Origin of the sequence: Candidatus Aquicultor sp. (assembly GCA_036504445.1) — a bacterium.
GTDB lineage: Bacteria > Actinomycetota > Aquicultoria > Aquicultorales > Aquicultoraceae > DASXVE01.
In genome coordinates this window covers 230,686-277,633 of record DASXVE010000034.1, presented here as the reverse complement: position 1 = coordinate 277,633, position 46,948 = coordinate 230,686, and the positions used below count along the sequence as shown (strand labels likewise).

43 protein-coding genes (1 of these 43 cut by a window edge) are annotated in these 46,948 nt (G+C 51.2%); 8 read left to right on the top strand and 35 right to left on the bottom strand.

Translation table 11 applies throughout. From position 1 onward, the window contains the following. From VGK02_12450 to VGK02_12440, 3 genes are all read right to left on the bottom strand, one after another. Positions 1-1,061 (bottom strand): methyl-accepting chemotaxis protein (locus tag VGK02_12450; GenBank protein HEY3375848.1); only part of this gene is annotated, 1,061 nt, incomplete at its 3' end. A 275-nt stretch (positions 1,062-1,336) separates the two neighbouring features. Then, positions 1,337-1,834 (bottom strand): hypothetical protein, encoded by a 498-nt coding sequence (locus VGK02_12445; GenBank protein HEY3375847.1) that lies wholly within the window; start codon positions 1,832-1,834, stop codon positions 1,337-1,339. Between the two features lie 71 nt (positions 1,835-1,905). After that, entirely contained in the window at positions 1,906-2,484 is a 579-nt protein-coding gene (locus tag VGK02_12440) for a Fe-Mn family superoxide dismutase (protein HEY3375846.1), read from the bottom strand. 270 nt (positions 2,485-2,754) lie between these two features. On the opposite strand from VGK02_12440, the gene VGK02_12435 reads away from it, so the two are divergent. The 4 genes from VGK02_12435 to VGK02_12420 all read left to right on the top strand — a co-directional run bounded on the left by VGK02_12435 (position 2,755) and on the right by VGK02_12420 (position 10,823). Beyond that, entirely contained in the window at positions 2,755-5,601 is a 2,847-nt protein-coding gene (locus VGK02_12435; protein ID HEY3375845.1) for a GAF domain-containing protein, read from the top strand. 57 nt (positions 5,602-5,658) lie between these two features. Then, positions 5,659-7,398, top strand: coding sequence for an NAD+ synthase (locus VGK02_12430; protein HEY3375844.1), 1,740 nt, complete (start codon positions 5,659-5,661; stop codon positions 7,396-7,398). A gap of 283 nt (positions 7,399-7,681) precedes the next feature. After that, positions 7,682-10,423, top strand: coding sequence for a SpoIIE family protein phosphatase (locus VGK02_12425; GenBank protein ID HEY3375843.1), 2,742 nt, complete (start codon positions 7,682-7,684; stop codon positions 10,421-10,423). Positions 10,424-10,508: 85 nt separating this feature from the next. Continuing rightward, on the top strand, positions 10,509-10,823 hold the full coding sequence (locus VGK02_12420) for a hypothetical protein (GenBank protein ID HEY3375842.1): 315 nt from the start codon (positions 10,509-10,511) through the stop codon (positions 10,821-10,823). A gap of 103 nt (positions 10,824-10,926) precedes the next feature. On the opposite strand, the gene VGK02_12415 is transcribed toward VGK02_12420, so the two are convergent. From VGK02_12415 to VGK02_12395, 5 genes are all read right to left on the bottom strand, one after another. Next, complete coding sequence (locus tag VGK02_12415) at positions 10,927-11,529, bottom strand: signal peptidase I (protein ID HEY3375841.1); 603 nt, start codon at positions 11,527-11,529, stop codon at positions 10,927-10,929. 28 nt (positions 11,530-11,557) lie between these two features. Further along, complete coding sequence (locus tag VGK02_12410) at positions 11,558-12,079, bottom strand: TasA family protein (GenBank protein HEY3375840.1); 522 nt, start codon at positions 12,077-12,079, stop codon at positions 11,558-11,560. Between the two features lie 338 nt (positions 12,080-12,417). Continuing rightward, on the bottom strand, positions 12,418-13,068 hold the full coding sequence (locus VGK02_12405) for an HAD family phosphatase (protein ID HEY3375839.1): 651 nt from the start codon (positions 13,066-13,068) through the stop codon (positions 12,418-12,420). 117 nt (positions 13,069-13,185) lie between these two features. Continuing rightward, on the bottom strand, positions 13,186-14,127 hold the full coding sequence (locus tag VGK02_12400) for an ADP-ribosylglycohydrolase family protein (GenBank protein HEY3375838.1): 942 nt from the start codon (positions 14,125-14,127) through the stop codon (positions 13,186-13,188). Between the two features lie 148 nt (positions 14,128-14,275). Beyond that, on the bottom strand, positions 14,276-14,728 hold the full coding sequence (locus VGK02_12395) for a hypothetical protein (GenBank protein ID HEY3375837.1): 453 nt from the start codon (positions 14,726-14,728) through the stop codon (positions 14,276-14,278). A gap of 165 nt (positions 14,729-14,893) precedes the next feature. Here VGK02_12395 and VGK02_12390 point away from each other — a divergent pair, with 165 nt between their 5' ends. After that, positions 14,894-15,331, top strand: coding sequence for a CBS domain-containing protein (locus VGK02_12390; protein ID HEY3375836.1), 438 nt, complete (start codon positions 14,894-14,896; stop codon positions 15,329-15,331). A gap of 90 nt (positions 15,332-15,421) precedes the next feature. On the opposite strand, the gene VGK02_12385 is transcribed toward VGK02_12390, so the two are convergent. The 10 genes from VGK02_12385 to VGK02_12340 form a co-directional block, all read right to left on the bottom strand. After that, positions 15,422-15,544: a hypothetical protein gene (locus tag VGK02_12385; GenBank protein HEY3375835.1), complete on the bottom strand. Its 123-nt coding sequence runs from the start codon at positions 15,542-15,544 to the stop codon at positions 15,422-15,424. Positions 15,545-15,553: 9 nt separating this feature from the next. After that, entirely contained in the window at positions 15,554-16,825 is a 1,272-nt protein-coding gene (locus VGK02_12380; GenBank protein HEY3375834.1) for a glutamate-5-semialdehyde dehydrogenase, read from the bottom strand. 8 nt (positions 16,826-16,833) lie between these two features. Then, complete coding sequence (gene proB / locus VGK02_12375; GenBank protein ID HEY3375833.1) at positions 16,834-17,928, bottom strand: glutamate 5-kinase; 1,095 nt, start codon at positions 17,926-17,928, stop codon at positions 16,834-16,836. A gap of 169 nt (positions 17,929-18,097) precedes the next feature. After that, complete coding sequence (gene obgE, locus VGK02_12370) at positions 18,098-19,393, bottom strand: GTPase ObgE (protein ID HEY3375832.1); 1,296 nt, start codon at positions 19,391-19,393, stop codon at positions 18,098-18,100. A 172-nt stretch (positions 19,394-19,565) separates the two neighbouring features. Beyond that, positions 19,566-19,838 (bottom strand): 50S ribosomal protein L27, encoded by a 273-nt coding sequence (gene rpmA, locus VGK02_12365; protein HEY3375831.1) that lies wholly within the window; start codon positions 19,836-19,838, stop codon positions 19,566-19,568. Positions 19,839-20,086: 248 nt separating this feature from the next. Further along, positions 20,087-20,500: a hypothetical protein gene (locus VGK02_12360; GenBank protein ID HEY3375830.1), complete on the bottom strand. Its 414-nt coding sequence runs from the start codon at positions 20,498-20,500 to the stop codon at positions 20,087-20,089. A gap of 124 nt (positions 20,501-20,624) precedes the next feature. Further along, positions 20,625-21,362: an ABC transporter permease gene (locus VGK02_12355; GenBank protein HEY3375829.1), complete on the bottom strand. Its 738-nt coding sequence runs from the start codon at positions 21,360-21,362 to the stop codon at positions 20,625-20,627. Further along, positions 21,355-22,122 (bottom strand): ABC transporter ATP-binding protein, encoded by a 768-nt coding sequence (locus tag VGK02_12350; GenBank protein ID HEY3375828.1) that lies wholly within the window; start codon positions 22,120-22,122, stop codon positions 21,355-21,357. The genes VGK02_12355 and VGK02_12350 overlap by 8 nt, the downstream gene beginning before the upstream one ends. A 2-nt stretch (positions 22,123-22,124) precedes the next feature. Beyond that, positions 22,125-23,120, bottom strand: coding sequence for a MetQ/NlpA family ABC transporter substrate-binding protein (locus VGK02_12345; GenBank protein HEY3375827.1), 996 nt, complete (start codon positions 23,118-23,120; stop codon positions 22,125-22,127). 169 nt (positions 23,121-23,289) lie between these two features. Beyond that, positions 23,290-25,851 carry a cation-translocating P-type ATPase gene (locus tag VGK02_12340; GenBank protein ID HEY3375826.1) on the bottom strand — a complete coding sequence of 854 codons (2,562 nt, stop codon included), beginning with the start codon at positions 25,849-25,851 and terminating at the stop codon, positions 23,290-23,292. Positions 25,852-26,134: 283 nt separating this feature from the next. Between VGK02_12340 and VGK02_12335 the strand changes: the two genes are divergently transcribed. Genes VGK02_12335 through VGK02_12325 form a run of 3 tightly spaced genes read left to right on the top strand, consistent with a single transcriptional unit; the run spans position 26,135 to position 28,490 of the window. Continuing rightward, positions 26,135-26,848 carry a glycosyltransferase family 2 protein gene (locus tag VGK02_12335; protein HEY3375825.1) on the top strand — a complete coding sequence of 238 codons (714 nt, stop codon included), beginning with the start codon at positions 26,135-26,137 and terminating at the stop codon, positions 26,846-26,848. After that, on the top strand, positions 26,849-27,205 hold the full coding sequence (locus VGK02_12330) for a DUF2304 family protein (protein ID HEY3375824.1): 357 nt from the start codon (positions 26,849-26,851) through the stop codon (positions 27,203-27,205). Beyond that, positions 27,195-28,490, top strand: a complete 1,296-nt coding sequence (locus tag VGK02_12325; GenBank protein HEY3375823.1) for a glycosyltransferase family 39 protein — start codon at positions 27,195-27,197, stop codon at positions 28,488-28,490. The genes VGK02_12330 and VGK02_12325 overlap by 11 nt, the downstream gene beginning before the upstream one ends. A 103-nt stretch (positions 28,491-28,593) precedes the next feature. On the opposite strand, the gene VGK02_12320 is transcribed toward VGK02_12325, so the two are convergent. The 17 genes from VGK02_12320 to mreC all read right to left on the bottom strand — a co-directional run. Then, positions 28,594-29,445 carry an FAD/NAD(P)-binding protein gene (locus VGK02_12320; protein ID HEY3375822.1) on the bottom strand — a complete coding sequence of 284 codons (852 nt, stop codon included), beginning with the start codon at positions 29,443-29,445 and terminating at the stop codon, positions 28,594-28,596. After that, positions 29,438-30,571 carry a 4Fe-4S dicluster domain-containing protein gene (locus tag VGK02_12315; GenBank protein ID HEY3375821.1) on the bottom strand — a complete coding sequence of 378 codons (1,134 nt, stop codon included), beginning with the start codon at positions 30,569-30,571 and terminating at the stop codon, positions 29,438-29,440. Before VGK02_12315 ends, VGK02_12320 begins: the two co-directional genes overlap by 8 nt. A 3-nt stretch (positions 30,572-30,574) precedes the next feature. Further along, complete coding sequence (locus tag VGK02_12310; protein ID HEY3375820.1) at positions 30,575-31,519, bottom strand: 4Fe-4S dicluster domain-containing protein; 945 nt, start codon at positions 31,517-31,519, stop codon at positions 30,575-30,577. Next, on the bottom strand, positions 31,520-31,978 hold the full coding sequence (locus tag VGK02_12305) for a hydrogenase iron-sulfur subunit (protein ID HEY3375819.1): 459 nt from the start codon (positions 31,976-31,978) through the stop codon (positions 31,520-31,522). It lies immediately after the preceding gene. Positions 31,979-31,992: 14 nt separating this feature from the next. Continuing rightward, positions 31,993-34,005, bottom strand: a complete 2,013-nt coding sequence (locus VGK02_12300; protein HEY3375818.1) for a CoB--CoM heterodisulfide reductase iron-sulfur subunit A family protein — start codon at positions 34,003-34,005, stop codon at positions 31,993-31,995. Continuing rightward, complete coding sequence (locus tag VGK02_12295; protein HEY3375817.1) at positions 33,998-34,888, bottom strand: CoB--CoM heterodisulfide reductase iron-sulfur subunit B family protein; 891 nt, start codon at positions 34,886-34,888, stop codon at positions 33,998-34,000. The genes VGK02_12300 and VGK02_12295 overlap by 8 nt, the downstream gene beginning before the upstream one ends. Continuing rightward, the gene (locus tag VGK02_12290) at positions 34,888-35,466 is read right to left on the bottom strand and encodes a 4Fe-4S dicluster domain-containing protein (GenBank protein ID HEY3375816.1); all 579 of its coding nucleotides are present in this window, start codon (positions 35,464-35,466) and stop codon (positions 34,888-34,890) included. Before VGK02_12290 ends, VGK02_12295 begins: the two co-directional genes overlap by 1 nt. Before the next feature lie 447 nt (positions 35,467-35,913). Then, entirely contained in the window at positions 35,914-36,279 is a 366-nt protein-coding gene (rplU, locus tag VGK02_12285) for a 50S ribosomal protein L21 (GenBank protein ID HEY3375815.1), read from the bottom strand. A 147-nt stretch (positions 36,280-36,426) separates the two neighbouring features. Further along, positions 36,427-37,557, bottom strand: a complete 1,131-nt coding sequence (locus VGK02_12280) for a hypothetical protein (GenBank protein HEY3375814.1) — start codon at positions 37,555-37,557, stop codon at positions 36,427-36,429. A 109-nt stretch (positions 37,558-37,666) separates the two neighbouring features. Then, entirely contained in the window at positions 37,667-39,166 is a 1,500-nt protein-coding gene (locus VGK02_12275) for an Rne/Rng family ribonuclease (protein HEY3375813.1), read from the bottom strand. Further along, positions 39,147-39,965 carry a TIGR03936 family radical SAM-associated protein gene (locus tag VGK02_12270; protein ID HEY3375812.1) on the bottom strand — a complete coding sequence of 273 codons (819 nt, stop codon included), beginning with the start codon at positions 39,963-39,965 and terminating at the stop codon, positions 39,147-39,149. The genes VGK02_12275 and VGK02_12270 overlap by 20 nt, the downstream gene beginning before the upstream one ends. Then, on the bottom strand, positions 39,898-41,766 hold the full coding sequence (locus tag VGK02_12265; protein HEY3375811.1) for a TIGR03960 family B12-binding radical SAM protein: 1,869 nt from the start codon (positions 41,764-41,766) through the stop codon (positions 39,898-39,900). The genes VGK02_12270 and VGK02_12265 overlap by 68 nt, the downstream gene beginning before the upstream one ends. Next, positions 41,696-42,664 (bottom strand): DUF697 domain-containing protein, encoded by a 969-nt coding sequence (locus VGK02_12260; GenBank protein ID HEY3375810.1) that lies wholly within the window; start codon positions 42,662-42,664, stop codon positions 41,696-41,698. The genes VGK02_12265 and VGK02_12260 overlap by 71 nt, the downstream gene beginning before the upstream one ends. A 116-nt stretch (positions 42,665-42,780) precedes the next feature. Next, positions 42,781-43,890, bottom strand: a complete 1,110-nt coding sequence (gene rodA, locus VGK02_12255) for a rod shape-determining protein RodA (protein ID HEY3375809.1) — start codon at positions 43,888-43,890, stop codon at positions 42,781-42,783. 2 nt (positions 43,891-43,892) lie between these two features. Continuing rightward, the gene (mrdA, locus tag VGK02_12250) at positions 43,893-45,791 is read right to left on the bottom strand and encodes a penicillin-binding protein 2 (protein HEY3375808.1); all 1,899 of its coding nucleotides are present in this window, start codon (positions 45,789-45,791) and stop codon (positions 43,893-43,895) included. Continuing rightward, complete coding sequence (gene mreD / locus VGK02_12245) at positions 45,788-46,318, bottom strand: rod shape-determining protein MreD (protein ID HEY3375807.1); 531 nt, start codon at positions 46,316-46,318, stop codon at positions 45,788-45,790. Before mreD ends, mrdA begins: the two co-directional genes overlap by 4 nt. After that, positions 46,315-46,948: the 3' portion of a rod shape-determining protein MreC gene (gene mreC / locus VGK02_12240; GenBank protein HEY3375806.1), read on the bottom strand. The gene runs 215 nt beyond the window's last position; the window shows 634 of its 849 coding nt (coding positions 216-849); its start codon lies beyond the right edge, outside the window — the gene reads right to left on this strand; the stop codon is at positions 46,315-46,317. The genes mreD and mreC overlap by 4 nt, the downstream gene beginning before the upstream one ends.

Below are 46,948 nucleotides of genomic sequence, written 5' to 3'. Positions count from 1 at the left end.
GAGCTAAGAACGGTCTCTTTGATGCGCTCCATGCCGGAGACGGTGTCATCGACGGCGCCTTTGCCTTTGGTTGCGACAGATGAGGCTGAGTCGACTACGTCTGCTACCTCGTTGGCGCTTGCGGTGACTTCTTCAATTGAGGATACAAGACCGTCGATACCGGTTGCCATTTCGTTGACGCTTTGCACCTGTGATTGTGCGCTCCGGGCGACCTGGCTGATAGCTTGAGCGATCGAATTGACAATGCTGACAGCGTCGGCAGAGCCCTTCGACTGCTCGGCGGCACCTGTTGCAACCTGGCTGATAGCAGAAGTTATCTGCTCGGTGGTCTGATTCATCCCATCGGAGTTTATTGCAAGCTCCTGCGAAGAGCCTGAAAGCTTCTTAGAAGTCTCCATCAGGCGGATGCTCGAGGTACGTAACGGATTTATAAGGAATAGCTTGGCAAGTAAGATTATTGCTCCTGCCATAACCAGCGACAATAGGGTCGCGATTAATATCTCTACGCTTGCGCTTGTTGCACGTGCCTGAGCGGTATCTACTACTTTCACCCCGGCAGCTTGGGCTGAATTACCAAGGCCGCCATCATATAGGTGATCTAAGAACATTCGCTCTACTTTAAGCATTACCGGAAACTGCTTTTTAACATAGCTGCTATCGGTGTAATGATCGACAATATCTTTTGACGCTGCACGATATGCAACCCACTCTTTTTCGATGGCCTCCAAAGCTTTTTGATCGAACTTTTCCTTTTTTAGGTTAGCGATGCAGGTTGATATGTCCGCCGAGCGTTTTACGGATTTCTCCACAAACCCTTTGTCCTTCAGGTACACCAAGCTCAAAATGTTTGAGCGGTACCGCTGAACGTAATAGTTGAGATTAGCGTAGTCCGTGCCTGCTGCGCTGTATTGCTCGAGCGTATCCAAGGCGTTATCAGCCGAAACGATGCCGCTGTACCCGACAAAGCCCAGGATTAAAACAGGAATAACCATAGATGTTATTGCAATCAAAAGGACGTTCCCTATTTTAAAGTTGCGAAGCATATTGCCAAGCGATTTCATTGCCGTTCCTCTCGTTAGTACGAAATATTGCGTATTTACATGGTAAGGATATCGGCACGCTTAACAGCTATCTTTACGAATTCTTCAAGAATCTGTAAACGTTTGCAATTCTTTTTATGCCTGGTTTTGCCTGATAGGGCGAGCACAACGTTGCGTGATAGGTATAGCGCTTGTAACGCTATAGTTACTCTTGTGGTAAAAGAAAAGCGAGGGTTGTTATACCCTCGCTCTGTTCCTAAAGTGTTGTAGAATCGACCGTTCTACTTTTTAGTCTCTCACTTGTTGCACTGTGCTTTTGATTCTATATCGATAAATTTTTGTACAACCGCCGGTTCCCCGGTGCCTGATTGTGCTGTTACCGTTATCGGATATATGCCAAACGGCACAGAACTGTCTATCTGCCATGTCCATGATACCAGGCCATTTTGCTCGGTTTGCTTTGCGACAAACGCTTTTTCTTCGCCTTTCCCGCCCCTGTACCCGACTTGGACCGTGCATGTCGCATCGGGCGTTGCTTTAGCGAACACGGTTATGGCGGAACCGGGATAGACCGGTGACGGCATCGAGACAATATCGACCTGCTGGCTGGTAGCTGTTTGCTCGGGAGCTACAGCTGCCGCGTTCCCGGTGTTCGTTTGCTCCTGCGCAATATTATTCGCTGCTTTCAGCGTGGAACCGCCTGACTGCGTATGCCGGGTATCGTTTCGCGCTATACATGCTGTTACCAAAATCGCCAGGATAACGATGGAGAAGATATATAATCGCAGTTTCATAGCATTATCTATCTTACACTGTTGCAATGCGCCTGTCGACAGACAGGCCGCTAATTCCAGCCGTGAAGGCGCTACCGGAGCCTTGCTTCCACCGCATCCCAATTAATGTTTTTGAAGAACGCTTCAATATAGTCAGGCCGTTTGATCCCATAATCGAGCATGTAGGCATGTTCGAATACGTCCATTATAAGGATGGGGTTGCCTCCGGCTAAGTGCCCGGCGTCATGTTCGTTGATCCAGAAATTTATCAATCCGCCGGTGACAATATCCTGATAGAGAACCGCCCAACCAATACCGCGCATAGCACCTACTGCCCTGAATTCTTTCTCCCAGGCATCATAACCACCGAAGTCCTCAGTCATTTTCTGGGTAAGCTTGCTGCCACTGTCAAGCTCACCCGCACCCCCCAGATTCTCGAAATAGTATTCATGAAGACGCATACCGTCGAATTCCCAGCCGAGCCTGCGCTTAAGCTCTGCAAATTCAGGTGTGGCAGCAGTGCCTTCAACCACCATCTTCGCGGTATCTCCAAGGAGCTTGTTTGTATTGGTCACATAACCTTGATACAGTGTAAAGTGATTGGTTAGGAGCACCTCGCTAAAGCCCTCCATTCCGATAAGACCGCTAAAATCTCTCGCCGAATATGTCATATCTGGCCCCTTTCACATGTTTGTAAGCGCCCGGTGCTGATACGCTTGGTACGTTATTATATTCCATTTTCTCAATTTTTTAATCATTCATGAGTTGTGAGATATATAAAAGGCACATGATTTCATAGCAATGCAATGACGAAGACTTAGACCTCGCCGGCCGATCAATCTACCGGTTGGCGTAAATGCGAGCTTAAATGGGTATAACCATGACGTCAAGAAGTCAAACCCGCTATAAGGGTTCGATATACGCAGCCGGAGGCACATGGCATGAAACAGCCTTTTGAGCCCTTTCAAAACCAACCCGGTATCGAAGAACCGTGGCACCTTAGAAAAGATTTTAAGGCGCTTCTCTCTATTATGACGGATATATCATCTGAGCTCGATCTTGATGTGCTCCTGCGAAAAATTATTCATCATGCGGTGAGTCTTTGCGATGCAGGATCAGGGATCATCTTCCTCGTCGATCATGAAGGCTCGGTCGTTAAGCGGTACTCGTATAATTTGCCCGAGAGCTTAACTACTGTACCGATACCCCCCGGCAAAGGTGTTTTTTACGAGGCGATTACGACCCGAAAAACCGTTATCGTCAACAACTACCAGGCATATGAGAATAAGATCGACGCCTTTGAGCGGTTTGGTATAAAAGCGGTTTTAGCAACACCCGTTTTTAGCAAACAACAGGTCATCGGCTCGATATGGGTATACACAACATCTCCTGAACGCTCATTTACGGCATATCATGCCCGCTTGCTTGAAGCGGTAGCTGCACAAGCTGCTGTCGCCATCGAAAATGCCAGACTCTATGATTTACAACGAAAACACCAACGAGAGACCGAAGAGGCTCTTAACACAGCACGTATTTTGCTCGACGCCTCGAGCATGATCGGCTCATCTCTTAGCGTCAACCAAATTATGCAAAAGCTCTCAGATATGGCGGCCAACGTTACCGGGGGGAAGCGCAACCTGGTATTGCTCTACAACCCCCGGGACACGATGCTTGACGTTGTTGCGGGACACGAGAATAGTGTCTCGACCAGCACGCGCTACCCATGTGAAGCTTTCGGGCCCGAACTTTGCTCGGTATTTAAGCCAATAACCGATGTGACGTCGGAAAGTGAAATCCCCGTCATCACCAAAGCATCACAGCAAACAAAGGAACGGCTGGGCTTTTCCCGCGCACTAATAATTCCCTTGTCCGTCGGCAACCATGCCATTGGAAGCATCATAATAGACGAGCCGGACGACAGTGAGCTTACCGGTCATGAGATAGAGCTTATAAGCGCACTTGCGCGCCAAGCTGCTGTAGCCGCTGATAATGCCCGGCTTATTTCGACATTGAGAAGATCTTCGGCCGAACTTCGCGAGCGCAGCAAAGACCTGCAAACCTTACTCGAGGTTACGCTCGATATTACCGCCGGCCTTAACTTAAACGATCTCATGTACCGCATAGCTGAGAATGCGTCCGAGATTACGGGCGCAGACGTTGCAGCCGTAGGGCTTATCGACGAGCGAACCGGCTCGTTGACCTATCCCTTTGTCTATAATCTCCCGGAAGTACTGACAACAATTCAGATTCAGACCGGATTTGGGATGACCGGCATTGTTATCGCGAGCGGTAAGCCGCTCGTCGTCGATGATTACCAGCAACTTAATCAAAAGTTAGAAGTCTTTGCAGAAGCCGGGTTGCGGGCAACCGCCATGGTACCGCTGTGGTTTCGTCACAGGGTTATGGGTACGCTTTGGGTGTCAAGTAAAGATCCCGACAAGCGGTTTAACGAACGCGATGTCACAATTCTTGGAGGTTTGGGGCGCCACGCTGCGCTAGCGCTCGAGAACGCACGGCTTTATGAGAGCCTACGGGAGTCTGAAGAAGAAGCCCAAAGTCGCGCAAGAGAGCTGTCTATCCTTAACAACCTCTCGAATGCCTTATCGCAAACACTTGAGCTCGATATCTTACTCAATACCGCAATCGATAGCTTAACCGAACTACTAGATGCAGACGGCGCGGCGATTTTCATGCTTGACGAAGCGCGCCAGGAGCTGGTCATGGTGACCGACAAGGGCTTAAGCCAACCGTTTGTTGATAAGAGCCGCCGAATACCTGTCGGAGAGCGCCTGCCCGGCATTGTCGCCAAAGAGCAGAAACCGGTCATAATTGAAAACCTTGCCGAGCATCCCGGGTTTGAGGCCTCTTTCGTATACGACCGGTTCTTTAGCCTGGTAGGGGCCCCGATTAAATCTAAAAACAAAGTTATCGGGGTCTTGGCATTCGGCAGCCGCCGGCCCGGTGAGTTTACGCAAACCGACGCGACGCTGTTAGAAGCGATCGGCAATGAACTCGGCGTCGCAATTGAGAACTCCCGTCTCTATGAAACACAGCGGCATATCTCCGAGTCGCTACAGCGGAGTATGTTGCCGTCTCGCATCCCTAAAATCGATAAGATGGATGTCGGAACGCGTTACCTATCGGCGACAGAAGAAGCGCTCGTCGGCGGAGACTTCTATGATATCTTCAACACTGGTGGTAAATATGCCATGGTAATCGGCGATGTTTCTGGTAAGGGTATCGAGGCCGCGTCGTCTACATCAATGATTAAATATGTTCTACAGTCATACTTGTACGAGAACCCGTCTCCCGCATACGCCTTGACTGAAGCAAACAAAGTCGTAAGAAGGCAAATTGAACCCGGCGTGTTTATAACGGTTTTTTGCGCGGTTTATGATCCCGCAACCGGCTCGGTGACATTTACGAATGCCGGTCATCCCTACCCCTGCCTGCTGAACCATGCGAACAAAACGTGTTCGGCGCTGACCACAAACGACCCTGCTGTGGCGATTATCGACGACTATAGCTACAGCGAAGGCGTGATAACCATGCATCCTGGCGATATATTCACAGCGTTTACCGATGGAGTGCTGGAAACCCGTAGTGAAGCCGGATTTTTTGGCGAAGAACGCCTGCAAAATGTCTTGCTTGAGAGTGTTGACCAGCCTGCTCAAGGTATTGCCGATCACATAATCGATGCATGTTTCCAATTTTCGCACGGTCATTTAACCGATGACATAGCAATCGTTGTAGTCAAGGAGTTGGTTGACAACACTTCTTGTCAGTAGCATCCTAGAGAGATATAAAAGGTCAAAGGCGGGGCACATTACGTCGATAACTCAATTATGGCTGGAACAATCAGAATAGCGCTAGCACAAATTAATACTGTCGTCGGCGATCTCAAGGGCAACGCGGAGAAGATAGCCGGTCGGACCGAGCGGGCACGACAAGCGGGGGCGCAACTTGTAGCCTTTCCTGAGCTTGCCCTCTGCGGTTACCCACCCGAAGATTTACTGTTAAAACCTAAGTTCATCGAGGACATGAAGGCAACTCTCGCGTCGCTGTTGCCGGCTTCCGAGGGTATTATCGCGATCGTCGGACATGCGCAAATGACCGATGACCTCTATAATACCGCGGCCGTTCTCTACAACGGCAAGCTTATCGCCAACTACCACAAAATATTCCTGCCAAACTACGGTGTATTCGACGAGCAGCGCTACTTCCAGCGCGGCACGGAGATTCCGGTATTTCGAGCGGATGGTTTAACCTTCGGCGTTAATATCTGCGAGGATATCTGGTTTGCCGAAGGCCCGACCAACGAGCAGGCGCTCGAGCCTGGCTGTCAGCTGGTAGTTAATATCTCGAGTTCCCCCTACTATTGCCAGAAAGGCCTACTGCGCGAAAAAATGGTCGGCATGCGGGCATACGACAACCAGGTCTATATAGCGTATGTAAATACTGTCGGCGGGCAGGATGAGCTTGTCTTTGACGGGCAGAGCCTCGTTGCGGGGCCGGACGGCACTATCATCGCACGCGGTCGCCAATTTGCCGAAGACCTGGTTTTAGTCGATCTTGATCTCTCACTTGTATCATCAAAGCACCTCTTCGACCCGAAGCGCAGGCAAAGGATGCGCAGAATTGGCGCTGATCCGGTGGCCGAATATGCTATCGATGACTTTGAAGTAGCGCCGGTACAAGAGGTTGCCGGCGCTATGATCGAGCCTAAGCTGGCGCCGGTTGCCGAGATTTACGAAGCGCTCAAGACCGGCCTGCATGATTATGTGCGTAAAAACGGCTTCGAAACGGTCGTGATCGGCATAAGCGGGGGCATTGACTCAGCTCTTACCGCTGCTATCTGCGCAGATGCGCTTGGCCCAGATAACGTGGTAGGTGTTGCCATGCCGTCCCGTTACTCGTCAAAAGAAAGCGTTGAGGACGCAGAGGCGCTCGCTCGAAACCTCGGTTTCAGGCTTCTTAATATCTCAATCGAGCCGGCGTTTGCCGCCATGAAAGCATCTCTTGCTGAAGCATTTGACGGCCTGCCGGAGGATATTACGGAAGAGAATATGCAGCCGAGAACCCGAGGCATGATTCTCATGGCGCTTTCTAATAAGTTTAACTGGCTGGTTATCGCAACCGGCAACAAGAGTGAAATCGCTGTCGGCTACACCACGCTCTACGGTGATATGGTCGGCGGTTTTGCGGTCATTAAGGATGTCCTTAAAACAACAGTGTATGAGCTATCTGAATACAGGAATTCTCTCGAGGCTCGACCGGTAATACCGGGGCGAGTTATAACAAAAGAGCCTTCGGCCGAACTTAAGCCTAACCAGAAAGACGTCGACACACTTCCACCCTACCCGATTCTCGATACGATTCTCAAAGGCTATGTTGAATCGGAGAAAAGTATGGCCGACCTCATCGCTGAAGGATTACCCGCCGACTACGTGCGCTGGGTTATCCTGAAAGTCGATCAAAACGAGTATAAGCGCCGCCAAGGACCGATCGGTATTAAGATCAGCCGGCGCGCATTTGGTAAGGACCGGCGCATGCCGATCACTAACGCCTACCGTGAACGACCGTAACCAGCCTGGATAAGCTGAGCCTCAAGTTTATCGTTAGCTTATAGGATAGCGGTAGTATTACGATCTGCAAACCTCGTATCGGTCGGGCTTCCCTGGTTAAGCATGAGCGTTCCCCCAATGTATCCGATGGATGGTGCGAGTGGCCGAAGTATAGTTTTTTCCTGGAGCGTTAACGCGACATCAGCCATTGTTCGCATCGTACAGTAGTTTTGAAGTGGTCTAGGCGGGTATAAGTTAAGCGTGATGGCCATATATCCGTTATGCTAATCTAAACGGGGCGTATATGAAAATTTTTTCTGTGAAGCCCGGCAAAAATGGCATTAAGGAAGGAAGGGCCTCTCTTGCCCGCCCACTGCTCGGTCTACTTGGTTTATGTATTTTTAGTCTTACGGTCATGCGGCCACATAGAAAGCGAAGGCACTTTTTTTATCGCAACCTGTTTGAAAACGCAAATGAGGCAATGTATCTTGTTGACCCAAACGGATGGACAATTATCGATATTAACCGGCGCGGTGAAAAACTTACCGGCTATAGCAAGGCCGGTATTAGAGGCTTGAAGGTAAGTAAACTCTTGCCATTCGATCCAGTTCAAGCAAAGCAGACATTCGAGGAAGCAATCACCAAGGGCTTTACACAAACGGTATCATGCTTTCAGCTTAGGAAACAGGATGGATCCGTGGCGACCGTTGAACTAGCCGCCTCGACGATTCCTGATAACGGAAGACCGCTCGTGCAGGTAATAATACATGACGTAACTCACCACATAGAAGCCAAACACGAGCAACAACGCGCCCTGCGTGAACTGGAAGCGATAAACGAAACCACGCTGCAACTAACGTCGAGCCTTGAGATGCCGGACGTTCTCCATAACGTCATCGAGCAAGCAACCAAGCTGCTTGAAGGAAACGCCGGTGTTATCGGGGTTTACGACCAGCGTTTGCAGAAGCTTACTAACTTTGAAGTTTATGGGCTTCCTGAAGCAATTAAAGAGCAAAATAAAGAGCTCATACAAGTAAGTTTTGAAGTCGTAGAGCTATCCCAAAAGCCCACGATCATCAATGACTATCAGTCGCGTGGCCGCTTTAGCCCTCTCGTCGAATACGGCGTTCAAGCCCTCATTGCAGCTCCGTTTCTCTTTGATAAAGAAGTACTTGGCGCCGTTGCGGTTATGAGCACATCCCCAACCAGGAAATTCAATGAGCATGATGCCTCGCTCCTATCGACTATTTCGCATCCAACTGCAATCGCCGTGCAAAACGCACGCCTCTTTAGCAAAGTTAGGGCTTCAGAACGCGAGCTTCTTGAGCGAGCCCAGGACCTTGAAAAGCTCAGTGCGGTTACGCTTGAGATTACCTCGCTGCTCAATCTCGATGATTTGTTGGCTAAGATTGCAGAACATGCAGCAGAGTTCTCAGGTGCCGATGCCGGATTTGCCGGTGTTATCGATAGGCAGAGCGGCAGAATTGAAGCACTCAGCTCATACAAACTGCCCGAGGAAACCATTGCAAGTTGCACTAAAGTCGCCAACGATATGGTTAAGAACAGTGTGCGGCTCCGCACAACGATTCAAGAAGCATCGACTAATATAAAAGATGTAGCCTCACAAAGCAGTCCCCGGGGGTTCTTGTTGGTGCCTGTACTCACGAATGGCAAAGTGACAGCTGTCATAGGCGTCTGCTTCCTGTCATCTGATAAGGTTATCGATGAGTACCATCAGAGCCTTATCGAGGCGATTGCCACCAAGGCCTCGGTTGCCATCGAGCATGCTGTTCTGCATAAACAGCTTCAGGAGTCGCTTGGGACATCTCACATACTTCTCAAAGCGTCGGAGACAATCGGCCGCTCGCTCGATATTAAAGAAACACTCAATGAGCTTGTTAACGCCGCGGTCAAGAGCACCGGCCTCGACCATTCTAATATTGGTATGTTCGACCCCGCCCATGAAGAGCTGGTCATGGCGACGAGCTACGGTGCGCTTCTGCCGGTTGGGATGCGGTTTCAGCTATTTAAGGAATGTCCTGAGGCTATGAAGCTTACGAACGGCACTCTGGTAGTTGCGGACAAAAGCGACCCATCGATATCTCCGGAGTTTCACAATTTCCTTGACCGCATTAAAACTGAATCAGCTCTGGTCATGCCCCTGATGCGAGGCAATGTGCTTCTCGGAGTAATGTGTTTTGGCAGCCGGTACACCCACCACTTTACCAACCACGAGATCGAGATCGCTAAGGGAATCGCCGGGCAAGCAACTATAGCGATCCAGAATGCGCAGCTGTACATGCAGACGAAAACTGAGCTTGAGCGTGAACGACATATCGCCGAAGCCCTGCAGCGAAGTCTTTTGCCAATGAAATTGCCGCCTATTAAGAATACCGAGCTTGGCGCTTTTTATGAATCGTCAACCAAAGAAGCGCAAGTCGGCGGTGATTTCTATGATGTTATTGCTCTACCTAACAACAAATATGCGATCTCTATAGGAGACGTCAGTGGCAAGGGCATTGAAGCGGCGGCGGCAACAGCAATGGTTAAGTGCATCATCCGGACTTTTCTTTACCAATACCCATCACCCGGTTTTGCTCTGTCACAAGCGAATTCATCGCTTAGCAGGCAACTTGGTAAAAGCACATTCGTAACGGTATTTTGCGCCGTCTATGATTATGAAACCGGGCAGATCGTATACACAAATGCCGGGCACCCACATCCCTGCCACTTTGACAGCCAAAAGAATGGATGTTTTCAGCTACCGAGCGCAGACCCCGCTCTCTGTTTGCTCACGAATTATAACTACCATGAACAAGTTGCGCACATGTCCCCCGGAAGTATGCTTGTTACCTTTACCGACGGAACTACCGAGGCACGGCGGGGGCATGAATTCTTCGGTGAGGAGCGCCTGATAAGTGTAATTGAAAAATCGGCGGCAAAGTCTGCGCAAGGTGTTGCAGACGCCATAATCCAGGCTTGCCTCGAATTTGCTGAAGGTAAACTCGAAGACGATATTGCGATTCTGGTTCTTAAGCATCGCTAGTAATGACTGTATATTGTACTTAAGCCACCTGGTTAACCTGCCGATAGTGTACCTATAGTGCAAATAAACTATAGGAATGTGTATTATGGTTAATCAAGAATTCTTGAAGCTCTGGGAATCATATAGCAGCTTAAGGCTCATCAGTGAAGAGCGTGATATCTTCCTAAAAGAATGTGAACTTATTCTGTACCTCGACGATGATATCCTTGAGATGGCTCTCAAAGTTGCATCGCAAAAGAGGAATTTCGATTTACAATACATCGAAACTGTCGGCCTTCACCTACGGCAATACCTGCATCGCCTTAATTATGAATCGATCGAGGGCGATGCCAAAGAAGAAGAGCCGCAGAAAATCCACTCAAAAAAACACCTTACGCTTATACCTGGCGGTAGTATCTAACTTACCTCTTCGATAAATGCATTTATGGAACCATTAGAGCCGGCTTTTCAGCCGGCTTTTTTATTTAACCAGCCTTTCCGTATATTGAGTGCCCTGCGGTTCTCTAGCCGAGCTCTGCCGCACGTCTGTCAGCCATAGAACGTGGATGGAGCTGTTCACCTTCTGCATATGCAGCCACAACACGAACGCGCTCGTTTGCCCTAATCTTATCTACAAGAATGAGTAGGACCAGCAAAACAAGCATCGTGTTCAATACCAACATCCCAATCGGTGTTCTGGCAAAAGCAAGCGCGCGGCCGACACCAGGTATCACAAAAACCGCTGCTCCAACCAGCCGGCGTTCATCAACCAAGACCTCATCGGTATGATTATTGCTGTCCCCCTTCGTACGCAAGTACACACTTCCGTTATCAATGCTCGTACCTATAACACGGTGGCTTATGAGCACGTTTGGCGAACGCCCATCTCTATATACGACGATTTGCCCCGGGAACACACTTTGGATATTTGCAGTTTTAAATACCATCAGCGAGCCCGCCGGCATATGTGGCTGCATGCTGTCGGTCTTAACGATGAGAAGACCTGCCCGACCACAAGCTATATAAGTGAAACCTATCAAAAAAACACCGACTAAGGTAATTGTTGCCGCACATAGAGCTTTGTCCAGCAACGTCCCCCTTCTAACTCTATCCCTTGCTGAAGCCATCAAACGGATCATAACCGCCCCCCTATCTCTAGCTTACAGGGCGCCATTGCTCTGCATTGAACTGGAATTTCGCCGTGGCTGTTGTTTCCTCATCGACGTCGGCTTCTTGCGGTATCCATACCTTGAAATTCACGATTCGCCCATTGTTGGGGCCCCCGCCCGCAACACCTTCCTGCTTAGCAAGCCAACCGGTTGCCATAGAACTCAAAGGACCCGACCAAACCTCGTTGGTCGTTGTGTCTTTAACTTCAACCATCACCGCATTCCATAGTTTAGTACTTGTGCCGGTCTGACGCACAGCCTGTACCTTATAGAAAAACTTGGTCGGCTTTCCGCTGAACACTGTTACCGTACATTCCTGGGCCGGCCCCCCGGGCATAATACCGGAAAGCTGCATAAACGGCTCAGGATCGGTCCCTAAACACATCGCCCCCGATGTGATGGTGTTATCCATGTTCTCGGCCTCTGCCGTCATATACGCGAACACACCACCTACAAGCATCGATGCCACCAGCGTAATCCCCAAGAGCACCACCATTAGCTTCTTCATCCGCTTACCCCCTTTTAAATATAACTAATTGCCGCTTGCTGTTTACCGCTTACCACCTGCTGCTTGTCTCTAACCACTTCCCATTATTCTCTGGAATTTACTCACTGCTTTTTCGTTTGCTTGTTGTGTGTCGTGATCTGTTTGCGGGCTTAGATCAGTATCATTAGGCGCCTATATGCTTTAGCACAAATGCATCGTAGCGCATCAGCGTATAGGAGTCAAGCGATTCTACTAAGGTTTTATTGCATAGTTAAAGAGACTTGCCTGCGGCTGCATGGCGCTAAGCGATTGGGCCGGTTAAGGTCTTGAGGTGTTTGTGGTTTGTAAGAGTTTCCAGCTTATAAGACATCGCTAATATGTGCGAGAATATCTGCGATATCGCGGTAAATCTTACCGGCGCCTGCCGATTTGAGCGTGGCTTCGGGATATCCCCCGGTTATTACTCCTATGGTAAACATCCCGGCAGCGACACCCGCTTTTATATCATGGGGACTATCGCCTACTACAACTGCGTGCTCCGGGCTTACATTGAGCTCGGCGGCGGCTTTTAGGAATATCTCCGGATCGGGCTTTGAGCGTTGTGTGTCTTCACCTGTTACCACTGCATCCAGCATGGATTTGATGGAGAGCAGGTCGCTATAGTAATCGGCGTCACGGCGTATGGTTGAAGTTGCAAGCGCCGTTTTTATGCCGCGTTCTTTAAGGAGCGTAAAGAGCTCTTTCACCCCGGGAAACGGTTTAACGGCAGGTAGATACTGCTTATATATCCGCCATTTCTCCTCGACAATGGTTTGGGCCGCGTCTTGCCCTGCTTCCGGCAGAAGTGCTTGTGCTATTTCGACGGCACGTCTACCTATCTGCGGCTGGATATCATCCGCATATAACTCTATACCGGACTTCTCGAACGCCTGCATCCAGGATTGTATATGAAACATGGTCGTGTCGACGAGCGTACCGTCGATATCAAAAATAAAAGCCCTTATATCCATTATTAAATCCTTATGTTCTGCTATTGCCATCGGCTATAAGCAAGTATACCGTATGCTATGCAAACGCCCATATATCATAAATACTTTTCCGGATTACCTGTTCGTACCGAGAGTGGACTATGCGGCGGCGCTTTGAACGGCCAGATCATAAATTTCTTGTGCCAGGTGACGTATAGTATCGGAGCCCTCGACCTCGGTGCGCCAAGAAAGAGGAATGCCTTGAATACCCAGGTGCGCGCCTGCAAAGGCACCGGCAATAGCGGCAGTCGTATCCGTATCGTTTCCCGCATAGATTGCGTGGTAGACAACCGTTTCAAAGCTCCCCGGATTTGCTAAAAAGCTGTAGAGAGCACTTGGAACGGTCTCGACTACATAACCGCTGGTTCCAAGCTCTACAAGCGCATCGTCCACCGGTGTTCCTTGTTCAAGAAGCTTCTGGGCAGCTTCGAGTTGTAGCAGTATATCGGATGGTTCGAGAAATTCCACGGTTGACGGAATTAAATCCCGCAGATCGTTGATATTGCTGACCAGGCGCGATATAACATACGCAACCGCAATGCTACCCTGTATGGCTTCATGATTGTTGTGGGTTATAATTGCGTCGTTTCGTGCGTCTTCCCGGAGCTTAGCAGAATTGCGCATGTCGAGTAGTCCAATGGGTGCAACCCGCATGGCGGTACCGTTTCCGGCAGCCCAATCCGCTTTTATGCCGCTCGAACGCCAATCCGCGCCCTCTTTCAGGTTGGCGAGAGCCTGCTGCGTCGTGCTTCCAATGCCCCGCCAATCGCCGGAATCATACCATGCCAGGTAACTACTCGCGGCCCGCTCAGAATTAAAATCGCCGGCATTGGCAATGCTTTTGGCAAGCGCAATTGCCATTTTGGTATCGTCTGTCCATTTACCGTCGCTCCAGCGCCATATTTCATCAAGAAAATCACCCATGCCCAAGGTGGCACGCCGGACCGACTCCGTGGAATACCCCTCCAACCGTGAGCCAAGCGCATCCCCTATGGTCAGGCCAAATAAACATCCGACGAATCTATCTCGCACACTTATCACGCTTTATGCCTCCGATACTCGTATAGAGTGAGTATACCCGAAATGCAAATGCCATATTAACCTTACCTGCGCTAAATTCGCTTTTTAAGCGCAAAAAGAAGCCGGAGATTCATCTCCGGCTTGATCGGTTATTGTCTAGAATTAGTGCCTATGATTTCTCGTCTTCATCGAGATATTTTGAGAGAACGGCTTCAATACCGCTTATATCGGCAGCCTTACCCTCATCCTCGGCCTGCTGTGCCGTATCGTTTTCAGGTTCGCCGCCATCTACGGCAACATCGTTTGATGTACCTTCGACATCTAGTATCTGGTTCTTACCGGCCGGTTTTGTTGCAACCGGTTCTTCCGCTGCAGCTGCGGGTTCCTCTACTGCGCTTGCCGGTTCGATGATCGTTACCATGCCGAGCGTTGAGCTGCCTGCGGGTTCGGCCTCGCCGGTTTGCTCATTACCAGTCACGGGCGACGCTAGGAGTTCATCTTGTGCCGCTTCCGCCGCCGGTTCTCTTTCTTTGATAAAGGCTATCACAAGCCTAACCATTAAAAACAGAGCGATTAATGATACCACGCCGAATATTACGGCAGTTAAAAGATTGCTATCCATACACCAGCCCCCTATGTTTGTCTTACAGATTATGTTAACGCTAAGAAGTGCGCTTAGCAAGCCATTTCGCACACTACACGCTATTACCGGTGTGGATTTTGATTGTTTTTAGCACAAAATAAATGGGAATACCGAATATGTGTAGGAGCGTGGGAGGTGAACTTGATGAACGTAAACGAGATCATGACAAAAAACCCGGAAAGTGTCCAGGTAACAGACCCAATTGACGGGGTCGCAGCATCCATGCGGGATCTTGACGTGGGCTTTATGCCAATTCTAGACGGTGATATTCTCGTTGGAGTTGTCACCGACCGCGATATAGTTCTGCGCGCCGTCGCAGAGGATCTCGATATCGAAGACGACAGTATTGGCGAGATTATGAGCGGTAATCTGCAGATAGTCTCACCCGACACCGATATTAACGACGCCGCCATGGTTATGGAGCGGTTTAAGATAAGAAGACTTCCTATCGTAGACGATAACGGCGTGCTGATCGGTGTTATCTCACTTGGTGATATAGCGGTACGTACACAAAATATTGATCAGGCCGGGGAAATCCTGGAAGAGGTTTCAGAGCCGGCGCATCCACGGCGGGCTGCGTAATATGCAACGCACGATAATATATAGATTCCAAGATAAAAATCTCTGGGTTTATACCCAGAGATTTTTATCTACTTATTTACTCTTTTGTATCTATTCTTCGGCCTTTGGGCCTTCCTGCTGGTCGTCTTGCGTCGTCGATATCCTGTATGCCAGGTATGCAAAGCCAAGGATGACGACTAAAATCACCAAAGCGACTATTTGCTCTATCGTCACGTGTACCTCCTAAGACCTGATTTGACCGGTTCCTTGTATAACGTATTTCGTAGAGGTGAGTGCTGTCAAGCCCATCGGCCCGCGCGCGTGAAGTTTCTGCGTGCTAATGCCAATCTCAGCACCGAGGCCGAACTGGCTGCCGTCTGTAAAGCGAGTGGATGCGTTCACATAGACTGCCGCAGCATCTACCTGCTGGGTAAACTTTCGTGCCGATTCCAAATCTTCAGTGATGATGGCTTCAGAATGCATCGTCCCGTAGGTGTTGATGTGGTCGATTGCCTGCTGCACCGAATCAACAACCCGCATGGCGATTTTCAGATCGACGTATTCGGTGTACCAGTCTTTTTCGGTGGCTTCGAGCGCCTGCGGCACAAGTTTGCGCACCGTCTCATCCCCCATAATCGTCACGCCGTTTGCCGTAAGATCCGCCGCAACTCGCGGAATAAAGGTATCGGCAGCTGCACGGTTGACGAGCAGCGTTTCGGCGGCATTGCACACGCTCGGGCGCTGGCATTTTGCGTTAATGACGATTCTGTCGGCCATATCGAGGTCGGCGCTTGCATCGACATAGATGTGGCAATTGCCGGCACCGGCCCACAGAACCGGAACGGTTGCCTCGGAGACAACGGCGTGAATCAGCTCGGGGCCCCCTCGCGGCACAAGCAGGTCGACGTAGTGGTCGAGCTTCATAAGCTGTGTCGCCGTGTCTCTGCCCGGTGTGGCGAGCGTCTGGATGGCTTCACGCGGCAGACCCGCTTCGGCTGCGGCGTTAGCGATTACCTCGGTAAGCACCACGTTTGAATTATGCGCCATCGACCCACCGCGCAGAATGATTGCGTTACCGCTTTTTATACAGAGGCTCGCAGCCTCAACCGTCACGTTCGGCCTCGCCTCGTAGATAATAGCGATTACGCCGAGCGGCATCCGTACTTGATGCACATCAAGGCCGTTCGGTAACCTCCACCCTTTGAGCGTCTCGCCGACAGGGTCGGTCAGCACCGCTACATCGTAGAGGCCCTCAGCCATTTCTTTAATGCGTACCGAGTTAAGCATAAGCCGGTCAAGCATCGACGAGTTTATGCCGCGCTCCGCTGCCGCTTCCATATCCTTCTCGTTCGCCGCCAAGATCCGCTCGCTGTTGGCGACAAGCGCCTCGGCCATACTGATAAGCGCGTTGTTCTTCTGTGCAGTATCTAGCGTCGCCATAATTCTCGAAGCCGCCCTGGCTTTTTTACCGATTTCCGCTACTGCGGCCCGTATACTATCAATATCCGCCATCATACGCCTCCTTATCGCAATATTACTAAACAGTCTCTATGAATAACCTCTTCATCTACAAAATCCGGGTATTGTGAGAGGACTTCTGCGCTTTGCAGCCCTTTAATCTGTGTAACTTCTTCAAACGAATAATTGGTGATTCCTTTTGCAAATATTCGACCTTTCAGGTCTTTAATATCGACCGCGTCGCCCCCTTCAAACTGCCCCTCGCTTGCAACAATACCCGCCGGCAACAAGCTTTTACCGCCCCTGATAAGCGCGTTTGCAGCCCCGTCATCTACGGTAATCGTACCGTCAGTGGCTTTACCGAACGCAATCCACAGTTTGTGGGCGCTTAAGCCCTTGGCACGCGGTACGAAAAACGTACCGACGGCTTTCCGGTCCATAATATCTACGAGGATATTTTCTTTGCGGCCGTTGGCGATGAACATTCCTACCTTGCCGAACACGGCAATTCGCGCGGCTTGCAGCTTGGTCACCATACCCCCGGAACCGAAATGCGTCCCGGCGCCCCCGGCCAGCCCGGCAATATCATCCGTAATATCGGTAACCTGATCGATGAGACAAGCATCCTCGCCCTGCTTGCGCGGGTCGCACGTATAAAGCCCGTCGATGTCCGAGAGCAGGACAAGCACGTCGGCCTGAACCAGGTTTGCGACAAGCGCGGCTAACGTATCGTTATCGCCAAACCTGATCTCATCAACGGCGGTAACATCGTTTTCGTTTACAATCGGGACTATTCCCAAATCGAGCAGTGTACTGAGAGCGTTGCGGGAATTGAGATATTGCTGCCGGTGGATGATATCGAATTGGGTAAGTAATACCTGGCCAACCCTAAGGTTGTACTTATTGAAGAGCGTTGCGTATTCATGAAGAAGAAGACCTTGGCCAACGGAAGCCGCTGCTTGCAGCTCGGGAATAGCGGTGGGCCGTGCCTGGAGCCCGAGCCCTTCCACCCCGGCCGCAATAGCCCCCGATGACACGATTATTACCTCGTATCCCCGGCTCTTTAGCCCGGCTAATTGGCTTGTGATGTTTTGCAATTGCACATGGTCGATTTCGCCAGTGCTTTTAGTAATAGTGCTCGTCCCTAATTTAACGACAATTCGACGAGCATTGCGGAAGACATTCAGTCCTTTGCATTAACACACCTCTATGTGAAAAATAATCTAATCTATATTGTAGCACGTTTACGTGGCCTTATGTAATATCGATATGGCAAGCGTTTACGTGGCCGGATACTACGGCTTTTTACTTGCGTTCAAGCAGCGTATGCTATTCATTTGACGGATAGAAATCGAATGTCATATCGCCGATGCTCACAGTATCGCCTTCTTGAGCACCGGCTTCGGCCAGCAAGTCCTCAACACCGATTTTTTTCAGCGTTTGCTGCAGGTGAACAACAGCATATTCATTTTCAAAATCGGTCATGATAACCATTCGCTCAACGTTTTTGCCGTGGACAACCCATACATCGCCCGCGCGCTCAACTGTTATCTCCTGGGGATTCTCCGGCTCGGCAATCTGCTCGGTGAACGATTTTTCAACTTTCTCTTTATGCTCTACCCGGTCGAGCATATCGGCGATTGCATAGACCAACCGGTCCACTCCGGTTCCCACCGCAGCCGATATTGGATAAAACGGCATATCATGCTCCTGCATGTACGCCTCGACTCTTTCGATGTTGCTTTGCGCTTCAGGCAGGTCGATCTTATTGCCTGCAACGATTTGCGGGCGATCGGCCAGATCGGGATCGTAGAGCTCGAGTTCGCGGTTAATCGCTTCGAAATCGTGAATAGGATCGCGTCCTTCAATCGCCGCAAGATCGAGGATATGAACGATAAGACCTGTACGCTCGATATGGCGCAGGAAATCATGCCCCAGTCCTTTGCCTTCATGAGCCCCTTCAATCAGACCAGGGATATCGGCGACGACGAAACTGCGGCCATCCGGTACTCGTACGACACCAAGATTCGGCACGAGCGTGGTAAACGGGTACTCGGCGATTTTCGGCCGGGCCGATGAAACCCTGCTGATAAGCGTCGATTTCCCCGCACTCGGGTATCCCACCAAACCCACATCGGCAAGCAGTTTTAGTTCGAGCATTATCCAGCGCTCATCCCCCGGCTCACCTTTTTCGGCAAATGACGGCGATTTTCGTGTCGGATTAGCAAAGTGCGCGTTTCCCCTACCGCCCAAGCCCCCACGGGCTGCGATGTAACGTTCACCGGGCTCGGTTAAATCGGCGAGCGGGTTACCGTCTTCGTCGCGCACGATGGTACCGGGAGGTACTTTAAGGATAATATCTTGACCGTTTCTACCGTGTTTATTCGACCCTTGTCCGTGCTGGCCTCGCTCCGCCTTAAAATGGCGCGAATAATGGAAGTCCATGAGGGTTCGCAAATTATCATCGACCTCGACGGTAACGCTGCCTCCCCGGCCACCGTCACCGCCGTCCGGGCCGCCTTTGGGAACATAACGCGCGCGGTAAAAACTTGCAACGCCGTTGCCGCCGTTACCGGCCTTTACGAATATTTTTGCTTCATCTATGAACGCGCCTGATGGTTTCACTTAATGCCCTCATTACTTACCCGCAGCGCGTGCCTGCGTTAATGTGCAGCTTTGTTGCCGCCGTATCTTCGCTGCGCTATTCCGTCATTATTCCCAAAACGAATTCCCAAGATAAACCCCTAAACCAAAAAAGCCACAGTTTCCTGTGGCTTTAGCAGCAATATTGTCGAAGTTACTCCTTGACAACCGGCTCGCTGAAAACGCTTACCTTGCGGGTGCCTTTGCCGTTGGTTCCTTCGAACGCTACATACCCATCCATTTTAGCGAAGATGGTGTAGTCGCGGCCAAGCCCAACATTCTGACCCGGTTTAATTTTTGTGCCGCGCTGGCGAATTATAATACTCCCCGCGCTTACACGCTCACCACCGAAAGCCTTAACACCAAGTCGCTTAGACTCGCTGTCGCGACCGTTCCTGGTACTTCCCATTCCTTTTTTATGTGCCATCTATCTCACCTCAACAAAGCTGAAAACTGTAGTCTTGGATTTGAACATCCCGTCTATTATATTGGCCTGCTAAACTTTTGTCAATTGCGTATTGTAAACGCTTGGATAACGAGCAACTAAAACGGAGCCTTATGGAAAGGCTCCGTTACTAAAATACATGTATTAATAGTATCCCTATACCTTACGCGCTGTGTAACGCTATATTCGGTTTGCCAAACTATATCTAGTGCTGCGTATTATGCTGTGTTTTATGCTGCGTTTTCGTCGGTTCCCTGGAGGAACTCGTTGTAGACGATCTTCTCTTCTTGTTCTATCAGAGCAGTGAGGATGGTGTTAAGGCGATTGTAGTCGCGCCTGTATGTTAGATGGGAGCCACCTTGGCAATACGTATCCAAGAACAGAATCAAGACCGCCGATATTTTGGCGATGTCTCGTGTGAACCAATCAAGCGTGCGCTGCAAGCTTAAGTTGTTAAAAGCGATATCACGAAGCCTTGGATAGAGCTCCTCGTTCTCTTTTCTCAAGTGGGCGAGCAATGCCGATTTCACCGAGCGCAATTCCGTGTGGCCTTCCTCGGATTCGACATTAATATTTTTAAGGTGTTCGAACGAGAGCGTTAAATCCAGGTGCTCCGTTCTGAGTTCTTCGATCAGTGTTGACATGTGGCCTCCCCATCGATGTTGTATTCTTTGCTAACTGAAATTAACATCGGCGTACCGGGGTAACTCTTGAGGCCAATTTGGCAGTATTTTGAGGGTATTTGTAAATATTTTGTGACTTGCCGCGCTACGCCTTCGTCCAGGGGCACATGCGATGCTCGATGAAATTTAAAACTTCATAGATGAGAACCCCCATAAGCGCCATTGCAACGATTCCGCCGAACATGTCGGCGTAGTTAAAGCGGCTCCATGCATCCATGATGTAGTAACCGAGCCCCTCCTCAGTAGCAAACGACTCGGCGAAGAAAAGCACGGCTATCGCCGTACCGGAAGCGATGCGAAGAGCGGTGAACATTTTCGGCAGGCTTGCGGGATAGATCGCGTGCTTATATATCTGCCATTTGGTGGAACCCAGCGATTGCATCGAGAGTACGGTTTGGCGCGGGATTTCCCTAGCGGCATCGCGGGTGGTCACTAATATCTGAAAGAACACAATGACGGTAATAAGGACGATCTTGGAGAGATTGCCCAGCCCCAGCAACAATAAAAGAATCGGTAAAAAGACGATTTTCGGGATTGGGTACAACACGAACACAATCGGCCCGAAAAAGCGGTCGAGCCACTCTTCCCTGCCCAAAATCAGGCCGGCTGGAAGTGCGAGCGCCACACCGGCGATTATACTCACGCATACACGGTACAGGCTGACAAGAAAGTGCCATGAGAGTTCCCCCGGCACCAAACGGAAGAAGTCGGCAAATACGGTGATCGGTGACGGCAACGCTTCCATATCAATTGCGAGCGAAATCCCTAACCAGATTATGAGAAGTGCGATTGTTGCGCCGACATAGCCCTTGAATTTATCCAACGCATACGCCGCCCTTTAAAAGCCCTCGCAAACGGGCACAGTGATCGAAAAATCCCAGCGAGTTACGGTAATCGATACCGCCCATCTCGTCATTGGTTACCACATCGGTGATACTCCCGGGGCTTCCGCCCATAACGGCTATCCTTTTTCCTAAGAACGCCGCTTCTTCAATGCTGTGCGTGACCAGAACTATGGAGATTGACGTGCCCCGGTCGCGCCGGATATCGAGTACGGTATTTTGCAAATCCTCGCGGGTTAAGGCATCGAGCGATGAAAACGGCTCGTCCATTAAAAGCAGGTCGGGCTCGAGCGCAAGCGAGCGCGCTATGGCCACACGCTGGCGCTGCCCTCCGGAGAGCTGCCCCGGATACCGGTCGCGCATCTCCCAGAGCCCGAGACGCTTTAGGATGTCTTCGACATGCTCGCGCACATCCGGTTTAGGCACATGCCGCACTTGAAGTCCAAGTGCGGCATTGTTAAATACTGTTTTCCAGGCAAACAACCCAAAGTCTTGCAAGATAAGCGCGGTCTGCCGGCGCCGGCCGACTACCGGCTCGCCGTTTATGGTTATGGTGCCCCGCGTTGGCGCAATCAAGCCGCTAAGCGAATAGAGCATGGTTGACTTGCCGCATCCCGATGGGCCGATAATCGCAAGTGCATCGCCCGCCGGGATGGTAATGGTAACGCCATCGATTGCGGTTACGCTCCGGCCAAACCCTGTATAATCAACGCCGAGGTCGGTAATCTCTATTGTCGACACTACTAGGGTTTGACCTCCTTGTTGACGATGTCGTCATAGGTGAGGCCGGGTTTAATAATCTTCTTTGTTTCCATCCACTTGAGCAGCCTGTCGACATCGGCCTTTGCCGGAAGCTGTGCCGTCGGATAGGTATTGATTTTATATGTCTTGGCGATCGGTGCCGGGAGTTTCGCTTTATCAACAAGCAACTGGCGATACGCATCCGGGTTCTCATTAATGAGTTTTACCGCATCGTTTTGAGCGGAGAGCATGCTCTTAACCGCGGCTTTATTAGCATCAATAAAGTCATTTCTAAAGATGAGAACAACCTGCGAGAGGTTTGCGCCCTTAGTATCGTCGATGATAACACGCGCGCCCTTGCTTACGGCAAACGAAAGAAGCGGATCGGGCAATGAAGCTGCCCTTACCTGCCCGTTCACCAGGGCATCAACGCGAACCGGCATGGCTTTTATCTCAACTTTTCTAATGTCGGTGTCCTTGAAGCCTTTGCTTTTAAGAAGTTCGTCGACAGTGTACTCGATGATCGTGTTGCTCGATATGGCAATCGGCACACCTTTGATCTGGTCGACGGTTTTAAGATCGGTTGCCTGCGGCGGCACGAGAATACCGAAGCGCCCCTCAGCCGGTGTCGCACCAAGCAGAACGCTTACGACGGAGATATCCGTACCGCTTTGCTTAAGCGCACCCACCGCAACCATATCGCCAACGGCGGCGTCGATCTGGCCCGCTTGCAGCGCGGCATCACGCTCTTGTGCGCTTTTAAACACCGTGAGCTCGATATCGAGGTCTTTATCTTTAAACAAACCTTTTTGCTGGGCAACAAAGATTGGAAGTGCGTCCTCAATCGGCAATGTCCCGACCCTAACTTTTACGACTTGATTTTTCGCTTGCGTGGTAGAGCTGCTATTCGCCGTAGATGATTGTGTGCCTTGCTTGGCACACCCCGCTCCTATTACCATAAGTGCGAGAATAACCAGCCCTGCAATAATTCGCTTCATTCATTTCCCCCTTAAAGTATTGCGTCGAGTGTATGGATGCACGGCGTGTATGCCTCATATTGTACATATGTGAACGGTTTGTCGCTACAAGGATATTAGCATAACTGATACACGCGTGTAAGTGGAATATATGCGGTGTAAGCGGCCATAATTTCCAGCAATGCAACTGCTACCGTTCGAGTATCCGCCCTGTTCGCCTGCTGCTAAAAAGTTTGAGCGCTTCAAACCAGAGCACGCTGGCGAGACCGGCGGCCAGTGAAATTGCCAGATCGTTGAGGTGCAACGGCGCAAAGCGGAAGAGGCTGCGCAAAAACGGCACATACAAGACAAGGCTGAGGAAGACGACAGCGCCGCCGACCACCCACCACAGCGCTGCATTCGGTGACCGGAGCGTGGCAAGAATGCTTCTAGACCACGACCGGTTGGTTAAAATAAGTGCGAGGTTAGCAAATATGAGCGTGGTAAATGTGAGCGCCCGGGTATCCGTCTCGCCGTGCCCGAGGTACAGTGCAATACGATAGACCGCCAGCACGATTAAAAGCACGCTTATCCCCTGCAAAATACTGATACTTATGAGGCGAGAGCCAAACAGCGGCTCTTTGGGATCGCGCGGCGGCCGGTCCATAACATCGGCTTCCTCGGGCTCGGCTTCAAATACGACCGAGCTGGCAGGATCGATAATGAGCTCTAGGAAAACGATGTGAACCGGTAGGAGTACGAGCGGCATATCGAAAAGCACCGGTATTAGCGACATACCGATAATCGGCACGTGAACGGCAAAGATATAGGCCAGCGCCTTGCGGATATTATCGTAGATGCGCCGCCCTAGCTTTACTGAGCGCACGATCGACGCAAAATCATCATCAAGAAGAACCAGCGATGCGGCCTCGCGGGCCACGTCGGTGCCCCGGCCACCCATCGCAACACCGATGTTAGATGCTTTGAGCGCCGGCGCATCGTTTACACCGTCGCCGGTCATGGCTACAATCTCGCCGTTCGCTTTAAGCGCGCTTACGATTCGAAGCTTCTGCTCGGGCACGACACGCGCAAAAATATTAACCGTCTCTATTCGCCTCTCGAGCTCGAGCTCATCCATGTCGGCGAGCTCCATTCCGGTAATATACTCGTCAACGCGTTGCAAACCGATCTCGCGGGCAATGCTTTGGGCTGTGCCCGGATAATCACCGGTAATCATAACGACACGCATCCCGGCGTGATAGCACTCTTGGAGCGCCTGCGGTACCGTCGGCCGTATCGGGTCGGCCAGGCCAATCAAGCCAAGGCATCTAAAATCAAAATCATGCTGCTCTGCGGGAAATTCCACGCCTTTAAATGTTGCTTCGGCAACACCGAGTATCCGAAGCCCTCTGTTTGCCATGTCACCGATACGCTCGTTAAGGTTTTGTATCTGAGCTTTCGTAAAATGACACAAATCGGCAATCGCCTCGGGCGCCCCTTTTGCAGCGATAATGTACTCATCACGGTTTGGTGAGCGCCAGACGTGCGAGAGCGCCATGAGTTCGCGCGAGAGCGAGTATTCGTGCGCCAACGTCCAGTCGCTATGGAGGTGCTCGGTATGGGCAAGATAATAGTCGCCAAGCTCTTTAAAAGCCCGCTCCATCGGGTCGAACGGCTGTATTTCGCTTGCAAGAATACTGAACTCGATAATCTCATGGAACTTTTCCGGTAGCTCATGCTGTGCGTAATCGACATCGTAGAACTCTCCACCGGCGAAAATACGCTTCACGGTCATGCGGTTCTGTGTGAGCGTCCCGGTTTTATCAACACACAGCACGGTGGCTGAGCCGAGCGTTTCTACCGCAGGGATCCTCCGTGTAAGCACGCGACTTTTTGAGATGCGCCACGCGCCGAGCGCAAGAAACACGACAAGAACGACAGGGATTTCTTCCGGGATTGTAGCCATAGCTAGAGTGATGCCGGCAAGCAGCGCGTTCATCCAATTATGCCTGGTAAGGCCATACGCCGCAATAACAAGTATCGCGAGCGATAATGCTATGACCGCGAGTGTGCTGACCAGCCGGCCGGTCTTTTGCTGCAGCGGCGTGTTCTCGGGTTCGAGCTCTCGCAGGGCTTTTCCTATCCTGCCGATTTCAGTATGCATCCCTGTTGCGAGCACCCGGGCGATCCCCTGCCCTTGCACAAGAAGCGTCCCGGAATACACGAACGGCAAATCTTCGCCGCCCGGTCTGGTAAGCTCCATCGTACCGTCCCAGGGAACTTTGCGCACGGACACCGATTCGCCTGTTAACAGCGATTCATCTACTAAGAGATCGTTCGCGGAAAGAAGAACGGCGTCGGCCGGTACCCTATCGCCTTCTGTAAGAATTAAGACGTCATCGGGGACAACTTCTCTTCCCGCGATTCGCTGTTCACGGCCGCCCCTGATTACGAGCGCTCGCGGACTTGAAAGATCGCGGAGCGCCTCCAGGGCGCGCTCGGTTTTCCGCTCTTGGTAGAGCGTGATTCCCATGACGACAAAGACAAAAGTCAGCAGGAGGAGCGCTTCTTCTACATCGCCCACCGCGAGGTAGATAATACCGCCCGCGACAAGCAATAAGAACATCGGCTCGCGAAGAACATCGAGAGCGATTTTGAAGATGCTGCGGGTTTGAGACGATGGAAGTTCATTGTAGCCGTATGTATGTAACCGCTGCTCTGCGTCTTGTTGTGTTAAGCCTGTAATTTCAACGTGATCTTCATTAGGCATCATATTAAGCCCTTCAAACGGCGGCATAGCAAGATTATAGGTCTGATTTCACAATTTTATCGCACAGGTTGCATGCAGACAACATCAAAATAATTACCATATCTCTATTATGTCTGGCAGAAACAGGTCGTAACACGCAACCAGTATGTATTCCTCGATCAATTCACACATCTTACGCTTACCCGCAATGCTGCCAATATATTGTTAATCCTGCAGATTACTCGTATAATAGGTATGGTAAGCTTATGTCTAATCAGTGCTTTGTAGCGCACGTTTGGAATTAACTATGATGAGTTACAAGAATGCCTCAGACCTCAAACTAGCCATCATCGTACCGGCATACAACGAGGCGCAAGTAGTATGTCAAACCTTAAGCTCAATCCCCAGGGAATACGCTGGGGTCTCCGAAACAAGAATCGTAGTAATAGATGATGGTTCAACCGATGCAACATCGACGGAAATCCGGCGCCTCGATTACGTGGTGCCGCTTCGCCATGTTATCAATCGAGGCCTTGGCGGTGCTCTTAGGACCGGAATGGAGTGGGCCCGCCGCTGGGGTGCGGACATCGCCGTTACCTTCGATGCCGACGGCCAGCTAAACCCTAACGACATCCAGCGCGTTATCCAACCTCTCATAAACCGTGAAGCCGACGTTGCTATTGGAAGTCGTCTCCTCGAAGCTAAGGATATGCCGTGGTACAGAATCGTGGGCAACTGGGGGTTAAATATTATTACCTACGTTCTGTTTTCCGTATGGACGACCGACTCGCAATCCGGCCTGCGTGCTTTCTCTTCTAAAGCGCTTGAAGCCATCCACCTGATATCTAATCGAATGGAAGTCTCATCGGAAATAATTGCAGAAATTGGCCGTAACAAGTTGAGAATTGAGGAAATCCCGATAGACTGTATCTATAACGAGTATTCGCTGTCTAAAGGTCAAAGTAATAGTAATGGTATTAATATAGTTCTCAATCTGTTTTTTAGGAAGGTATCGCCTTAAGTGATAATCAAGATACTCGCGTCATTATTCGCCCTGTATGCATTAAGCAGAGTATATATCCGCTACAGGAAACGCACCGCTTCCATCGCCGAAGTCGCAGTATGGGCTCTTATCTGGTTCGGCATCATTGTCATCGTAATGGCGCCAAACAAAACCAATAGTATCGCCCACCTGGTTGGTATGGGTAGAGGTTTCGATGCGCTCGTATTCGTAAGTATGCTCGCTGTGTTCTATGCGCTTTTTAAAGTTACCGCTAAATTGAAGCAGATAGAGCAAGAGATGACGCAGCTCGTGAGTGAAATCGCGCTCTCAATCGGTCCGGCAAACAACCCCGTCAAGAAAGATAATGCAAGATAAGCGACCGTCGGAAATGGTGAGGAAATTGTTGCATGATTATAAAAGAGACGGTATCGGGGCAAGATCGAATATGCTGCAAGCGGATTATTGGCGTAACAACAAAGAGGCATGGGCCGTAACCGCGCTCGTCGCATTTGCGCTGGCTCTACGGCTCGGTTTTATGTCGGTCAACGGGCATATCAATCTCAATAGCGACGACGCCAACTATATTACCATGGCGCGCCAGCTTCTTCACACGGGAATTCTAGGTTATGCCGGCAATGGTGTGCCAAACGCGGCGGTAATGCCCGGTTATCCACTTTTCCTCGCGGCGCTTCTTTTTGTCGGCTCGCTTAACCTCGTCGTCTTCGTGCAGGTTATATTGAGCACTATCACCGTACTGTTCACGTACCTCATCGGCCGCCACGTCAGCCATCGGGTCGGGCTGCTTGCGGCGTTGCTTTACGCGATCTATTATCCCGCCCTGTGGATGAACAGCATCGTTATGACCGAAGTCCTCTACGCCACCCTATTCGTTATATTTACCTATGTATTTATTAGGGCTCTGAATCAGCTGTTCTCGTGGGTATGGGTCGGGTTGTTACTCGGAATGCTTGCGCTGCTTCGACCCGAGGCCATAATTGCACCGCTGTTTATTAGTTTTCTTATGTTCTGGCGAATGGATAAGCAGGATCTCATAAAGGGTTTAATTATTATGTATGTGGTTGTTGTCGCAGTTCTGACACCGTGGTGGGTGCGCAATTATCTACTCTATGACGCGTTTGTTCCATTTTCCACGGAGGGCGGAAAAGTACTGCTTGAAAGCACATACTATCCCGAAGTGCCATACGTATTTTTGCCCGATGGAAACGGTGAACTCTCGACGGACGCACTGAGGGCAAGTACGGCCAAACAAAGGATGCTTGCCGAGCTACGGACCGGTCCCGGTCACTTTATTGAATATATGACTTGGGAAAAATTCACCCGTTTATGGTATCAGCCGTATATTCAAACAGTGCGCTCGCCGGCCGAAGGAGAGCTCTCAAGCATCTACCATATTCTTCTATTCTGGCTCTGCTTCGGTGGAATCGCCTGGGCACTCATAGAACGGCGCGTGGTGACATGCGCTATTATGACGTTTTTTGCAACCTTTACGCTGCTCCATATTGTTACAACGGTCGGCTTGCCGCGTTATATGGCGCCGATGATCCCCCTCGGCTGTATACTCGCCGCCTTGTTCGTTGTGGCTGCGCTTGAGCACTTTTTTGGTGAGCGATTTGCGGCAAATGCAGGCGTTAGTGAGTAAACCTTTACTTAGTAGCGCAACAAAAAGCGCTGGAATCGTGTCCAGCGCTTAAAAAAGCCTGATAAAAATACGTTTCGAACGTTAACCGGATTTTGACGAGCTGCTAGAAGTCCCCGTTGATTTCGTTAAGCTCGGCAAGCGTAAAGACCGGCCCGTCTTTGCAGATATATTTAGAACCGATATTGCAGCGCCCGCATAAACCCACGCAGCACTGCATTTTACCCTCGAGCGTGGTTACGATCTGATCCGGTTGGAAGTTGAGCGCCGTCAAGTCTTGCAGGACGAATTTAATCATGATCGGAGGCCCACACATGATCGCAATCGAGTTCTTAGGCGATGGCTTAACCTCTTTAAGCAGCGCACCGACAACACCTACCGGACCGGTCCAGGAATCGTCACCGCAATCAACCGTGGTGTGAAACGCCATATCTTTTTCGTTTTTATAGCGCTCGTATTCCCACCTGAAGACCAGGTCTTGCGGGCTCCTTGCGCCATAGAAAAGCGAGATCTTGCCGTAATCGTCGCGGTTATCGAGCGCATAGTTTAAGACGCTTCGAACCGGCGCCAAAGCAATACCGCCGGCCACAATAACCAGGTTTTTGCCCTTCCACTGCCCGATGGGAAAACCGTTTCCGTAGGGGCCGCGTACACCGATTTTGTCACCCGTATGCAACGTGTGAATCATATCCGTTAAAACACCGCAGCGTTTAATGCTGAACTCCAAATAATCGCGAACAGTCGGGCTCGAAGTGATCGAGATGACCGACTCGCCGATACCGAACACTGAAAGCTCGGCTACCTGGCCGGCCTTCTGCCTGAAGTTTTCCCAGGCCTGCTCGTCGTCTATCTTGACCCGAAATGTTTTTACATCGGACGTCTCCTCGATAACCTCGAGAATCGTCGCCGTATGCGGCATCATAATGTTGGGCTTCATTGTAGTTTCAACGCTAGACATCCGAACCAACCCCCGTCTTGCTGGATTTACCGCCGACCGGCACATCGCAGGCTTCAAGCTCTTCCGATTCGCTCGGCAGCTCGGCCTTAAAATCTAGATGCTCGCTGCTCGTGGCATGAAACGATTTTTCTAGAAACTCGCGCAGGTCGTATGATACCGGACAGCTGCGGATGCAGCGACCGCATCCCACGCAGCTGTATTCGCCCGTGTTTGCGACAAAATAGCTGAATTTATGAAGCATGCGCTGCCTCATACGTTTCCAGTGCTGATCGCGCGGGTTGTGCCCGCCGGCAGCACGGTTGTACTGGAAGAACATGCACGAGTCCCACCTGCGATAACGCTCGCCTTGCTGCACGCTGCCCTCGTCGCGAACATCAAAGCAGTAGCAGGTCGGGCACAGGAACGTGCACGCGCCGCAGCTTAAGCATTTCTCGGAAAGCGAGTTCCAGAATGCCTCGTCGGTAAAGAGGCCGTCGAGCGCCTTGGCGTCGGGCACCCGCATTTTCTTTATGGACTCCGCGACTTCATCGCTGGTTTTTCGAGCGGCAGCTTCATCATCGGCTTTCGCATCGCTGAGAAGACCCTTGCCCGCTTCAAGCATCTTCTCGCCGGTTGAGGTAAGCGCTTCAACGAGATATTTGTCGCCGAGATCTATCATGTAGACATCGCCCGCTCTCTCTGCGGGTGAGCCGCCGACAGATGTGCAGAAACAGGTCTTACACGCTTCGGTGCAGCCCACGGTAATCACCGCGGTCTGCTTGCGGCGCTCGGTGTATTTAGCTTCCGGCATCTCCGACTCGACAAATACTTTGTCGGTTAGCGCAAACGCTCGCGCATCGCACGGGCGGATGCCGAATATCACCTTTGCGGTCTCTTTTACCGGTGTTTCCGTAACTTCAACGCCGCTCTCGCCTGTGCTATAAGTGAGAAGCTTCTCGACTTGCTTAAATATGATGCCTTTTGGCGGGACGTCCGTGCGCACGTCAAGCGCAGGTGACTGCCCCGTTTTGACCGGTTTAAACGATGAACTGCCCGAGCCTTCCACCGGAGCGAAAACCTCATATCGAGCGACTAGTTTATCTATCCAGGACTGTAAATTCCCGGCGGGTAAAATTTTAGCTGCCATCTTTTACAGTTCCTCCTTTTGGAAGGTTTCAAGGGGCGGACGTTCATCGGCCTTATCCCCTACCTCAAAATTAAACAACTTACGAACCGCACCTCCTACCTGCTTGTGAAGCAGTGTCAGCGGAATGTCGACCGGGCACGCGCGCTCGCACGCGCCGCACTCGATACACCTGCCCGCTACGTGCATCGCCCGCTGGGCGTGAAACATCAACGCTTCCATCGGGTTTACTTGCGAGCCCGTCCAGCGCTCGCGAAGCGACTGCACAGCACAGTTGTCGCGACAGTAACATACCGGACAGCTCTCACGGCAGGCATAGCAGCGGATGCAACGGTCGAATTCTTTTGCCCAAAACTCGCGCCACCACGCCCAATCGGCATCTTCCGGCACTTCAAAGCTAACTTCTGTCGTGACGGGTTTCGCCGTGTCACCGACCATTTCATCGGCAAACGAGGTACCTTTTTGCTCGCAGGATGCGCACGCGTCCATTGCAACTTTGGTAAAGCGCACGCGTTTGGCCCCGCCTTCACCCTCGATTACGATGGTATCGCCCTCAAGATATGCAGCGGTTGCCTCATCGATCGAGCCGGCTTCTTTTTCAAGCTTGACCGGATCGACGATACCCTGGCAAGCGATCCCGATAATATAAACGTTGTCGCGGCTGATTTTACCTTCCGCGAGAAGCGCAACGATCGAGCCCGCTTCGCACGGTTTGGCGAAAATCGCAACCTTGCTATCCTTCATCCTCGGCAAATACACCGCGAGGTTGTTATAGCAAAACGGATTGAATACCAGTTTCTCGGCCCCGTCGGCGTCGCGGGCGAACTGGGGTGTGGCTTTTGCCGGGTTCCATCCCCCGCCCCAGCCGATTACCGCCGTTACTTCTCCCTTTTCCAGGAGCTCTTTTGCTTTTTGGCGAATTGTCTCTTCAAGCGTGCTCATACCGCTCATTTACGCCTCAGCCCCCTCTTTCGCCCCGTCGATTTCATTCATGAGCTCGGGGTCGAGCATCATAAAGACCGAACGGTCGAATTTACCGACCTTAGCCAGGCCTTCGACAAATGTTTCGACTTTTTGTTTCATCTCTTGGCCTTCGGAGGCCGAGATCCACGTATAGTAGAACCGTTCAGGTTCAATACCCAAAACCGGGATTATTTCGTTTAGTAGTGCGAGGCGCCGCCTCGCGTAGTAATTGCCCTCTCGATAGTGGCAATCCCCGGGGTGTCAGCCGGACACCATGACCCCGTCCGCCCCATCCAGCAACGCTTTGAGGACGAACATCGGGTCCATGCGCCCCGTGCACGGGATTCGCACGATCCGCAGATCGGTTGGAATCTGAAGCCTCAGGTTTCCCGCCAGATCTGCGCCGGCGTAGCTGCACCAGTTGCAGAAAAACCCGACGACTTTCATTTTCTCGCTGTTCTCTACCACTGTGTCACCGCCTCTAACGATTTTAATATTTGCTCATCGGTGACGCCCTTAAGCTGAGCCGCACCCGGACGGCACGCCGCCGCGCAGGTGCCGCAGCCCTGGCACATTGCCTCGTTGACCTTGGCAAACTTCATTCCTCTGAACTCTTCTAGATTTATAGCTTTATACGGGCATACCGCGACACACGCGCCGCACGCCACACACTTAAACGGATCGACCTCGGCTACCATCGGATCGCTCTTCAAGTGATCCTTCGAGAAGAGAATTCCCACTTTAGCCGCAGCGCCGCTCGACATAGCGACGGTGTGCGGGATATCGCGCGGACTCAGACACGCGCCGGTTGCAAAGATACCGTCGCGCGCAACCTCGATCGGTTTGAGCTTTGGATGGACTTCGTTGATAAAACCGTAGCTATCGGTCGTTATACCGACGATGTTGGCGAGCTCTTTTGCATCCTCGCGCGGTGTTGCGGCTGTCGCCAACACTACGAGGTCGGCCTCCATCTCAACCGGTATTCCGGCCAATGTATCGGCGCCTTTAAGGACCATGTGGCCGTCCGGCATCTCGTAAATGCGCGAGACCCGGCCGCGAACATAATTGGCGCCGTATTCGCGCTGAGCGCGCAGGACAAATTCTTCATAACCCTTACCGGACGCCCTGATATCCATGTAGAATACGAATATTTCGGCATCGGGCAGTTTTTCTCGTGTGAGAATGGCCTGTTTTGCCGTATACATGCAGCAGATTCTCGAGCAGTACGGGCGCCCCTTCGATTCATCGCGGGAGCCCACGCACTGGATAAAGACGACGCGCTTGGGTTTCTCACCATCCGACGGCCGGACGATTTTGCCGTCCGTAGGCCCGGACGCATTTACAAACCGCTCGAAATCGAGGCCGGTTATAACGTTGGGCAGTTTACCGGCGCCGTATTCACCATATTCGTCGGTGCCGGTAACATTAAACCCGGTGGCGACGACAATCGCACCGACGCGCTCGGCGATGAGTTCGTCTTTCTGCTCGTAATCGACCGCTCCGGCCTGGCACACCTTCGCGCAGGTTCCGCAGCGACGCTTTGGTGCTTTCTCGCCTTCGGCGACCTCTGCGGTTGCCGGGTCGGGCGAGTTTAAGTAGCGGCAGCGCTCGGCATCAATGACCGGTACTTTCGGCACAGCCTGTGCAAACGGGACGTAAATCGCCCTGCGCATTGCTTTGCCCTGGTCGAATTCATTCGGGATATTTTTCTCCGGGCACTTGGTTGTGCACTCAAGGCACCCGGTACATTTCTTTGCATCAACGTAGCGCGCTTTCTTGCGGATAACTACATCGAAGTTGCCGATATAGCCGCTAACGCTCTCGACTTCGGAATATGAATAGAGCGTGATATTCGGATGCTGGGCGATGTCGACCATCCTCGGAGATAAAATACAGGCAGAGCAGTCGATAGTCGGGAAGGTTTTATCGAGCTGCGCCATTCTGCCGCCTATCGACGGTTCCCTCTCGACCAGAATGACTTCGTGGCCCATGTCGGCGATATCGAGTGCTGTTTGAATGCCGGCGATACCGCCACCGATAACCAGCGCTTTTTTCGTAACCGGAATCTGGCTTGGGAACAGTGGTTTCGCAGAAGTAACTCTGCCGACCGCCGCTTTAATTAAATCAAACGCCTTCTCGGTTGCCTTATCGCGATCACCGGTAACCCAGCTAACGTGCTCGCGCAGGTTTGCAATCTCTAAGAGATACGAGTTGATACCCGCTTGGGCAATCGTGCCCCTGAACGTTTTCTCGTGCATTTTCGGCGAACACGAACCGATGACTACACGGTCGATGTTATTTTCTTTTATGCCTTCGATAATGGTCTTTTGCCCTGCCTCGGAGCATGAATATTTCTGATGGCTCGCGTAGACGACGCCCGGCAATGACATTGCCATTTCGGCGACTTGCTCGACATCAACCTTGCCGGCGATGTTCGAGCCGCAGTGACAGATAAATACGCCGATTCTAGCCATTAGCCGCCACTTCCTTTGCTTGAGCTTCAGATTGCCGCTTCTTTATAAGGCCTAGTACTTCGCCGCTTAGATCAATGTCGCTGCCGGTAATACCCAGTGCGGCGCCTACAAGCTGGCTGAAATACACTACGGGGATTTCTGCTTTAAGCCCGTATTTTTGCCGCATGAGCGTTTGCCGTGCGGCTAGATTAAGCTGGCAAAGCGGGCATGACGTGGCGACGATGTCGGCGCCGGCGGCCGTCGCAGCATTCAAGATATTACTTATAAGATTTAAAGTCATGTCCCTGTTGGCCATAATCGCCGAGTTGCCGCAGCATTCCGTTTTATGGCTCCAGTCGACCGGAGCCGCCCCGACCGCTTCCATGATTCTATCCATAGAAGTAGGGTTCTCCGGGTCGTCAAAACGCGCTAGTTTCGGCGGGCGTACCAGCATGCAGCCGTAATACGATGCTACCTTAAGGCCGGTCAGCGGGTTTGCAACTACGCCATCATACGCGCCCTCGTCGAGCGCGCGGGTTGCGGCCTCAACGGCGGAAACCACACTTACGCTGCCGGGCATATATTCAACGCCGGCTTCTTTGAGTGCGCCGCGCAGAGAACTGTCGTGCTCAAGCTCGATAACGGCTTCTTTGAGGTTCAGCGAGCATGAGGCGCACGGAGCAACAACATCACCGATGCCCTTTGCTAATGCTAGGTTGCGACCGGATAGCATGACGGTCATATCTTTATCGACCTTATGTGTTGGGGACGATCCGCAGCACGACCAATCCGGGATCTCTTTTAGCTCGATTCCCAACTTCTTAAACGAAGCGCGAATCGAACTATCGTATTCCTTTGCGCTCGACTCGAGCGAGCAGCCGGGATAATAAGCGTATGCCGTCACTACTTACCACCCTCTTTATGATCGTCTTTTTTCTCGACGTAGTGTTTCTCGAATAGCTTCTGAAAATCGTGGAGACCTTCGATGTTGTGCGCAAATATCGGGAACTTGCCCTGCAGAAGCATCGGTACGCCCATATCGATGTCGGCAAAATAATCGTGGCTTGCCATTTTCATCTGAACGGCAAGCGTGAGTTCGTGAAGGCGTCCGTGGTTTTTTATAGACTCGACGAATTTCTCGCGAAGCGCCAGGGCGGCTTTGTCGGCGACCGTGTCTTCACGTTTAGCGATCCGGGCGGCGGCCGAGCATACTCTTCCGGGATCAACGCTGTTGGGGCAGCGCGTGTAACATGTCCCGCACGAGACACAATTCCAAATCATTTTTGATTTGAGAAGCGACCTGTTGCCTAGCTGCGCCAGGCGCATGACCATGTGAGGACCAAAATCTTGGTATGGGGCCACCGGACACCCTGCCGTGCATTTGCCGCACATGTAGCATGATTCGAGTTTTTGCCCCGATAGTTCCGCGAGCTCCTTTTTCAGCCCCTTATCAATCGAGCCGATTTGTTCTGTTGCGCCCAAGCCAACTCCCTCTTTCTGCTTGAGATTGTACGGACTTTTCTACACATGTTCGAATAATGTGAAACGTTGCACAACTAGTAAACATACTGAAAGACAGACCGCGGCCTGTCTTTCTCAAATGTAACATTTTTAGTTTTTTAGTGCGAGATGAGCTTTCTGTTCACACGTATTGATACTTTAGCTCCGCTTAACTATTAGTATTAACCAATACCCCTTAAAAATCAATAAGTTTGTAAGGATTGATACACAATTCTCGAATTCATAAAGTATTTGACCTGACTACCTTGTAATTCATGCATGCGCGCTCTTATCGAATTCACAAATAAAGTTGCTGGCGGGTACGACAAATGGCTGTTTTAAAGCAAATTACCGCCTTTAATATAGCAGAAACGACAAAAAAGAGGCACTCGCCTCTATTTTGTTTCGTATAAAGTTGGTTCAGCCCGCTTAGGCTGTTACCTCTTCCTCTTGCGGTGTTTGAGCTTCGGCTTTTTTGGCCGCTCTAGGCTTTGAGACTTTGATGTCCTCGATCCTGATCTTCGTGAGATGCGAGCGATGACCGCGTTTACGGCGGTAATTCTTCTTCGACTTATACTTAAACACGATGATCTTGTCGCCTTTGAACTGCTCGACGATCGAAGCGACGACTTTGATTTTTCCTAAGTCGCCGACAGTCACCTTATCGTCACGCATCATCAGGACATCTTCGATGTCAAATTTGTCCCCAGGGTTGCCTTCAACGTGGTCAACAACCAATACTTCGCCTTTTTCAATTTTGTATTGTTTTCCACCGCATTTTATGATGGCATACATAATAGTCCTCCTTAGCAACAAGCATAAATCTTAGCAAACAAGCAACCATGTGTCAATATCATGCTTGATTTATGTGCTCATTTATCGTGGCAGCGACATGGTTTACGACTCTGCTAAGATACCACATTTAATTGATTAATAAGAGTCTTATTTAAAGACGGCAAATACGGAGCCGACCTGCGACGGTTTCTCGCCCTGATTGAATACCGATTTTACCGTGCGATTTTTCATATCATACCTGTACAGATACGTACCAGAATCCTGGCCTCTGCGACGTGTCGCTGCGAATACAATATAGCGTTTATCGGGGCTCCAGGCCGGAATCAAACCGGTATAGGAAGATAGATCGGTAAGACGTCTTTCACCGGTACCGTCGGAATTGGCCATAAACAGCTGGTCCCCGCGTGATCCATCGACTTTTGAGAACGCGATTGCCCCGCCATCGCTCGATGCTGCTATGATCGCACTTCGAGACCCGTCTTTGATAATTTTTTTAAACGACCCGTTATCCTTTCCCAAATAGATGTACCAGCGTATTTTCGGTTGATTCGGGACCCGGTTTGCTGTGGATGAATCTTCTACCGCGATCGGCCGGGTAACAATGAGATTACCCTGTTTCGTAAAGCCTCGCAAAAGCGCATTATCGGCTACCTTACTAACTTTGCCGGTACTCATATCGAACTTCACCAGCGTGTTCTCTGTTTCGCTCCCTCCCCGCACGTAGACAGCAATTGCTGCGTCATGCGGATACCAATCGAGAACCGCACACGGCATGTTGGCATATACCGATAGGTTAAGCGCGGCTTTTGCTCTATTGCGAACGTTACACACCATGACTGTGCTTTTGCTTGTATTTGAATCCCATTTAACATAAGCGATTCTGTTGTTCTGCGACGACCATGCAGCCCATCCTAAAACCGACCGGTCTATTAACCGCCTGTTCTTCCCATCGATATCACAAACATAGAGCGAGCTCCGATCCATGATAAAGGCGAGCTTTTTGCTATTTGGGGATACTTTTAACCCATCGATTTTGCCGCTCTGCCGTAGTGCAATTGTTTTGGCGCCTGTTTCAAGGCCGACCGTTCGTACTGTGGAAATTATCCCGCGCTCGCTGCCCGACCATTCGGTATGCATAACCTTAGTTTCGTACGGCTTCTGTTTTATAACCTGGTTTTCAGCGCCGGCACATCCTAAAGGGATTGCAGCGCAAAGAATTAGGAGACTATATATAAGCGATTTCGCGCCAAGGCACGTTCTGCTTACGAAACACAGCATCGCGTGACTCCCATCCATAGATAATTAAAGCCGGAGCTAACGGTCTAACGAATACCGCAAGCTGTAATGCCGCAAGGCCGCCTATCGAGGTTCTGTGCGTTTCTTAGTATTAATATAAGTTGCTAAAGGCTTGCTCGATGTGCGCCTCGGAACCTTCCTCGATCATTTCGGCTTTACCTACGGGCACTGACCCATCAAACAATAGGTGGGCTCGTTTGCCCCAATCCAGATGCAAGACACTTCCCGTAAGTTTACCCTTGCGCTCAAGGAATTCCTTGCCTCGTGGATTTACCCTGAAGATGAACGATTCCGAAGCATGCGTAGCGGCAAGCCGCTTGATCTGGCGGTAAACCTGCACCCCGATTGTCGCGTCCGCTAGAATCACGCCAAGGCCGTGACAGCACGGGCAAATTTCCGCCTGCGATTCGAGCAGCCCTTGGCTCACGTTTTTGCGGGTCATTTCGACGAGACCGAGGCGCGATATCTCGATTACTCTGGTTTTAGTGCGATCCATTGCAAGCGCTTCGTTGAGAACGCGGAAGACCTCTTCCCTGTTCTCGATATCTTGCATATCGATAAAATCAATAACGATGATGCCGCCGATATCTCGCAGGCGCAACTGCCTGACGACCTCGACAACAGCCTCGAGATTCGTTTTGAAGATCGTTTGTTCCAGCGTAGTTTTGCCCACATACTTGCCGGTATTTACGTCGATTGCGGTGAGAGCTTCGGTATGATCGATGCTAATGTATCCGCCCGAGCGCAGCCAGACTTTGCGCTTCATAGCGTTTTCGATATCCTGGTTGATGTTGTATTTATCAAACAGAGGTAGACGCTCGGAGTAGAACTCGACCCTTTTGATCAGCTCGGGATCGGTCGATTCAAGGAACTCGATTATTGACTCGCGGTCTTCTTGGTTATCCAATACCAGACGGCGAAATTCGGTTGAAAACACATCGCGCACGATGCGCAGTGCAAGCTGCGGCTCCTGGTAGATTAGTTGTACCGGGGCCGACGCCCTTACCTTACGGTTAATCCTACGCCAGTATAATAGCAACCGCTTTACATCTTCGCGCAGATCCTCAACTGCGGCGCCCTCGGCGGCAGTACGGGCGATTAAACCTTTGCCTCGCGGCTTTATTCGCTCGCAGACTTCTTTTAAACGATGTCGCTCTTCATCCGCGAGGCGCCGTGATGCCCCCACGAAATCGGAATACGGTAGAAGGACGAGATAACGCCCGGGAAGCGTGATCTGCGTTGTCACCCGTGCGCCTTTTGAATCCATCGGTTCCTTGATAACCTGGACGAGAATGTCCTGCCCCGGTTTAAGCAGGTGCTGAATCGGCGGCATAGGCTCATCCTCGCTTTCTCGCGGGAAGACGATTTCTTCCACATAGAGAAACGCGTTTCTGCCAACACCGATATCGATAAATGCAGCTTGCATGCCTGGAAGGATATCCTTTACGCGCCCAAGATAGATGTTACCGACTATAGAGGGCGCTTCACGCCGCTCGAGGTAAATCTCGACAAGCTCGCGATCTTCGAGAATAGCTGCTCTGGTCTCGAAGTCGTCAACGGATATCATTAATTCACGAGTTAGTCCGCTCACTTCCCGTCTTCACACTTTCGTAAAAATTGTAGATATCTAATAACGGGTTACCCCGATTTGCATACTGTTCCATCCGGCATATATCGGTTATATCTAGTGTTCCTGTAAATTCACAGGTAGACGCATCAACGCCCTGCAGTGCTTCAGCAAGCTTGTTAACTGCCGCTTCCGGGCGGATACTCTGCGCATTACCAACCGATAACAATAGGAAAAACTGGTATTCTTTACTATCGGTCCGGGTGACGCGCCACTCAAGAATGGCTTCTTTTGTATCTACCCATTTTTCTTTTCCCTTATGCTTAACAAGCAGACGATCCTCGCTTAATACCCGGTCAACTGCCAAGCGGACAGCGGTTTCATCGACGCTTGAACTTACGGTAACACGATACGCCGCACTTTGCACGATGCTTATGATCGACGGCTGGCTATCAGCTATATATTTCGCTTTGTATATGGTCAATCCCTCCGGCAAAGCGGAAGATATTCGGGTTATTAATTCATCCGGTTCAACAATACTCACAAGCTCCGCAAGCATGTATTCGGCACAACTTGCAACGCCGACCGACAGCGCCGGCCCGTGGGATATCTTCGGCCGCGGGGTAAAACCTCCGCTACGGGCTACGTCGATGCCCGCGCGCCTAAGTGCGCGCTCAAGCGCGCGGATTAGCTCAAGGTGCGACAAGTATTTTAGCGGTCCGGTTTTTCCGTATTTTATCAGTACTTTTGCCAGGTTAATCAACCCCAAACAGCATATTTTCGACGTCGAGCGCCGGGCAGACGCCGCATGCGCTGCACTCACCCATCCGGCAATCCGCTGTAAGTTTGCCTGCCAGGGCTTTTTCGTATTCGCGCCACAGGAACCGCTTCGTTGCGCCGGCATCAATGTGCTGCCACGGCGGCGTTTCTTCCGGTGAGCGTTCGCGACCGGTATAAAACGCGGGATCGACCCCGGTTTCACTAAACGCCTGCAACCAAGCATTGAAATTAAACTCCCTGGTCCATGCATCAAATTTGCAGCCCAGCTGCCACGCACGGTGAATCGCCGTACCAACGTGTCTATCGCCCCGCGCAATCGCGCCTTCGACAACGCTTGAACGAGCGCTATGCCACTTATATGAGAGATGCCGTCCCTTAAAACGCCGGCGCAAAAACTCCTGTTTACCCTCGAACTCCTCGAGCGTATTTTGCCGAACCCATTGAAACGGGGTATCGGCTTTCGGAACAAAGGCCGATACGCTTACAACTACCTGCAAGCGCGATCTCGCCTGTTTATCAAGGGCTTCAAGGCCGGTATCGACGACCTTTCGGGCGACATCGACGATACCCTCTAGGTCTTCCTCTGTTTCGGTTGGAAGCCCAATCATGAAGTAGAGCTTGAGGCGCTGCCAACCCCCTTCAAACGCCTTGCGGGCGGTATTTAGAATATCTTCTTCGGTTACGTTTTTATTGATCACGTCGCGCATCCGCTGCGTTCCCGCCTCGGGCGCAAAGGTTAAACCGGTCTTTTTAACTTTAGCAATCTCTTTAACCAGCTGCACCGAGAACGAATCGACACGAAGTGACGGAAGCGAAATCGAAACGCCGTCTTCGCCGTAACGGTCGGAGAGGTCTTTAAGCGCATCGGCAATCTGCGAATAATCTGCCGTGCTTAATGATGACAGGGATACCTCCTGGTAGCCGGTATTGTCTAGTACTGCATCGATATGTTGCGCCACCGTTTCCTTCGTGCGCTCCCGCACCGGACGGTAGATAATGCCCGCCTGGCAGAAGCGGCAGCCGCGCGTGCAGCCGCGCATGACTTCGACCTGGCAGCGGTCGTGAACCGCTTCGATAAAGGGCACGATGGGACGCTCTGGGGTTTTCGCCGTATTTAAATCCTTAACGACGCGCCTCATAACCGAAGCCGGCGCACCGTCATTTGGCCTAACAGAAGCAACTGTTCCGTCTTCACGGTAATCAACCGTATAAAGCGACGGCACATACACGCCGGGAATTGCTGCAAGACGCTGCAAGAGCTCTTGCTTGCCGGTACGCGCATCCCCGGCCTTGTTTTTCCACATGCGATAAACATTCACAAATTCAACGATAAGTTCCTCGGCCTCGCCGATAACCATCACATCGAAAAATGCGGACATCGGCTCGGGATTAACGGTGCCGGGCCCACCGGCAATGACGAGCGGATGGCGCCCGTCACGTTCGGCGGACAATACCGGAATCCCCGCCAGATCGAGCATATTAAGAATATTTGTATAGATGAGCTCGTGCTGCAGTGTAAACCCGAGGATATCAAAATCGACGATAGGACTATGCGTCTCTAAGCTGAAAAGCGCTATATCGCGCTCGCGCATTGCAGCTTCCATGTCGAGCCAGGGCGCGTAGACACGCTCGGCGTAAACATCATCTACCGTGTTGAGAATCTCATAGAGTATCTGCAGGCCCATATTGGGTAAGCCCACCTCGTACGTGTCCGGGTATGCTAACGCTACCCGCACAAATACATCGGTAAACTCTTTATGGACTGAATTCAGCTCATGATTTATGTAGCGGCTTGGCTTCTCGACCTGCTGCAATACCTTTTCTATCTGAGGCCAAAGGCTCAAAAGATTCACCTTTCTTATCACTATTTGGAAGGCGTGGCGACCCGTCTTGGTCCAGCAGCTCCTCAAAGTATTTCTTTGCGAGCCGCCCCATGGCGACTGTTCCGCTATAGCCGATCACTCCTTTTACAGCCCATCCCGCAACCGGAATAAAGCCCATCACCTGCCGTGCGGCCGCGCGCAACGCAAATCCGCTGCCGATTACAGCGAACACTTCAGTGAGCCGTTTCATCGACAACTCCTGGTTGTATGCGGCGGAAAGCCTCAGGATCATTCGGACCTGGTTGGCGGTCATAAGCGGCATGTCGGCGCCCGGAACGAATACGGCCACGCCGATCATCGCATTCTGGTTTGCCGTATGGGTTATAATCCGCCGGGCGACTTCTTCTCTAAAAACCGGCAAGGCCGCTGCAAGCGGCACATCCTTGCCGTTAAGCTTGGCTAATATCCTGGAAACTAAAGTCGTTTTAACGGTGTGCTCATCGGTAAGCGATATAAACAGTACGTCCTCGCCGCTTATTCTGAACACATCGGCGAGCCGCTCAACCAGCCAGTCGTTGATATTGCTTCCGGTAACAATAACCAGTTTTTTCTTCGCACGATTTGCATGCCGGACCATCGCTTCGAGGTCCTTATCTGTTTTTCCGGGAGACAGCAAAACAATCGCGAGATCGGCGCTTCTTATCACCGTATCGATGTCACGGTCGTCTTTAATGCTATTTGCGCCGGTAAGAACCGGCGAGCTAGCTATGCCGGTGCCGCCGAGCGCTTTACGGAACTCAGCTTCGACTGCGGGCTCGGCAATGACAACGATACACACTTCTTGCTGCGCCTCGCCGCGTACGGCTTTGATAAGCCCTGCGGCGTCGCGCGCTTTTTTTACGTGATTAGTAATAGGCATACTTCACCTCAGTTCCACATAACTATCGACATTCATCGTAGCGGGGTCAATCATATTACCGCAACTATCAGCTCGTTACTTTAATGTAAGAGCGTCGTATTACTGCAGCACTCTCATTATACATAACTGCGAGTATAAACATTAAGAAGTATTCCTACGCTCATGAGGTGAACCATAAGTGAGCTATTCCCATAGCTGACAAACGGCAGCGGTATACCGGTAATCGGCATCAAACCGATCGTCATGCCGATATTAACCAGTATCTGAAATAGCCAGAGGCTGACAATACCGGCCGCAAGAAGCGTGCCGAACATATTTTTCGAGTATGCGGCGGTACGAATGCCGCGCACGATTAGAACTAAAAACAAGATCAGCAGCAATGCTGCGCCGATAAAGCCGGCCTCTTCACCAATAACCGAGAATATGAAATCGGTATGACGCTCGGGCAAAAACTGCAGTCTGGTTTGCGTGCCTGAGAATAAACCTTTACCGAAAAACTGGCCTGAACCAACCGCGATTTTTGACTGCAGCAGGTTATAGCCCGCGCCGCGCGGATCGTTGTCAGGGTTAACGAAGACAGTAAGCCTACTGAGCTGGTAATCCTGTAGAACATGAAATTGCACTGCGCAAAACACGACGATAATACCGGCAATAGCGAGGATTGCAAAGTGCCGAGCGGGAAACCCGGCCACCAGCATCATACCTAAAAGGATCGCAACATAACACAAAGCGGTACCGAGGTCGGGCTGCAGCAATACGAGCAATAGCGGAATACCGACGTGCAGAAGCGACATGCCCAAATCCTGGATGCTATCGAGCTGACTCCGGCGATTCGCAAAGAAGCTCGCCAGCGTCACAATCAGAATAAGCTTTGAGAACTCCGATGGTTGCAACTGAAACGAGCCGATTTCGAACCAGCTCTGCGCTCCCTTGTGCGAGCTTCCGATGGCAAGTACTACCATGAGGAGCACGATATTGAGTATATAGAGCGGCACAATGTACGTCTTCCACCGGTTGTAATCACCGAGGGTCATAACAATAAGTGCGATAAAGCCGATAAGCATCGCCAGTATTTCTTTTTTCAGCAGGAAATACTGGTCACCGCTGGCAGACGCATTTGATTGGGTTGCGCTAAATACAGCGATCGCACCATAGATGCACAGTAAGATCACCGATAAAAGCATGGTCAAATCTATTTTCCTATTGATCCCGATCAGATTTATCATAACTACCTCGAAAGATCGTTGACATAACCGGCGCCGCGGTCTGGGATTCCCATAGCGGCGGCAAGAATCTTACGCGCGGCCGGCGCCGCAATGGTGCCGCCATGACCGCCCTGCTCGACCATAACTACCACTACGTAGCGGGGCTCCTCAACCGGAGCATAACCGGCAAACCACGCGTAATCGCCTTTACCCCGCACCTGCGCCGTTCCTGTTTTACCGGCAACGCGCGTCGAAAAGCCGGAAAACGCAGCGGCTGCGGTACCTTGTGTTACTGTTTTCTCAAGCGCATCCTGGTTGAATCGAATAATATCTTTTGAAATATCGAGTTTACGCTTATCTTCCGGTTTTAGCTTGAACTCCCGCTTAACATTACCGTCCCATGAAATCATTGCTTTGCCCACATGCGGCCGGTACAGAATACCGCCGTTTGCTATCGCCGCATAGAGCGAGGCCATCTGAAGCGGCGTCGCTAAAATGTCTCCCTGACCGATCGCGATGTTGACCGTATCACCGGGATACCACCGTTGGTACTCGGGGTTTCCATCGTTGATCTTTTCTTTCCACTGCTTGTCCGGGACACGCCCCTTCGCCTCCATGGGCAGGTCAATACCGGTAAGAGAGCCGATGCCAAACACGCGTGCCCAATACTGCAAACGCTCGCCGCCCGTTTTATAAAACTTGTAGCCGATTGAATAAAACACCACGTCACACGATTCAGCCATTCCTCTGGTGAGACCGACCGTGCCGTGCCCGGCGTGATCCCAGCACCACCGCGCCCACTTCTTGCCCAATCCTAGCCATTTGCCGCCGCAATCGAACGTGTCGTTAGTCTTAATAATGCCATCGGCGAGCGCACCGATGAGGGTAACCGGCTTAAACGTCGATCCGGGTGCGTATGCCATAATCGCCCGGTTGTTAAGCGGAAAGTTAGTCTTCTTATCGATCAGCTGCTGCCAGTTCTTTTTGGATATGCCACCTATGAAAAGTGCCGGATCATAGGTCGGCAAACTCGCCATGGCGAGAACATCGCCGTTTCGCGGGTCGAGCACTATTGCCGCCCCACCATTTGCCTTAGCGCCGGTTCCTGTATTACGCGCCTGTTGCATTGCGTCTTTAAGCGCCTGTTCGGTAACTTGCTGCAAGCTAAGGTCGAGACTTAACATGAGATTGCTTCCCGGCAACGGTTCTTGTTTCTTAATGATACTTAGAGGCCGTCCCGACGCATTAACTTCGATCTGCTCGCTCCCCTTCTGACCGCGCAGAAGCCCTTCGTAGACGCTCTCAGCACCGCTTTTGCCGATAATATCACCGAGCGCATAGCTGCCATTGTTTTTCTTAGACTGCATCTCTTCCTGCGAAATCTCACCGAGGTAGCCAAATACGTGCGCACCAAGCGAGCCGAAAGGATAACTTCTGATCGATTCCGTAACAACATCGACGCCCGGCAAACCCATTTTATGCTCTTCGATATAGGCGAGTGTTTTATCATCTATATCGCGAGCGATTACGCGGGGTTTGAGCGGATCGGCTTTCTTCTCCGCAAGCTTCTCTCGGATATCGCTGCTCGAAATATGCAAGATACCGGCGAGCCTGTTAATAATTCGCGGGTTCTTTTCTGCGACCGGCGGCGACAGCGTTATACCGATGCTCGGCCGATTATTAACCAGCACCTTACCGCTGCGATCGAAAATAAGCCCACGAGGCGCCTCAATCGGGAGGTCGCGTATATAGTTGCCTTCGGCAAGCGCCATATACTTCTGGCCGCCCATGACTTGCAATATCCAAAGCCGGCTGATAAGAACGGCGAAAATCGTGAAGGCGACAAACATCAGCACCATAAGCCGCGGCCTGGCATCATCGGGTTTTACATTTTTATCAAACGTCGCATCGATTAGTTTCATACTGAATCATATTTGTTGGCGATTCGCACCGACGAAGCTTCTTCGCGTATGACCATAAAGCGATGAACCAAGACATATACAAACGGTGCGAGCAGCGCATTATAAATGGCGGACGGTAAAATTACCTGCAAAGAGACGATTTTAATCGGAACGGTTTCGCCGAGTAAGAATAAAAAGCCTACATAAATAAATTCGTTGAGCCAGGTCGCGACAAAGATCGCAAGCATCGGAAGCATCATATTCTCAAGGAAGACCGCACGCCGGACCAGCCCTGCAAAAAAACCCACAATGGTTTTACTCAAGAGCCCGATACCGACATGCGGACCGGCTAAGAGATCCCCTAGGAGGCCCCCGATAAAGCCCGTAAGCGATCCGGACGCAGGCCCATAGGTAAACCCGTAGAGCGAGGCGACAATGAGAATAATATCAGGCTTGGCGCCCATCACGGAGATATGCGGAACAATCGCTGATTGGACAAAAAACGCGCCAATAACGACGAGACACATCTGCGCGAGAGGCCACATCATTTGCCCTCCTTAAAGAAGAAATTAGCGGCTTTATCGATAATCAAGACTTCGTCCATATTGGTAAAATCGACCGGCGATTCTACATTAACGACTTTATACAAACTGTAGGTCGACTCCTGAACGGCGGAAACCCTGCCAACATAGATGCCCTTCGGGAATACCCCGCCAAGCCCGGATGTTATTATGGCATCGCCTTTATGTATCAATGAATCCCTGGATATATACTGTATTGATAGCGTCTTGTCTTTGAGCTGACCCTTAATAACGCCGATTTCGCCGGTTCGCTGGTCCTGCACCGAGACACCGCTCTGCACATCGTTTAAGAGGATGATTTTCGAGACGCTGGAGGCAGCATCGCTCACCTGTCCTACGAGCCCGCCGCCCGCCAAAACCGGCATGTTGCGCCGTACGCCGTCACTGCTGCCGCGATCGACGATAACCGACGACCACCAGTTGCTGGTAGGCATTCCAACAACATGGGCTGCTATCGATTTGATTTTGTGCTCTTTTTCAAAACCGGCGAGCGTTCGCAGGCGCGCGTTTTCTTGCTTTAAGCTTTCCAGCTCAAAAACCTTGCCCTTTAATAGTGCAACCTCTGCGCTAAGGCGACGGTTTTCGCGCGTGAGTTCA

Bases quoted from the DNA above. Each gene is read 5' to 3' on its own strand.
- VGK02_12445 (HEY3375847.1), bottom strand. From the start codon at position 1,834: ATGAAACTGCGATTATATATCTTCTCCATCGTTATCCTGGCGATTTTG.
- VGK02_12440 (HEY3375846.1), bottom strand. From the start codon at position 2,484: ATGACATATTCGGCGAGAGATTTTAGCGGTCTTATCGGAATGGAGGGC.
- VGK02_12435 (HEY3375845.1), top strand. From the start codon at position 2,755: ATGAAACAGCCTTTTGAGCCCTTTCAAAACCAACCCGGTATCGAAGAA.
- VGK02_12430 (HEY3375844.1), top strand. From the start codon at position 5,659: ATGGCTGGAACAATCAGAATAGCGCTAGCACAAATTAATACTGTCGTC.
- VGK02_12425 (HEY3375843.1), top strand. From the start codon at position 7,682: ATGAAAATTTTTTCTGTGAAGCCCGGCAAAAATGGCATTAAGGAAGGA.
- VGK02_12420 (HEY3375842.1), top strand. From the start codon at position 10,509: ATGGTTAATCAAGAATTCTTGAAGCTCTGGGAATCATATAGCAGCTTA.
- VGK02_12415 (HEY3375841.1), bottom strand. From the start codon at position 11,529: ATGGCTTCAGCAAGGGATAGAGTTAGAAGGGGGACGTTGCTGGACAAA.
- VGK02_12410 (HEY3375840.1), bottom strand. From the start codon at position 12,079: ATGAAGAAGCTAATGGTGGTGCTCTTGGGGATTACGCTGGTGGCATCG.
- VGK02_12405 (HEY3375839.1), bottom strand. From the start codon at position 13,068: ATGGATATAAGGGCTTTTATTTTTGATATCGACGGTACGCTCGTCGAC.
- VGK02_12395 (HEY3375837.1), bottom strand. From the start codon at position 14,728: ATGGATAGCAATCTTTTAACTGCCGTAATATTCGGCGTGGTATCATTA.
- VGK02_12390 (HEY3375836.1), top strand. From the start codon at position 14,894: ATGAACGTAAACGAGATCATGACAAAAAACCCGGAAAGTGTCCAGGTA.
- VGK02_12380 (HEY3375834.1), bottom strand. From the start codon at position 16,825: ATGATGGCGGATATTGATAGTATACGGGCCGCAGTAGCGGAAATCGGT.
- rpmA (HEY3375831.1), bottom strand. From the start codon at position 19,838: ATGGCACATAAAAAAGGAATGGGAAGTACCAGGAACGGTCGCGACAGC.
- VGK02_12360 (HEY3375830.1), bottom strand. From the start codon at position 20,500: ATGTCAACACTGATCGAAGAACTCAGAACGGAGCACCTGGATTTAACG.
- VGK02_12345 (HEY3375827.1), bottom strand. From the start codon at position 23,120: ATGAAGCGAATTATTGCAGGGCTGGTTATTCTCGCACTTATGGTAATA.
- VGK02_12340 (HEY3375826.1), bottom strand. From the start codon at position 25,851: ATGATGCCTAATGAAGATCACGTTGAAATTACAGGCTTAACACAACAA.
- VGK02_12335 (HEY3375825.1), top strand. From the start codon at position 26,135: ATGATGAGTTACAAGAATGCCTCAGACCTCAAACTAGCCATCATCGTA.
- VGK02_12325 (HEY3375823.1), top strand. From the start codon at position 27,195: ATGCAAGATAAGCGACCGTCGGAAATGGTGAGGAAATTGTTGCATGAT.
- VGK02_12320 (HEY3375822.1), bottom strand. From the start codon at position 29,445: ATGTCTAGCGTTGAAACTACAATGAAGCCCAACATTATGATGCCGCAT.
- VGK02_12315 (HEY3375821.1), bottom strand. From the start codon at position 30,571: ATGGCAGCTAAAATTTTACCCGCCGGGAATTTACAGTCCTGGATAGAT.
- VGK02_12310 (HEY3375820.1), bottom strand. From the start codon at position 31,519: ATGAGCGGTATGAGCACGCTTGAAGAGACAATTCGCCAAAAAGCAAAA.
- VGK02_12300 (HEY3375818.1), bottom strand. From the start codon at position 34,005: ATGGCTAGAATCGGCGTATTTATCTGTCACTGCGGCTCGAACATCGCC.
- rplU (HEY3375815.1), bottom strand. From the start codon at position 36,279: ATGTATGCCATCATAAAATGCGGTGGAAAACAATACAAAATTGAAAAA.
- VGK02_12280 (HEY3375814.1), bottom strand. From the start codon at position 37,557: ATGCTGTGTTTCGTAAGCAGAACGTGCCTTGGCGCGAAATCGCTTATA.
- VGK02_12260 (HEY3375810.1), bottom strand. From the start codon at position 42,664: ATGCCTATTACTAATCACGTAAAAAAAGCGCGCGACGCCGCAGGGCTT.
- rodA (HEY3375809.1), bottom strand. From the start codon at position 43,890: ATGATAAATCTGATCGGGATCAATAGGAAAATAGATTTGACCATGCTT.
- mrdA (HEY3375808.1), bottom strand. From the start codon at position 45,791: ATGAAACTAATCGATGCGACGTTTGATAAAAATGTAAAACCCGATGAT.
- mreD (HEY3375807.1), bottom strand. From the start codon at position 46,318: ATGATGTGGCCTCTCGCGCAGATGTGTCTCGTCGTTATTGGCGCGTTT.